At 44.5% G+C, this 57671-nt stretch carries 45 protein-coding genes (1 of these 45 running past the window's edge); 24 read left to right on the forward strand and 21 right to left on the reverse strand.

Going from position 1 to position 57671, the window contains the following annotated elements:
* Positions 1–362 precede the first annotated feature (362 nt).
* Positions 363–2210, forward strand: coding sequence for a TolC family protein (locus tag RLO19_RS07310; protein ID WP_446355139.1), 1848 nt, complete (start codon positions 363–365; stop codon positions 2208–2210).
* An 89-nt stretch (positions 2211–2299) separates the two neighbouring features.
* Here the strand turns inward: RLO19_RS07310 and lptC are convergent, their stop codons facing one another.
* The 5 genes from lptC to RLO19_RS07335 all read right to left on the reverse strand — a co-directional run bounded on the left by lptC (position 2300) and on the right by RLO19_RS07335 (position 6697).
* Positions 2300–3445 (reverse strand): LPS export ABC transporter periplasmic protein LptC, encoded by a 1146-nt coding sequence (lptC, locus tag RLO19_RS07315; RefSeq protein ID WP_446355141.1) that lies wholly within the window; start codon positions 3443–3445, stop codon positions 2300–2302.
* 92 nt (positions 3446–3537) lie between these two features.
* A complete protein-coding gene (locus tag RLO19_RS07320; RefSeq protein WP_446355143.1) occupies positions 3538–4644 on the reverse strand; it encodes an RRXRR domain-containing protein in 1107 nt (368 codons plus the stop codon).
* Between the two features lie 270 nt (positions 4645–4914).
* Positions 4915–5532 carry a LabA-like NYN domain-containing protein gene (locus tag RLO19_RS07325; RefSeq protein ID WP_446335852.1) on the reverse strand — a complete coding sequence of 206 codons (618 nt, stop codon included), beginning with the start codon at positions 5530–5532 and terminating at the stop codon, positions 4915–4917.
* A gap of 306 nt (positions 5533–5838) precedes the next feature.
* Positions 5839–6084, reverse strand: a complete 246-nt coding sequence (locus RLO19_RS07330) for a hypothetical protein (protein WP_446355145.1) — start codon at positions 6082–6084, stop codon at positions 5839–5841.
* A 439-nt stretch (positions 6085–6523) separates the two neighbouring features.
* Positions 6524–6697, reverse strand: a complete 174-nt coding sequence (locus RLO19_RS07335) for a hypothetical protein (protein WP_446355147.1) — start codon at positions 6695–6697, stop codon at positions 6524–6526.
* Between the two features lie 239 nt (positions 6698–6936).
* On the opposite strand from RLO19_RS07335, the gene RLO19_RS07340 reads away from it, so the two are divergent.
* Together RLO19_RS07340 and crtR are read left to right on the forward strand one after the other, a co-directional pair.
* Positions 6937–7782 carry an alpha/beta fold hydrolase gene (locus RLO19_RS07340; RefSeq protein ID WP_446355149.1) on the forward strand — a complete coding sequence of 282 codons (846 nt, stop codon included), beginning with the start codon at positions 6937–6939 and terminating at the stop codon, positions 7780–7782.
* Positions 7783–8021: 239 nt separating this feature from the next.
* Positions 8022–8921, forward strand: coding sequence for a beta-carotene hydroxylase (gene crtR, locus RLO19_RS07345; RefSeq protein WP_446355151.1), 900 nt, complete (start codon positions 8022–8024; stop codon positions 8919–8921).
* 337 nt (positions 8922–9258) lie between these two features.
* On the opposite strand, the gene RLO19_RS07350 is transcribed toward crtR, so the two are convergent.
* The 8 genes from RLO19_RS07350 to RLO19_RS07385 all read right to left on the reverse strand — a co-directional run bounded on the left by RLO19_RS07350 (position 9259) and on the right by RLO19_RS07385 (position 19407).
* Positions 9259–9897 (reverse strand): SGNH/GDSL hydrolase family protein, encoded by a 639-nt coding sequence (locus tag RLO19_RS07350; protein WP_446355153.1) that lies wholly within the window; start codon positions 9895–9897, stop codon positions 9259–9261.
* Between the two features lie 193 nt (positions 9898–10090).
* A complete protein-coding gene (locus RLO19_RS07355) occupies positions 10091–14236 on the reverse strand; it encodes a transporter substrate-binding protein (RefSeq protein ID WP_446355155.1) in 4146 nt (1381 codons plus the stop codon).
* Between the two features lie 347 nt (positions 14237–14583).
* Complete coding sequence (locus RLO19_RS07360; protein ID WP_446335863.1) at positions 14584–14928, reverse strand: slr1659 superfamily regulator; 345 nt, start codon at positions 14926–14928, stop codon at positions 14584–14586.
* Between the two features lie 33 nt (positions 14929–14961).
* A complete protein-coding gene (locus RLO19_RS07365) occupies positions 14962–15540 on the reverse strand; it encodes a slr1658 superfamily regulator (RefSeq protein WP_446355156.1) in 579 nt (192 codons plus the stop codon).
* 48 nt (positions 15541–15588) lie between these two features.
* The gene (locus RLO19_RS07370; RefSeq protein WP_446355158.1) at positions 15589–17178 is read right to left on the reverse strand and encodes a SpoIIE family protein phosphatase; all 1590 of its coding nucleotides are present in this window, start codon (positions 17176–17178) and stop codon (positions 15589–15591) included.
* An 82-nt stretch (positions 17179–17260) separates the two neighbouring features.
* Positions 17261–18457 (reverse strand): V4R domain-containing protein, encoded by a 1197-nt coding sequence (locus RLO19_RS07375; RefSeq protein ID WP_446355160.1) that lies wholly within the window; start codon positions 18455–18457, stop codon positions 17261–17263.
* A 360-nt stretch (positions 18458–18817) separates the two neighbouring features.
* On the reverse strand, positions 18818–19219 hold the full coding sequence (locus tag RLO19_RS07380; protein WP_446355162.1) for a hypothetical protein: 402 nt from the start codon (positions 19217–19219) through the stop codon (positions 18818–18820).
* Positions 19216–19407: a hypothetical protein gene (locus tag RLO19_RS07385; protein WP_446355164.1), complete on the reverse strand. Its 192-nt coding sequence runs from the start codon at positions 19405–19407 to the stop codon at positions 19216–19218. Before RLO19_RS07385 ends, RLO19_RS07380 begins: the two co-directional genes overlap by 4 nt.
* 16 nt (positions 19408–19423) lie before the next feature.
* Between RLO19_RS07385 and RLO19_RS07390 the strand changes: the two genes are divergently transcribed.
* Complete coding sequence (locus RLO19_RS07390; RefSeq protein ID WP_446355166.1) at positions 19424–19597, forward strand: hypothetical protein; 174 nt, start codon at positions 19424–19426, stop codon at positions 19595–19597.
* Between the two features lie 45 nt (positions 19598–19642).
* Positions 19643–19861, forward strand: a complete 219-nt coding sequence (locus RLO19_RS07395) for a rhodanese-like domain-containing protein (protein ID WP_446355168.1) — start codon at positions 19643–19645, stop codon at positions 19859–19861.
* Positions 19862–20044: 183 nt separating this feature from the next.
* Here the strand turns inward: RLO19_RS07395 and RLO19_RS07400 are convergent, their stop codons facing one another.
* The 4 genes from RLO19_RS07400 to RLO19_RS07415 all read right to left on the reverse strand — a co-directional run bounded on the left by RLO19_RS07400 (position 20045) and on the right by RLO19_RS07415 (position 25582).
* On the reverse strand, positions 20045–20656 hold the full coding sequence (locus RLO19_RS07400; RefSeq protein ID WP_446355170.1) for a LysE family translocator: 612 nt from the start codon (positions 20654–20656) through the stop codon (positions 20045–20047).
* A gap of 261 nt (positions 20657–20917) precedes the next feature.
* Positions 20918–22822: a sulfite reductase, ferredoxin dependent gene (gene sir / locus RLO19_RS07405; protein WP_446355172.1), complete on the reverse strand. Its 1905-nt coding sequence runs from the start codon at positions 22820–22822 to the stop codon at positions 20918–20920.
* Positions 22823–23042: 220 nt separating this feature from the next.
* Positions 23043–23918 carry an Rpn family recombination-promoting nuclease/putative transposase gene (locus RLO19_RS07410; RefSeq protein WP_446355174.1) on the reverse strand — a complete coding sequence of 292 codons (876 nt, stop codon included), beginning with the start codon at positions 23916–23918 and terminating at the stop codon, positions 23043–23045.
* A gap of 311 nt (positions 23919–24229) precedes the next feature.
* Positions 24230–25582 (reverse strand): selenium-binding family protein, encoded by a 1353-nt coding sequence (locus tag RLO19_RS07415; protein WP_446355176.1) that lies wholly within the window; start codon positions 25580–25582, stop codon positions 24230–24232.
* A 116-nt stretch (positions 25583–25698) separates the two neighbouring features.
* On the opposite strand from RLO19_RS07415, the gene RLO19_RS07420 reads away from it, so the two are divergent.
* From RLO19_RS07420 to RLO19_RS07435, 4 genes are all read left to right on the forward strand, one after another.
* Positions 25699–27153, forward strand: coding sequence for an N-6 DNA methylase (locus RLO19_RS07420; RefSeq protein WP_446355177.1), 1455 nt, complete (start codon positions 25699–25701; stop codon positions 27151–27153).
* Positions 27154–27270: 117 nt separating this feature from the next.
* On the forward strand, positions 27271–28866 hold the full coding sequence (locus RLO19_RS07425; protein ID WP_446355179.1) for a restriction endonuclease subunit S: 1596 nt from the start codon (positions 27271–27273) through the stop codon (positions 28864–28866).
* Complete coding sequence (locus RLO19_RS07430) at positions 28863–30491, forward strand: restriction system-associated AAA family ATPase (RefSeq protein WP_446355180.1); 1629 nt, start codon at positions 28863–28865, stop codon at positions 30489–30491. Before RLO19_RS07425 ends, RLO19_RS07430 begins: the two co-directional genes overlap by 4 nt.
* A gap of 1 nt (position 30492) precedes the next feature.
* Positions 30493–31563 (forward strand): hypothetical protein, encoded by a 1071-nt coding sequence (locus RLO19_RS07435; RefSeq protein WP_446355182.1) that lies wholly within the window; start codon positions 30493–30495, stop codon positions 31561–31563.
* Here RLO19_RS07435 and RLO19_RS07440 read toward each other — a convergent pair.
* Positions 31535–31702: a hypothetical protein gene (locus RLO19_RS07440; RefSeq protein ID WP_446355183.1), complete on the reverse strand. Its 168-nt coding sequence runs from the start codon at positions 31700–31702 to the stop codon at positions 31535–31537. The genes RLO19_RS07435 and RLO19_RS07440 overlap by 29 nt on opposite strands.
* Positions 31703–32073: 371 nt before the next feature.
* Complete coding sequence (locus RLO19_RS07445) at positions 32074–32547, reverse strand: molybdenum cofactor biosynthesis protein MoaE (RefSeq protein ID WP_446355185.1); 474 nt, start codon at positions 32545–32547, stop codon at positions 32074–32076.
* Between the two features lie 581 nt (positions 32548–33128).
* Between RLO19_RS07445 and pipX the strand changes: the two genes are divergently transcribed.
* The 7 genes from pipX to cofH all read left to right on the forward strand — a co-directional run bounded on the left by pipX (position 33129) and on the right by cofH (position 40492).
* The gene (gene pipX, locus RLO19_RS07450) at positions 33129–33392 is read left to right on the forward strand and encodes a transcriptional coactivator PipX (RefSeq protein WP_446335876.1); all 264 of its coding nucleotides are present in this window, start codon (positions 33129–33131) and stop codon (positions 33390–33392) included.
* A gap of 66 nt (positions 33393–33458) precedes the next feature.
* A complete protein-coding gene (locus RLO19_RS07455) occupies positions 33459–34130 on the forward strand; it encodes a YggS family pyridoxal phosphate-dependent enzyme (RefSeq protein WP_446355187.1) in 672 nt (223 codons plus the stop codon).
* 299 nt (positions 34131–34429) lie between these two features.
* A complete protein-coding gene (locus RLO19_RS07460; protein WP_446355189.1) occupies positions 34430–35014 on the forward strand; it encodes a cell division protein SepF in 585 nt (194 codons plus the stop codon).
* 51 nt (positions 35015–35065) lie between these two features.
* Positions 35066–35890 (forward strand): pyrroline-5-carboxylate reductase, encoded by an 825-nt coding sequence (proC, locus tag RLO19_RS07465; protein ID WP_446355191.1) that lies wholly within the window; start codon positions 35066–35068, stop codon positions 35888–35890.
* Between the two features lie 113 nt (positions 35891–36003).
* Positions 36004–36963, forward strand: coding sequence for a glycosyltransferase family 2 protein (locus RLO19_RS07470; RefSeq protein WP_446355193.1), 960 nt, complete (start codon positions 36004–36006; stop codon positions 36961–36963).
* A 71-nt stretch (positions 36964–37034) separates the two neighbouring features.
* A complete protein-coding gene (locus RLO19_RS07475) occupies positions 37035–39035 on the forward strand; it encodes an ArnT family glycosyltransferase (protein ID WP_446355195.1) in 2001 nt (666 codons plus the stop codon).
* A gap of 302 nt (positions 39036–39337) precedes the next feature.
* The gene (cofH, locus tag RLO19_RS07480) at positions 39338–40492 is read left to right on the forward strand and encodes a 7,8-didemethyl-8-hydroxy-5-deazariboflavin synthase subunit CofH (RefSeq protein ID WP_446355196.1); all 1155 of its coding nucleotides are present in this window, start codon (positions 39338–39340) and stop codon (positions 40490–40492) included.
* A gap of 109 nt (positions 40493–40601) precedes the next feature.
* Here cofH and RLO19_RS07485 read toward each other — a convergent pair whose 3' ends face one another.
* Positions 40602–40826, reverse strand: coding sequence for a helix-turn-helix transcriptional regulator (locus RLO19_RS07485; protein ID WP_006102707.1), 225 nt, complete (start codon positions 40824–40826; stop codon positions 40602–40604).
* 254 nt (positions 40827–41080) lie between these two features.
* Here RLO19_RS07485 and RLO19_RS07490 point away from each other — a divergent pair, with 254 nt between their 5' ends.
* From RLO19_RS07490 to tilS, 7 genes are all read left to right on the forward strand, one after another.
* Positions 41081–41524 (forward strand): hypothetical protein, encoded by a 444-nt coding sequence (locus tag RLO19_RS07490; RefSeq protein WP_446355197.1) that lies wholly within the window; start codon positions 41081–41083, stop codon positions 41522–41524.
* A 237-nt stretch (positions 41525–41761) separates the two neighbouring features.
* Entirely contained in the window at positions 41762–45151 is a 3390-nt protein-coding gene (locus RLO19_RS07495; protein WP_446355199.1) for a DEAD/DEAH box helicase, read from the forward strand.
* On the forward strand, positions 45148–48897 hold the full coding sequence (locus RLO19_RS07500; protein WP_446355201.1) for a UvrD-helicase domain-containing protein: 3750 nt from the start codon (positions 45148–45150) through the stop codon (positions 48895–48897). Before RLO19_RS07495 ends, RLO19_RS07500 begins: the two co-directional genes overlap by 4 nt.
* A 241-nt stretch (positions 48898–49138) precedes the next feature.
* Complete coding sequence (locus tag RLO19_RS07505) at positions 49139–50875, forward strand: DUF3352 domain-containing protein (protein ID WP_446355203.1); 1737 nt, start codon at positions 49139–49141, stop codon at positions 50873–50875.
* Positions 50876–51165: 290 nt separating this feature from the next.
* Complete coding sequence (gene ccsB / locus RLO19_RS07510) at positions 51166–52242, forward strand: c-type cytochrome biogenesis protein CcsB (RefSeq protein WP_446355204.1); 1077 nt, start codon at positions 51166–51168, stop codon at positions 52240–52242.
* A gap of 252 nt (positions 52243–52494) precedes the next feature.
* Positions 52495–53430: a KGK domain-containing protein gene (locus RLO19_RS07515; protein WP_446355206.1), complete on the forward strand. Its 936-nt coding sequence runs from the start codon at positions 52495–52497 to the stop codon at positions 53428–53430.
* A gap of 53 nt (positions 53431–53483) precedes the next feature.
* Positions 53484–54494, forward strand: coding sequence for a tRNA lysidine(34) synthetase TilS (tilS, locus tag RLO19_RS07520; RefSeq protein ID WP_446355208.1), 1011 nt, complete (start codon positions 53484–53486; stop codon positions 54492–54494).
* A gap of 411 nt (positions 54495–54905) precedes the next feature.
* Here tilS and hmpF read toward each other — a convergent pair whose 3' ends face one another.
* Complete coding sequence (hmpF, locus tag RLO19_RS07525) at positions 54906–56675, reverse strand: pilus motility taxis protein HmpF (protein WP_446355210.1); 1770 nt, start codon at positions 56673–56675, stop codon at positions 54906–54908.
* Between the two features lie 943 nt (positions 56676–57618).
* Between hmpF and RLO19_RS07530 the strand changes: the two genes are divergently transcribed.
* Positions 57619–57671, forward strand: partial view of a response regulator gene (locus tag RLO19_RS07530; protein ID WP_446355212.1) — the beginning only. The gene runs 1246 nt beyond the window's last position; only the first 53 of its 1299 coding nucleotides appear in the window; it begins with the start codon at positions 57619–57621; the stop codon falls past the right edge of the window.

The following is a 57671-nucleotide window of genomic DNA, read 5'->3' on the forward strand; positions in this document are numbered from 1 at the left end:
TTCCCTATTGCTGGCTCAGTCCCGGTTTCAACTCATAATGAGTGTATATCGCTGCAAGCTTAGGTGGGGATTTCAACCATTGTTATCATAGCACAAAATTCCCCCTCGAAGGGGGAGGCTTGTGACCCAATTTTTCGGTCAATGGTCTAATTTAGTTAATGGTGGCTGGGGGTGAATCGCCACAACCTTAGGGTAAGCTGATCAAGCTAGATGCTGCTAATTCTTTGTGTCAAGCTTGATTGAGATACTCTGACCTTGACCCAGTTTGCCAAGCTCGCAGCTCAACGATTATTCTGCCTATGGTGACTCTACCAATGGAAGCAAAATAATTTTTTTTAGACTAAAGACCCAACTTTAAACTTATGCCAACGTTTCGTGATTTTGTCGCTCTAGGTGTGGGGACTGCGATCGCTCTGATCTATACAAAACCAAGCGCCTCTCAAAATTTCCCGTCGCCGCTTAGCTTTCAACGTCAAGCCCCGACTCATCAAAGTGATGGGGTGACACACAGAAGATTGACAGACGTTGAGTCCCAATCGACTGAGGAGAACTTACTCGTAGATGCAGAGGATCACTCCATTCCTAAGGTTAACTCTCCTGTGAACACGATAGAGGAGCCAACTCCGGCAAACAGAAGTGAATCCTTGACCTCTGCAAGTGAACCCGTAACCTCTGAAACTGAAAATTCCCCCAATCCCTCAGAACTTGCTCAAGACTCTAGTAACAGACGGGTTACTCAAGAGCCAGACAGATTGATTGTTCAATCCCCTGAATCTATCCCATCCCTGCCCACTCTGGAAGAACCAGAAACACCCTCACCCGACTTTCTCACGCCAGATATCGAACCTTTGCCGATACCGTCTACCACCCCTGATCTACCGATATTAGAATTACTCAATCCCAGTGCCAATCCATTGCTGTTTCCCACCAAACCAGAAGAAGTCCAAGTGCAAACGACTCAGCCAATTACCCTAGAACAGGCAATAGAATTGGCACGGCGAAACAATCAACAGTTACAAATTGCTAGATTCCAGTTAGAACGAGCGGAGTTTGCCCGGCAAGAAGCCCTAGCTGCCGAGTTTCCATCGATTAGCGCCATTGCCGAATTTATCCGCACTGAGTCGGAAACAGGGGTACAAGAGCTACTGGGTCAAACTAACCAAACTATCACATCGACAAACTTTGAGAGCCGACTGGAATTAAATTATGCCGCCTATACGGCGGGGCGTCGCCCAGCAGCCATTCAAGCCGCCGAACAACAGGTACGCTTCCAGCAACTGGGTTTAGAAAGCATCCTGGCAGATTTACGACTCAATGTCACCAGCACTTACTACAATTTGCAACAGGCAGATGCCCAAGTAGAAATTAGCCAAGCGGCTGTCAATGATGCGGCTCGCAGTTTGCGGGATGCCCAGTTACTCGAACAAGCTGGCTTAGGAACTCGATTTGAAGTGTTGCAGGCGCAGGTGGAACTTGCCAATAATAATCAAGCATTAACAGACGCGATTAGTCAGCAACGCATTGCCCGCCGTCAAATTGCTCAATTGTTGAATTTAGATCAGCAGGTGGGCATCTCTGCGGCTGATCCCATAAATGTGGCGGGAGATTGGGAACTTTCCTTGGAAGAAAGCATTATTTTGGCGTTGAAAAACCGGGCGGAGTTGGAACAGCAACTGGTACAACGCAATATTAATGAACAACAACAGCGCATTGCCCTAGCGGCGAATAAACCCCAGTTGAATCTATTTGCCCGATATAATATTGCCGCCCAGTTGGATGATAGTGATGGTCCGACTGATGGCTTAACTTTAGGAGCGCAACTCCAGTGGAATTTCTTTGATGGGGGAGCGGCGAAAGCCAGAGCCAGACAAGCCGAAACGGATGTCGCGATCGCGGAATCCGAATTTGCCAATGAACGTGACCAAATCCGCTTCCAGGTTGAACAAGCTTTTTTCGAGCTAACAGCCAGCCAGGAAAATATTCAAACGGCATCCTTTGCCCTAGAACAGGCACAAGAAAGCTTACGATTGGCACGGTTACGATTTGGTGCTGGGGTGGGTACTCAAACCGATGTCATTAATCAGCAAACGGCGTTAACTCGTGCCAGAGTCAACCTGTTGACAGCAATTCTGGACTACAACCGAGCGCTAGCACAGCTGCAACGGGCGATTAGTAATCTTCCAAATAGTATTCTTTTTGATTTACCTTGACCTTGGCTAGATCATTTTCAATTATTCTCGCAATTGTTCCACGCCTTACGTCTGGAACAGGCTTCCCTATCTCCCCCAGCCTTTGTACTCTAGGGGACAATTTCGGTAACGACGCGATCGCTGCTAGAGCCACTCCTGACGATCATACTCTGATCCTGTAATTTACCCTCGGCGGTGGCTCCGGTTACGTTAAAGGGGGGATCGACTTGTTTATAAACGACATTCCCTGACGCCTGCATCTTCTGAGTGGGAATGTCCCACCTGACCTGATTGGCGTAGAGTTCGGCTTGATTGCGACTACCCACACCTTGGACACCTCCCCTTAAATTGGCGACTTCGCTCCCCAAATCTACCTGTCCCTGATTAGCAGTAATCACAACCTTCTCTTGCTGATGGACAATCTGAACAGGCTGATTTGAGCGTACTGTTTCCGCCTGGACGTCCCAGATTGCTTCATTGCTGGATATTAAAACCGGGGGATCAATGGACGTAAGCTGAACATTATTTTTCAGGATAGCTATTTTGGTGTTTAGGTTATAGTCAGTCTGGTTAGCGACTACGCGATCGGTCACAGTATTATCCTTATACCGTTCCATTTGAGTCCGCTGATCCCCAATTAACTTTTTTTCTTTGATTTGCCAAGTCAACTGCTCAGTTTTCAGTTGCACATTGGGGTCTTTCGATATTGTCTGTACAGACCCTTTGAGTTCCATTTGCTCTTGGCGTGTTAAATACCGCCCTTCATTCGCTGTGACCTCGATTTGTTCAGGATGGCGTCCCTCTAAATTTCGGCGCACCACTAATAAATCATCCTGGGGTAACCACTCCAATTCCTCACCCTTGAACACTGCACCATTGCGGGTATCTGTAGCCGTAATTTCTCCTCGCAGAAAGATTTGTTTGCCATCTTCCCGGACTTCCCCGCTCTTGGCTGACACTTTTAAAATAATCTTTCCATCCTGAAATAAATCACCGATTGGCTGTTCAACTTTAGCTATTTTTTTATCTTTACTGTATATCGCTGTGTCAGCTTTTACCCGCCATAAAGGGCGACCTTGTTCATCAGCTTGCTCCAAGGTGACATTGTTAAACACAAGAGAGCCTTCAATATCAGTGGCTTTTGTATCTTGTTGAATTTTCTTGACCGTTTGGCTGTCAGTCTGACAGCCGGAGAGTGGGGCAAATGCCAATAGACAGAGGCTCACCGCCAAATATCGTTTCCAACTCAACATCATTGGAGCAAGCTTATGTGCAATTTTGAGGGTTAGCCATCGTCTACCTCGCGGGACTCTGACTTGGAGCGAAGCAACCCGGAGGGGGATAGAGGTCAAACCTTACCGTTCGACGCGGTAAGGTTTGACAATCCCACTGTTGAAACCAGTCCGGTGTTTCGCTGCAACAACTGGACTTTTTTTGCGGTAAATCGCCCGACGCGCTTCCAGTGAGCATCGCTGACTGAAACTTGGCTTTTAGTATCACCAGAAACGTAACCGTAATGGGTGACACCTGCTTTAACTGCTTTGACGTAATCGCCCTTCCTAAAACCGTGACAGGTAACTGTTCCACCGTACTTGCGTCGTCCTTTCCCTTTAACGGGAATCATCAGGTGTAGCTGACGACGGCATACCGGAGGGCGATTAATCACAGCAAACTGGCACGGCGTCACCTTGATAGACCCTAACCAAGTACCACTCTTACCCTTGATTTGGCGATACCGCATGAACTGGGAAGCGGCGAGGCAAATACCGTCAACAGCATGGGCGGCGGGTGACTCCTCTGCCTTGTTTTTAGCCTTGGGTAAACCGAGGTACTGTCTCAGGGTTGAGGTGTACCACCCCTCCTGAGTGTGAACAGCGTAACCAGCTTGTTCTAACTGCTCTATTTGCCAGTATTGACCAACCATTGCAGGACTAAAACTTTTATCACCTCTGGCTTTAATCACCTCAACTACAACATCCCAAAATGGGTAGATTCGTGATAGCTCCTGAATCACCTTAAGCGCTAACTGCTTGTTAGCCCGGATACTAGGGGGTATCTTGTGACCCTTGCGGTTATCGAATCGGTGTTGGCGGTGATTACGCTGGTCGTAGGGAAGGTTACGGTTAATCCGTCGCCCTCGTCGTCCACGGCGCATCATTGCCCGTTGGGTCATGCGCTTAGTCACGTTTTCAAAGGGTAGGTTTAGGTGGGCTAGAAACAGGGTAGCTTTGGTTGATTGAACTGCAATTCCGGTGAACAGTTTGCCCGGATCGACTCCAGCCACAATTTTTTGGGTTTCCTCCCCTGATGGGGGTTTAACTAACTGGACTTGAAAAATGCCTAAGTCGTCATGAACTACCTTGGCTTTGCCTGTCTTTAACCAGCGTCGAACACGGCTGGCTTTGGCTGGCATTAATGGTTTACCTTTCGGCGATAAAACTGGTACACGAATCATGGATATAATCCCTCGTGTGGGTTGTACGTCCCCTCGACCACCGCTCTTCAAAATGTCCTCTCTTAAAGCGCTTAGACAAGTAAGCTTACAAATAGCCCGAACTGGGGAAGTATTCGGGGGTGTGTATCAGTTAACGGCTCGGCGGTCTATTCAACTCTTGCGTTGCCAGTCCTGTCTCTGGCAATCCCTGATTTCAAGCGATAGCTAAATCAGGGTTGTTGAATAGTCCTTACGCCCGAAAACCAAGGACTAATGACTCATAACTTATGACTAATGACCCATGGATTGGTCTCCAGGATCATCCATCATGCCAATACCAGACAAAGGACGGTAGGTATAGTTTTGTCGCGGGGATTTGCGGATACTTTCTTGGATCTGATCCAGATCAATATACCGATCCGCGACGTTAATTAGACTATCGCTAGTCATTGAACGTAAACTAACTACCTCAACCCGCACTCCTCGATAACTGACAGCATCTACAGCATAAGCCAGATCTCCATCACCGCTGACAAGAACGGCTGTATCATAAGACCCAACTAACGCCATCATATCGACAGCAATTTCAACATCCAGATTCGCTTTTTTCGAGCCATCAGGTAACTGCACTAAATCCTTAGCAATTACACGGTATCCATTGCGGCGCATCCACAACAAAAACCCTTGCTGCTTTTCATTGGTGCGATCAACACCAGTGTAAAAGAAGGATCGCAGCAATCGGGAACCTGCAGTTAAACGAACCAACAGTTTCGTGTAATCAATTTCGATGCCTAATTGCAAAGCTGCATAAAACAGATTGGAGCCATCGATAAATATGGCAACCCTACCGCGATTTTCTAAAACTTGTTCAGGTGTAAAAATGGGATCAGTACTAAAATTATTCAACATGATTTTTATGCCTCTGTTTTTTATGAAAGAAATAGATGCCTCCTTCTTCCCAACCATCTTCTCGTCTAGTCAGCCCCAAGTTCCTCGTGGCTGAAAGCCACAGAACACCATTTGGCTTCCATCGCCCAAAAACAGGTGGAGATTTACTTTAGCGCTGATTAGCTAAGGTTCCCCAACGCCGATGAATGACTGATGTTTCATGATCTTAAATGAGAGTTTTTTGGTTAAAGTCAATGGGATAGCCAAGTTTTTGGTAGATATCGATGTTGATCGGGAATAGTCAGCGAGAACAGACAAGCTGCTAGTCTAGCTTATTACCTGATACTGTACAAGACCTGCTAACTTGGGATACTGTTTCCCATTCTTGTACGAACTCCCAAACTCATGTTTGGTAAGGAATAGGTTAAATGAGTTAAGGGCATTAATTCCAGAAATGATGTTTTTGCCGACTTGCCTCAAGGTGAGGACAGTCTGAGTATTAGCCACGCGATCGCTTAACCCTTGCTTGATCAATTCTGGAATATGCTCGCTTGCCACTGTCTTGGTGGACACTCTCTACCCTAACCCTTTGGTAATAAGCATACCTCTTACCTAAGCTTTGGCGAAGTAAGTCCCTAAGTTGGTTGGCTAAGTTGCTCTTGACGCTAAATCTGTTTCTTTGAGTTCGGTGAGAAATCATCGATTGTTTCCTAAAACGCTCTCCCTTACTTGGTTGGCATGGTATTGCCAGTTGGCTTTACTTAACATTTTGCCCAGAATAAGTATTAAATACTACAAAATACTAACAAAGTTTACTAAACTTTGTTTAAAAAAGCTTAAACTAACTAAAAAAAAGAGTTATTTCTCAATATCAGGAATTATTTCGTTAAATTAGCATAGCTCAAGCTCATCTCTAGGTTGAGTGACAGATCAACGGTCTAGATATTGGGCAAAGGCAGCAGGAGAGGTAAGCTCTTTCTCTTTGTCGCCTATTCATATAATAGCTATTTTGTCAACTGCTGTTGTTGAATGGGGGAAGTGCGAGAGTTAGGAGTTTTGACCCAACACTAAGCCCATAGGGCATGGTGCGTGAGTTAACTCTCCTGGTTTCCCAGGCTTCCCCAGCTTTCCCAGCTTTCCCATCCGCCCTATCCTCCCCATCTGACAAAGCTTCCAGACGTTCCACGCCTTACGTCTGGAACAGGCTTTCTCATCTCCCTGATTGTTCCCATCTTCCTCTCCATTTCAATCATCCCCACCTTGAGATATTTGCCAGTCAGCCCTATTACCGCTTATTGTAAAGAAAGATTAAATAACTATCCCTGAGGATTGTATCAGTACTAATCGGTACGGAACAGTGTCTCAGGAGAGAAAGCCCCTACGGGGGAAAGTCATCTAGTATCATCGAAGGGTTGCCTGGAGTCAATGATGCCAGAGCTAAAGAGTCATCCTTATTTTCTCAGACCCCGATCGCACAATCCCGATTATCCCTTATTCGTATTTTTACCGGGAATGGATGGAACCGGTCAGCTATTGCGATCGCAGATGCCCAGTTTAGCCGCAGCGTTTGATGTTCGTTGTTTGGTTATTCCTCCCCATGATTTGAGTCACTGGGAAGACTTAGCCAATCACGTCGTCAGTTTAATTACCAAAGAAATCAGCCAACGACGCTGCCAAAGCGTTTATTTATGTGGCGAGTCATTTGGTGGCTGTTTGGCGCTGAAGGTATCCCTCAGTGCCCCCCATCTATTGCACCGAATCATTTTAAGTAACCCAGCCACATCCGTGAGTCAACCCTCTTGGTTACTGTGGGGATCGCAATGGTTAGGCGTATTACCGGATAATATTTACCACCTGTCTACCTTGACATTGTTACCCGCTTTATCATCCCTCAACCGGATGGTTCCCAGCAATCGCCGCGCCCTCTTAGATGCTATGCGGTCAATGCCTGCAAAAACTATGCATTGGCGAGTCTCAATGCTGAGGAATTTTAAGGTTCATCCAGGACAACTCGAACAGTTGACCCAACCCGTCCTCATCCTCGCCAGCGCTGCTGACCGATTGTGGTCTTCTGTAGCAGAAGCCAAGTTTTTAGTCAAGTATCTGCCAAATGCCACGATGTCAGTGCTACCGAAATCTGGTCATGCCTGTTTACTAGAAACGGATGTCAAGCTATTTGAAATATTAAAACAACAAAATTTTTTAGATTTCAGCCTTCCTCAGCCCGAAACTGAACCCGATTTATCGGAAATTATTGGGGTAGAAGGGTAGAGTTGATCTGAACTATAACAGACGTACCCTGCTACGTCTGTAACACCTCATTTTCCTTACCTTCTTCATCCTCCCCATCTGCCCCATCTCCCAGACGCGCCGTGGCACATCTGGAAAACAAATGTTAAGCTTATCAATCGGTCAATTTTGATTAAATGACCTGATGTCAACAAAACTTTATATTTTTGTTAAGACATCTTATACTACCAATGGATAGTTAATAAGGAGTAAAGACAACGATGTCGGAGGCAATCAAGCCACTGACCGTACCCAGAGAATTCTTGGGTCCCCCCGAAGATTTTAATCTAACGTTACTAATGTTTATAGTAGCGATAGCTCTGATCGTCTTCTCGACCTGCGGTTACTGGCTGTGGGAGTTACCTGCACCCTTGTGCTTTAGCATTAATGTCCTAGCATTGCATATGGCGGGTACGGTAATCCATGATGCCTCTCACAATGTTGCCCACAAAAATCGGATCGCGAATGCGCTGATGGGTCATGGGAGTGCGCTAATGTTGGGGTTTGCTTTCCCCGTGTTTACCCGGGTACACATGCAGCATCATGCCAATGTTAATGATCCAGAAAACGATCCCGATCATTTTGTGTCAACGGGGGGACCTCTGTGGTTAATTGCAGCACGCTTTTTTTACCATGAGGTCTTTTTCTTTAAGCGCCGCTTGTGGCGTAAGTATGAACTGCTCGAATGGTTCTTGAGCCGAGCTTTCGTTGCTGGGGTGATTTACCTGGCTTGTCAGTATGGCTTTTTGGGCTACATTATGAATTTCTGGTTTACCCCAGCACTGGTTGTCGGGTTGGCATTAGGCTTGTTTTTTGACTATTTACCCCATCGTCCTTTTAAGGAACGCGATCGCTGGAAAAATGCTAGGGTTTATCCTAGCCCGATCCTGAATATTATGATTATGGGTCAGAATTACCATTTGATTCATCATCTGTGGCCCTCTATTCCCTGGTATAAATATCAAGGAGCCTATAGAGCTACTAAGCCTCTATTAGCACAAAAGGGCTGTCATCAGTCATTGGGACTGCTACAAGGCAAAGATTTTTTAAGTTTCGTCTATGATATTTTCCTGGGAATTCGTTTTCACCATAAACGGTCTGAGAAAAGTAGGGAAATTTAGAGAATGAGATTGGGTTCGTAGTAGGGGTTTGGTTACCAAACCCCTACTGTCTGAATGGAGGTCAAAAGCAGAGGCGATAAAACCAAAATGCCTAGGGTGCGATCGCGCCTTCTGCTGTGTTCGTAGTAAGGGCTTTAGACTTCAATAAGCTAGGTTGAAGAGAACTCAAGTAACTCAACCAACTCGCGTCTGTCTACCTAGACTGGATTATAAACGTTAACGGTTAGGATCAGGGCGGGTTTATTGAATTAAGGGGTTTCTCGCCACAGGTAACGGTAAAACCCGCCCCTACAAGCCAATTTGTTTTGTCTGTGTTTGGGTTTAATTGTAAAACCGATCAATAAACAACAGTACGCCGTTCTGAGAAGTTATGTTCAGTCATAACGGTAGCGATCGCACGGGCTATTTTTTGTCCCCCAGACATAGACGGTTCTACGGGAGAAATCGTTGAGTAGTCTGTTACTTCATCACAAATCACCCGCAAATCGATTAAGGGTAAACCCGCTTGAACCGCTTGTCGAATAATACAATCATTAAACATCGATAACACGGTAAATGCTAATAGACGCATGACTGGATCAAGGAGGGGACATTGGTCGTAAATTGTACAGAGTGCAGTCGGTTTATCCAGTGACAACACCGCTTTTAACATCTGCTGATAGTTGCGGTAAAACTCCGCTTTCATCGTTGCGATCGCGTCTAACATCTTTGGGGAAGATTGGGTGGATTGAACCAAGATAGAGGCATATTGTAACGCATCATTACCGCCCACACTAATAAATACATGGCTGGCGTCCCTTGGTAAGCGCTGGATTTGGAAATCAATCTCCTGAATCGAATCTCCATCCACAGCTAGAAGAGTTGCCTGATCTCCTTTAGGTAAGCAATTTTTTAGCAAGTCAATGACAGGTAAACCATCAGGTACATAAGCAGCATTGTCAAAAATTGAATCCCCCAGAAGAATAATATGTGCCATGATTTTATACTTTACATGATTTTAGATTGTAGATTTGCCTGTGTAGCGGCGGTCACTCAACAAGAAGTCAAGTAGATCGTCTACAACTGCCCAGATAATCGTTAACTTTTTACGAGTCTATCTATTATTTTGGCATATTTCATGGATCTGATGGTCAAAGTATTGGGATTTTTTTACCGTTATTCATACCAGACTATGCTTGATCACCAATAAGCCAATAGGTCACCATTTCGCCTCTCCCCCTCACATTAATCGCTCCTCGTTTTTCCAACTGGTAGTTATACTTGAGTCGCTCATAAGTCGCTTCAGTGACTTGAATACGTCCAGCTTCACCAGAGGATTCCATCCGGGAAGCAATATTAACAGCATCTCCCCACAAATCATAGATAAACTTTTTCGTACCAATAACCCCAGCAACCACAACGCCTGTATTAATACCAATGCGGATTTTAATATCCTCACCCAGTTCAACTTGAAAGCGTTTCATCGCCCCTTGCATTGCCAATGCCATTTGTGCGATCGCCTCGGCATGATCGGATCGCGGAATTGGTAATCCAGCCGCCACCATGTAGGCATCACCAATCGTTTTTATTTTCTCTAATCCTAATTGATCGACCAACTCATCAAACCGGGAAAAAATATGATTGAGTAACTTAACCAACTCAATCGGTTTTAACCGAGCCCCTAGGGGAGTAAATCCAACTAAATCAGCAAACAAAATGGTCACATCGTTAAATTGTTCAGCAATGACATCTGGATTATTTCTGAGCTGCTCAACAATAGGCTGAGGCAAAATATTTAGCAATAACTGCTCTGACTTTTGCTTCTCTACATAAAGAGCGGCTTCTGCTTGCTTGCGATCGCTAATATCTCGTGCGACTAAAATAGCCGTCTCTGTAGACAGGGGAGAAATCGTTTCCGCTAACCAAATCTCCTTGCCATCAATCCGTAGGGAATATTCAATCGAGACAGTTTCCTGGGTCGATATTGCCTGGAGAATCGCCTGGAGAATCCGATCAGCTTGGGGACGTGGCAAATCCTCATGGAGTTTTCTACCCATCATTGCCTCTGGTAATTTGTAAACATTTGCCACCTTAGTGGGAATCATATTCAGACAGCGTCCCGAAACATCTCTAACTGTCACCCTATCAGTCATTGCCGCAAAGAGAGCTTTCATTTCGGCTTGCACTTTCTTCTGTTGCAGCACTGTTCCCAATTGAGCCGCCATACCATTGACTAACTTGGTCAATCGTTTGTCCTCAGAACCGTTAGCATGGATAAAAAATACCAGGATTGCCAATACTGAAGAGGGGGAACTGAGCAAACAACTGTTCGGTTGGGTTGTCGGTTGATCGGGGTTAACATTGGCAATAATCGGTACACCAAAACCCGCTTTTAAACCACAAGCTGTCGCTGATTCCAATCGCAGCAAAACATCATCGATTTGACTAAAATCCCTGATCCATTGAGAGTGTTGAGTTAACCAAACTTTTCCCGGAATCTCTTCTCCTGGGTAGAACGTGAGTAATTTACTATATTCTCGGAAACCCTCAATGGCTACCTGCAAACTCGGATCAAGTCTTTGGCGTTGACAATGCCAACTGCGGCTAGAGACTAGAATTGACTCATCAGTGGAAGGAATCCAAGCTTCGCCATAAATCCAACCCGTGATTTCGCATAACTGCTGCAATGCTACCTCTAAAGCCGTATCAAAATCGGACGCCGCATTAATTGCCTGAGAAAGGTTTAATAACAGTTTCACCTCTTCTTCCGCTTGTTTGCGATCGCTGATATCCTGCTGAGAACCGACAACCCGCACAGGCTGTCCGTTTTCATTCCATTGCACTTGTCCCCGTGCCAAAATCCATTTATAACTACCATCTTGACAGCGCATCCTGTACTCAAACTTGTACGGGGGAGTTTTTTGCGTTAAATGGTTTTGCAATGTGGCTAAAACTTGATCAATATCCTCTGGATGGACGAGATTACGCCAACGATCGAAGCTTTCCAGTACTGTTGGATCGGTGTAACCTAGCATCCCTCCCAAGTGAGGGGAAGCAAATACTTTTCCAGTGGCGATATTCCACTCAAAGATGCCATCCTGAGTACTATTTAGCACTAATTGCCAACGGTCTTCACTTTTACGTAATGCAGCTTCAGTTTGTTGTTGTGCGGTAATATCCGTAATTAAACCTTCTAGATAAAATACCCTACCATCGGGGTAAAAAATTCCCTGTCCTTGTTCCCAAACCCACTTTAATTCGCCAGTTGCGGTGATAATTCGATAAGTGAGTTGGTAAGAATGGTGATTATCTATAGCCGCTTGTACCTGATCAAATACAGAGTTTTGGTCATCAGGATGAATTAGTTGATTGTACGTGAGTATTTTTTGCTTCGTGAAGGCTTCAACTGGATAACCCGTAAGCTCATAGCAGCCTTCACTGATAAAAAGCATCGTCCAGTCTGAGTCATTGAGACAACGGTAAGCAATACCGGGTATATTACTCATTAATGTTGCCAGACTGCGCTGGCTTTCCGCTAAATCAAACTCGGTTTGGTTACGTTCTCGCGCTTCAATTGCCAAGGACACTAAATCAGCCAGCGATCGCGCGAAATTCTGGTCTTCTGGTGTCCAATGGCGAATCCTTCCCACTTGTCCTAAACAGATGATTCCGGCGATTTCTCCTCTAATCTGAATTGGCACATCCAGAACCGAGGTGATACCCCAGGGAATCAAATAAGACGCCGACAATTCTTGCGTTCTGGGGTCAGTTTGGGCATAATCTGCGGCAATGAGTTGGTCGTGCTGTAATGCCTGAAAATAAATAGGATAGTTCGCCACAGCAAGTTCAATCCCTTGGCTATGGTGGTTTTGATGCTTGTCAAATAGGTCAAAACAGTGGAGTTTGGTTCTGGTTTTGTCAAATAGCCAAATCCCCGTGCGTTCAACGCCCAGACTTTGCACACCAGCTTGATTAATTTCAGCGAAAGCGGCGCTTAAATCTCCTTGATGGATGGCGGGACTTTTGGCTAATTGAGTCAACACCAGATTATGATTACGCAGCGCGATCGCACTTTCCTGTAAGGCTTGTTCGGCTTGCTTTAACTTATGCGTCAATGCTTCGAGTTGGCGCGATTTTTGCTCAGAAAGCCAGGTTTCTTGAATCCCTTGGCTGACTTGAGAGAGCATTTCAATTACTAAGTCTGATTTGTTAAAGTCGAGTTTTTCAACTCCTAACCAAGGAAGCGGTTTAATGAGTTTTTCACTCCTGTGGATCACCTGAAATTGTCCACCGGGTAAAATTTGTCCAATATAGGAATATTTGCCAACATGATGATTGGGTTGAATTTGAATCAGTCCCCCCGGCGCAGCAAAACTTTGATTATATGCCGCTAATCGTACCTGATCCACGGCAAAAGATTGGGCAGATTCGACGGCTAATTTCCACAGGTACACTTGACTGTAAGCCGCTTCAATCGGATCAGAGGTAACCCGATTTGCACCATATCGCGCCTGAAATTGCTGCACAAATCGATTATTTTCAGGTGTATCTAGACTCTGGAAATAACTCCAACTGGCATAATGTCCAACAGCCACATCGTCCAGAGTTTGGAGTTCCACTTCCGCGACACTCACCGCCAGAATTGGAATGTCATCAGCGGTTATCCCTGCGTCTCGGTACTGACGATAGAAAAATTGGTTTCCTTGTCCATTAAGGGTATTGAAAACAACATCCGGTTGGGTTTGTTGAATTCGTGCGATCGCGCCGCTAAAATCTGTCTCCCCTAAGTCTACATATTCTTCCCCGACGACTTCCCCACCTTGTTGCTTGAGTTGGGAGGCTATGATCTTATTTAAAGTGCGGGGAAAAACATAATCGGAACCCAGCAGATAGAATCGCTTTCCTTTGTGAGACAGTAGCCAAGTGACGGCGGGTTCCACTTGTTGATTGGGACAAGCGCCGGTATAAAAGATGTTAGGAGAGCTTTCGAGTCCTTCGTATTGTAGCGGATACCACAGGAGAGCATTTAACGTCTCAAATGTGGGTTTAACCGCTTTACGGGTAGCCGACGTCCAACAGCCAAAAACGGTGGTTACGCCCTCAAATTGAATCAGTTGTTGGGCTTGGCGTTTAAATTCTGCTGGATCAGATGCACCATCAACCACAAGCGGCTCAATGGTTTGACCCAACACGCCTCCGGCTTGATTGATTTGTGCGATCGCCATCAGGGCTGCATCAATTAATGGTCTTTCACTAAGAGCCATTGTGCCAGTTTGGGAATGCAAGATACCAACTCGCACTCCAGATGCAGCGGATGACTGGTTTAAAGGCAACATGATCAAAGCCTAGGGTTATTTTATACAGAGTGTATGAGGAATCTATACATAGTCCTTTTCAAGGCAATTGAGTGGCAACCAGGAGTTTTATTCAAGTTAAAGTCTAATCACACAAAACTATAGAGCAAAATCAACGCTATGAGGTTTAGAGTTTGAGTTTAGTTATATTATACTTGGGTTAACCTAAATCATTTCATAAAAATTGAGGGTTATAGTTTGAGATAGGTTAGAGTAACTTCAGGTAAATTCAGGTATATTGAGTTATAATGCCCATCTAAACTACTATTGTTTCATTTCATTCTGCTTTGCCCCCTTACTCCTTCCCTTCTGCCTTCTGCCTTCTTGTCCTAGTCCCACTCCATTTTTAAAGTAGGCACCAACCGTTGCCAGTTACTTAAAAGCTTATTTTGCCAGGGCATTTGCGTTGAACCTTTAACCATCAGTTGAGTAATTTTTTGCTTACGTACACGAATCACAAATCGAGATAAAACACTCATTCCCGAACTGTTAAGAAATTCTAGCTGCTGTAAGTTCATCGTAATCAGGGGGAGTTCTTGAACCATAACCTGATCCAGTAATTCCTCGATGGGTTTATAATCAGAAATTAGACTTTCCCGCAATAAACCTTTGAAGTTCACGGTTGCCGTTGTTGGTTCATACCATACCGTATAGTCTTCGGTCTGAATGCTCATTCGATATACTCCATCCTATTACTTATGACTTAATTAGATCGTTAGCTGTACCATTGTTGTCACCGTTTTTACTTCAGGGTTTTGGTTAATAGTTTCAATTTTCCAGCCTAACTTAGCACTATAATCATTAGTCAGGCTGAGAAAACCCAACTGAGATTGATCACTATTCTCTTCAGCGCCTTTTTCCAATTGTCGGAAATAAAATTCATTAACATCCGAGGTGAGAAGTTCGTAAATAAATGCCTCCATTTTTTTTAAATTGTCTTGATTCACGCAATTCGTAGCAATTAATATTAATGTTTTTTTTTGTAAGCAGCTACTAATTTTTATTGGATATTTAACCAGACTATCATGGAATTTAATGCAATTTTCTAATAATTCATTGGTGATATAAGTCGCGGCACTCTTGATTTTTAGTTGTCGTTCAAAGGTTTGGATATCGTCCTCCTGGGTAGGAAAGAGATTGGCGATATAGTCCGTCATGAAAGCAACAGACAAGTAGCGAGTTTGCTTGCGGCGTGCTAGAGAAATTGCGTGGACATACAATTCCAGCGTAAAAAGCTTGTAATCGGCAAGTATATCTTCTCTGAAGTTTCCTAATATTTTATTCATATCCTTTGAGATTATAGCTTTTTGAGAATGGAAAATATGAACAGCGATTTACTGCTGTTTAAGTATCACCAACGTAATATCATCAGCCACTTTCTGTTTACCAATATGGCGCCGTACATCGTCAATCACGACTTGTTTAATTTCCTGAGTCGATTTCTGATAATTCTGACTAACAATTTCGCATAACCGCTCTAGTCCATATTGTTGTCGCTGGGAGTTATAAGCCTCTGTAACACCATCCGTGTATAAGACTACCACATCTCCTGAATTTAACTGTATTTTTTCCTGATCAATAAACTCAGAAATTTCTTCCTCTAATCCTAAAGGAAAGCCCAGATAAGTTGTATCAATCCGTTCCACTTTCCCTCCAGTACGCACCACAATAATATCCTCATGTTGACCACTGACACCCAAAGTTCCATTGGCATAATCTAAAACAGCCAGAGTTATATTTCTATAGGGATTAATCCGCTGGATGTTACTATAAATAGTGCGGTTGAGAATATCCAAAAATCTCACCGGATTGGTTTCATCACTTTCTTGTAAGGTTCGCACAGCCGTTTGAGTCATCAACATCAAAACTCCACTTTCTAACCCATGTCCAGTTACATCACCAATGCTAATTTTGACGTTACCATTCTGTTGAATTACGTCATAATAGTCACCGCCAACTTCATCAGCAGGTTGCATAAATCCAGCAATATCTAATCCTTCTACTAAATCCAGTTCCTCCTGTTTGGGTAAAATCATCTGTTGTAGTTTCTTGGTAACCTCGATTTCAGAACTCAGACGCAGGTTTTCTTGTTGGAGTTTTTGATTAAGAGTAGTAATTTTTTGATGGGCGGCTTGCAGCTCTTGTTTTTGGAGTTCCAACTCCTTATTTTTTTGCTGTAACTGTTGCGCCATGAATTCAAGCTGTTTTTGGTGGGTTATGTCTTTGATTACAAAACTACATCCGGAAAATCCTTTGACAGGTAAATAAATAGGGGTTATTTCTAAACGTAGATAATAGGATAAATGCTGAATCTCTTGGTAAGATTTGCGTTTGCTCGTTTTCGCTTTCTCGAAATCTTTTGTGGCTAAATTAAACTGATCATTATCTGATAAATCAAATAGATATTTATTTAAAAGAGCAGATTCATTAAGCAAAACTCCATGAACAGATCGGAATTGCATGATTTCAAAGAATCGACTATTAAATTCGACTAACCGTCCCTCACTATCCAGGATAGCAATACCCTCTGATGAATTTCGCACAATACTTGTCCATCGTTCTCGTCCCAAATAAAACTCCCGGAAAAGATCATCCTCTTCAGCCAGTATATTTTCAATAATTGCCAGCCATTCTTTGTCTCGTTTAATTAATCGCAAACGGGAAATAAATTCATTTTGATCAATTAAAATAACAATTGTTAAGTCCAAAAATCCTTTTTTATATTGACTTAATTTTTTATGAAATAAAAACCTGCCTCTTTTATCTTTGCGACTAAACAAGCTGTCTAACGGCTTTCCCACAATAGACTGAGGAGTACAGGCAAAATGTTCACAAAATTCGGGAGTAACGTTACATATGTTTAGGGAGTCATCTAAAACGAGCATTCCTCCTGTATAAACGGCATAGAGAGGACAATCCTTCACGATATTAGCTCCTGTTTATTTAAAAATAACTATTTATTATTGCTTTTGTCTAGTCACTCACTGTAGGAATTAAACCGTCTCCTTAAAGTAATTCAACCTGGAATTTACAAGATAATTCTTGACAACAAATACAGTGGCTTTCTTCTGAAGCATACGTTCCCACCCGTTCCTCAACAGTACCTTCCCCATGAAGGAGTGCCATAATTCCCGCTGCGACACCCGTTAACGCAAAACATTGGGGTTCTGTTGCTTCGCCTTTATAGGCTAGATAACCCAAAGCTTCGTATCCATTGAGAGCTTCCATTTGCAACGTTTCGCCCGGTTCATAATTGATGACATGCCAATTGCCCCAACCCAAACCGTTGGTTACCGCAATTAATCCATATAAGTTATCCGATTCTTCTTCAACCATGGGGGCAATTAATTCATACCATTCTGCTGAAATAATAATACCTCGAAGGGTGTTCACAGCACAGACTTCTCCAGCAAATAAAAGAAGTTGTTTAGCTGTGCTGAATAACCCTTGTTTTTTCATGCTTTCTATAAAACGAATACAGATTAAATTATAAAAATCCGCCGGAGTGTTAGCTAAATAAACATTAAATGCCGGAATTAATCCCTGATTATTGCCATAAAACGGCATTTCAACCAGAGCCTTAATAATTTCTTTTTCATCAATATTAGAGTGAGCAAATTCACTCGTGGGTTTAGGGTTAAACTTTAGGTTTAGCTTCGGTAGATAAGTTACAGAAGTAGTTCGGGATTGATAGACGATAAACTGACACGTATCCGCTCCCATATTCATACAAGCTTTTTCCTTAACATACACCGATTTTCCAGTAATTCCATGAATCACACCTTGAAGATACCCTTCTGTAAACGTACAGACGGGACAGTTTGACTCAATAAATCCGGCTTTCCATCCTTCGACAAAGTGGGAACTACTTGACGTAACTATGCCTTGATTAATTTGGGAAAAGTCCAAGTGTCCATATCCTAAGTGAGCATATAGTTTTGCTGCTATTTGCCATTTATCTGCTAACGTATCTTCAGAATCAAAAAAATTATGGATATAATCTGAGAATATTTCTTCAGCCGCTGATAAAATAATCGCTTTGCCATTGATTTGCTTAGTGCCTTCTATAATATTTTGCAGGCGAGCGTTATAATGATGGCAGTGAATTACCACCTCTTTTTTGCCAATAATGCGACGATAAGTATGAGGGTCAAATACTAAATTGAAGCGTTCAGTTAATTCTTTTTCTGCTGGAGTGTTCATTAGTTATTAGTGAGTGGCGGTATAAAATTGTTCATGGTACTCCTTCAGAGAATAAATATAGCCTTTTCATTTGAGTTATTAATCTCACCCTGGGAGGGGTAAGGTTTTCACGTTTCATTGGGAAATGCTATAGACAGGGTTTATTGCCTAATGAAGTTGCCATGAACGATAAACGATGAATCTTGAGCCTGGGACTGTATTCCATGGAACCAAAAACGGCTATAGATTGAGATTATATCAGTTTATAGAGAAATAGGATCAAGCAATAGACATTCCATTGGAAAGAGACGTTCCACCGGAACGTCTCTACAAGGTAAAACCAGGGATACTTTGGTAGCTTCTGTTACCTTTTTTGAAGAATTAAATCAAAGCGTAAACCTTTGCTTCCCATGGGAAAATCGGTTCTATGCCAACCCATTCAAGAGGAACAATACGATCTTGAGTAATTTCTTTCCACTGCTTACCTTCTGGAGTGGGCGACCAATTCGGGACTTTATATTCAGAACCTACAGGAGTTCCATAGTCTGAGAAATTAGCCACGACAATCACGTATTCATCCGCCTTTTTGCCACGCCGCCAGACTAAAACCCGTTTACCTTCATGGAAATCGGCATGAATAAACTCATTATCATTCACTGCTAGTGCCTTAGATGAGGTGCGGAAGCGAACTAACCGCGCCACATACTCAAAGATGCGTTGTCGCCAATCCTCTTGGACTCGACTATAGTTAAGCTGTTCGGCATTTAAATAGGGTATAATCAAAATAGTAAATCCGAAAAACGAAACGGGAAATCAGGAGATTGGCTGAGGGGAAATTCACCAACTTTCTCGAATCGATCTGAAGCCTTAGCTAAAGGTTTAGCAATGTAGACGCTGGGCGGTGGTTGGGATATACCAGGACGCCACAAGATGAAGTGAGTCTGCTTGCGGCTTAATAGATCGACGAGCATAGTATGGGTCTCCTGAGTGGGAATCCTACTTTGGGTTGATCTGTACAACCGACCACCATTCTATTCTGGGGATTTGAAAAGTCAATTGTCGGGTTTCCCTTTAGCCACTGTAGGGGCGGGTTTAGGGACTAAATTCAGCTATTCACCGATAAATGAACAACAAAACCCGCCCTTTCTCACCGATAACTGAGCAACAAAACCCACCTTTATTCATATTCCTATAAGCAATCCAATTATGATCCAACTGCAACATCGCTGGGTCGTCAATGCAGCCGAAGCCAAGGAACTCATCGAACAAAACGCCGCAACTGTGTTAGATGTACGCCAGCCAATTTCCTGGTTTTTCAGTCATGTTCCTGGTGCGGTTTGGCTGGGATGGTGGCAATTCTTAGAGCAAATGTTACCCCTATTCGATCATAAACGGCTAACGCCGAACCCTGCGATCGCGAACTAACAGTTTATGGTTTGGGGTGATCCGAACTGATTACCTGCTTGTCTACGGACTATATTTTTGGTTGCACAAGGGATGTGACTCGCGCCCGCCCAGACGCTTCTTGCATCGCGTCTCTACAATAGTTTATAGACTTCCCGTGAAAGTTATGAGAGTTTTAGCTCCTAATTCTTCGATCAAGGTCAATTAAGCTTTTATCATCAAAAACACTCCAACAGCAATCATTATAAAACCTGCAATCATATTTATTCCTTTTCTTATTCTATAACTGATCAGTAATCTCGCTTTATCCGCCATGAATGCATAACCGAGTTTGACACCGCCTACGGCTACTGTAGTAATCGCTATAATGATGATAGTATCAAGATAAGATATTTGGGAAAGATCAATAAAAGCTGGGAAAAACCCCAGATAAAATAAGGTTGCTTTTTGATCGGCTAATGTAATAGATAATCCTGCGATAAAACTAGACAGCCAAGAATATTCTATAACTGCCTGCGTTTCCACTTTACTCAATTTTGCCCGACATAACCCTATTCCCAACCAAATAAGATAAGCGCCACCCAGGTACTTAATCAGGAAAAATAAGCCTCCCATTTTTGCTGCCAGCAGTGATAAACCCCAAATAGCGATGATAATGAAGATGATGTCACCGACTACTATTCCTAGGGTGGTGAAAACACCATGAATAAATCCAGATGTAGCGGATCGGGTGGAGACAGTTAATACACTGACACTGGGAATAGAAGCCAGAACAACCATCGCGCTGAATAATGCAACAATGGTGCTAAATGTCATACTGCTTTGCATAACAATTAAATCGTTAATTGGGGGATAGGTTTTAGGTTGGGTTGACGACTGTTACCCAACAGAATATAGGAACCAAGGTTCCCTTACTACAAGCCGAATCTAATTCATCAAATAAGGTGTGCCACGCCAGTCGGTTGGGTTGAGGTACGAAACCCAACCATGTGAAGGCGCAATGGGAGTACGGTATTTGATAAAGGGCACGATACTATCGTGCCCCTACCTAATCAATCTTAATCAGTTAAGCCCGATTTAAGATGACTGATTTAGGAACGCCTCGATCGCGTCGGCGGCGAGATGGCTAATCGGCTTACCTTGACTCGCGGCGGCGTCTTTGAGACGGCTGTAAAGATCATCGTTGAGGGAAATCCGATGTCGGGTTTTCTGGGTAGGTTTGGCAAAGACGTAATTGGCAGAATACTCCCGAATCGCATCAAAACCCACGCGATCGCAAAAATCCCCGAAACTTTCCCCAAGTTCGCGCTGTTGCTTGAATTGCATCAACATAGGTTCGAGGAAGGATTCGAGTTCTTCAATCGGCAGTTTTTCGATATAGGCTCGTGCTAACCTTGTCTGATCCGGTGAACCTCCTAACCAAATTTCGTATTTTCCTGGCGCACTCCCGACAAATCCTAATTCTGCCATGTAAGGTCTGGCACATCCATTAGGACATCCAGTCATGCGGATGACAAAATGTTCATCCTTTAACCCCAACTTGTCCAACAGCACCCGAATCCGCGCGGTAATACTCGGAATTACCCGTTCTGATTCAGTAATCGCTAAGCCACAGGTGGGTAGGGCGGGACAAGCCATGGAATAGCGGACTAGGGGTTCGATTCCCTCTGGGGTGATTTGTACCCCATGTTGGTTGAGAATCTGTTCAATGGGTTGCTGCTGATCCTTTTCAATCTCATAAAGAATGGCATTGTGGTTGGGTGTCATCCTCATGGGCAGGTCAAATTGCTTGACAATTTCCCGTAGGGCTGTTTTGAGTCGGAAATTGCCCTCATCTTTAACTCGCCCATTCTCAATGGAAATGCCTAAAAATAGTTTACCGTCTCCTTGCTCGTTCCATCCCAGATAGTCTTTATATTTAAAGGCGGGGAGGGGTTTGTAGGCGGCGATAGGTTTACCAAAGTACTCCTCAACCTTAGCGCGGAACTTATCAACGCCCCAATCATTGATCAGGTACTTCATTCGGGCATGACGACGACTCACGCGATCGCCATAGTCTCGCTGAGTTGCCACAATGGCTTTGATTAAGTCGAAGATATCATCTTTTGCCACATAGCCAATGGGGTCAGCCATACGGGCAAAGGTTTCTTCTTTATTATGAGTGCGTCCTAAACCACCACCGGCAAGAACATTGAATCCTTCAAGTTCTCCCTGCTGATTCATCATCACCACCAAGCTAACGTCTTGGGTGTAGAGGTCAACGGAGTTATCGCCCGGAACGGTAACACTACACTTAAACTTACGGGGCATATAATGTTCCCCGTAAATCGGTTCTTCTTTATCCGCGAATATCGTACCGTTGCCATTACGCTGACGCGCCGCTTTCACCTCTGGGGCTTCTTCAGCACTAATTGCCTTTTCCCCATCCAGCCAAATTTCATAATAAGCGCCCGTCTGAGGGGTTAATAAATCGGCAATTTTATCGGCATACTCCCAGGCATACTGGTAATCAGGACGAGTCTTGAACGGAGCGGGAGGTGCCATGACATTGCGGTTTAAATCCCCGCAAGCGCCAAGGGTTGAACCCATATTGCGGACAATGGCGGCGATGGTTGCCTTTAAGTTCTTTTTGAGAATGCCGTGAAGCTGAAAACCTTGGCGAGTGGTGACTCGCATGGTATGGTTCCCGTATTCATCGGAGAGTTGATCGAGTGTCAGATAAAGTTGGGGGGGGATAAACCCGCCGGGAGAACGGGTTCGCAGCATGAACTGATAGTCTTTTTCTTGCCCTTTAATCCGGTTATCGCGGTTGTCTTGCTGGTAGGAACCGTGAAATTTAAGAATTTGTACCGCATCGCCACTGAAGTGGGTGGTGTCTTCCAGCAACTCGCTGGCTACGGGTTCGCGTAAGAAGTTACTGCGTTCTTTTATGCCTTCAAGCTTAGACGTTTTCTGTACAGAGGGATTCTGAGATACAACCATGGATGCTATAAGTCCGAACGGATCAGCTATATTACCGTAAATCTATCGGGATTACGTTGAATACTCTGATCCTAATACTTGGGTCATCGGTGTGGGCGCGACTTTGATATAAATTAAGATTGCTGTCTTTGCTGGCGGTGCCTGTGCGATCGCAAATAATATGCTAGTCTAGCACACGCTTGTCCGGAAGACCTCCTTAAAGTTGGTGGGTAATGCCCCCCTACGGTATATCAAGTTTCTCAATCTCCTTTCTACTCAGTCCTGTTACTTCTGTGATGGTGTCAAGATCAGTCCCTTTTTGTTTGAGTTTTCTCGCTACGTTAATCTTTTCTTGCTGTTTGCCCTCCTCAATTCCCTCCAATCTTCCCTCTGAGCGCGAACCTTCAATCATGCTAACTTCATAGCGCCGATTTTCCATAAATCTCAGGTAGTTCGCTCTTTCTTCTTCACTCAAGCTATCGACGAGTAAATTTTCCTTCGCTTCCGCTAACCCTTGGGCTGTAAATTCCTCTTTGATTTGGCTCTTTTTCAAAAAATATATCCATTCATCTAAGGGAGTCTTCGCTACCTCGTTAAAGTTGTTGACTTTAATCACATAATACTCCGGGAAAATCTCATATACATCTTGGATATTAAACAACTTCTGCTGGTTTATTGATAGCCCCAACCTGTCCTCTAGATGCAACCCCCGAAAATCTAATATCCCTTTATAAATATAATCCTCCCCCTGCCCCAGAGAAAAGTAAACGACATTGACTGAATAGACTTTTTTGATTTTACCGTAAGGTTCTCCTTTTTCCAGGAAGTCCGTAATTAATCTCGATGTGCCGTAGAGCATCCGATGAAAATAATCTTGCTCTGTATTGTTTTGCACTTCAATCAGAATTAATTCACCCTGGTCATTTTCTGCCAGAATATCAACTCGATTCAGCTTGTCATCCTCGGTTTGTTGATTGCTTTCACCTTCGAGGATTGATTGAATCTTGATGGATTTCCCCAATAACTCGCTGAGGAACCCAGCCAAAACACCATAATTCGCTTTGTTTCTCAGTAATTTTTTAATCGCCCAATCAAATCGGATGTGTGTTTGGGGCATAAGGGCATCAATGGAAACGTTTACCTAATATATTGTGACAGATTTTCGCCCTCATGATTCATGATAAGCTGATCAATTCCTTCCGCCTGTTGACGTTGGGGTAGTTCCCCTGAATACCCTTTTTAACTAACGCTGCAAGTAAGTGCGATCGCATAATCGTTTAAGGATACCTGTTCACTACACTCTATCTTGGTGCTAAACGTTAAAAAAGAGAACTCTAAGCGGCACCCTTGAAAATGCCGCTCGCTCAAAAGAAATTTGGGCTTCTTCGGGTTCCGTTGACACCAATGGGTAATGCTGTACTCCTACTCCTAAATCCAAATATCAGACGTAGCATCCCCGCCGGGATAGCGCATCTCATGGGCGCGGGCGGGTCCGTTGGGTTCTTGACCAAAATCGATGTACAAGTCTGGATTAATTGAGAGTCCACCTTTTTGGGTATCGCAATCTATTTGGATTAGATAGGAACCTTTTTGGGCGATATCGGGATAAAACTGATTATCCCAACTGCTAAATAAAGAGTTCGTGGCATAGAGGCGTTTGCCATCTAAACTCAATTGCAGCATTTGCGGTCCTCCCACCCATTGATGTCCGTTAACAGGGGCGGCTTTACCCAAGACTCCACCACACCAAACTTGTCCGGTTAACTTCGGTTTAGACGGATTACGGATATCATATTGGCGAATATCACCGTGCAACCAGTTGGCAAAATAAAGATAGCGATCATCTAGGGACAATAGTATATCACTAATCAACGAAGGTACAGGAAAAGACCATCCCTCAACTTCCACAGGCGGCACATCAACCACCTTACTCACTTGCCACTCGCCTTTCTGTTTCTGCCAATGCCAAATATTACTACTCAGCGCCGCGCCGACGTATCCGTGAGTGCTACCGGGATTGTGGTGAAAGCGGACTTCTAGGGGAATTAAACCCTCTTCACCCAAGTCTACCGTTTGAATAATATTGTGGGTTTCCCAATCCCAGAAGTTAAGCTGTTGACCATATTTACCCGCTGCCACATCATTCAAGTCAAACCCCGGATAAAAGGTGTTTGGGGCAGCCCATTCGCTGCTCACCATAATATTATGGCGGGGTTGATACCAGAAGTCATAATTGTACTTCATCCCCTCCGCTTGATGTTCCCAGCGACCGGCAATGTCAAAGTTTTCATCCAATAGCAGAAAACCACCCGGACCATTCCCTTCACTGTCACCTAGCATGGAGATCATCACCTGACTATTTGCCAGACAATGGACGGTATGGGGCGCACTCAGATTGGTTTTGACTTTGATTTCTTCGGGTTCAATAACCTTGTGCAGTTTGGGGGCTTTGGCTTCAGCCGTATCCACAATATAAATCCGACTGGAACGGATTCCAGGGATAACCAGAAAGCGGCGGGATTTGCTACTATCATCGTGGCAAGAACTGCAAGCATTCCAGCCGAAGTGGTGCAATTCATCCCCGATGTAGGGCATGGGTAGGCGATGAATCACCTGGGAGTAAGTCGGGGAAGTGGGATCAACATCAATGGTGGCTAAGTAGTCCGGTGCTTCAATTTCCGTTCCCGTATAGAGGGCGATGGTATAGAGAACCGTTTCCCGATCTGCTTTCATTGCTGCTTCAGGGGAAGCGTAACCGGGTCCACAACAGGCATGGGTCATAGGAAAAAGTTTGATTCTTGATTTTTGATTTTATCCGATATTTGGCGCTAATTTTTCACCCGATCTGCGATGATGGGCTTTTGCACGATGACGTGTAAGGTGTATAATTTTTACTTATGAGTACTGTCACCCATGATATTGTTGCCAAGCTCTGGAATCTCTGCAATATTCTCAAAGACGACGGAGTAACCTACCATCAGTACGTGATCGAACTGACGTACCTGCTGTTTCTGAAGATGGCGAAGGAAACTGGCACTGAGCGTCAACTTCCGGAGGGTTATCGTTGGGATGAGCTAGAGGCACAAACGGAGAAGCCCTTGGAATTCTATAAGGGGCTGTTGAGCTATTTAGGCAGTCACGGCTCTACGTTGGTTAAAGAAATTTTTACCGATGCCCATTCTTATATTAAAAAGGACACAACGCTTTCCACGCTAGTCACTGAGATTGACAAGCTTGACTGGTATAGTGCCAAGCGAGAGGGACTGGGTGATGTCTACGAAGGGTTGTTAGAGAAAAACGCGAATGAAAAGAAGGCTGGGGCTGGGCAGTATTTTACTCCCCGTCCGCTAATTGACAGTATGGTACGTGTGATGCGTCCTACCCTGGATGACATTATTCAAGATCCTGCTGCGGGTACAGGGGGATTCTTAATTGCTGCCAATCGCTATATCCGAGAACATAGTAATCCGAATAATTGGACTAACAAACAAAACAACAAATATCACGGCAATACCTTTTATGGCATGGAGCATGTCCAAGACACCCATCGTCTGGCATTAATGAATTTGATCCTCCATGGGCTAGATTCTGATCCCCAAGGTGCAGGCATACATTATGGTGATACGCTTTCACCGGATGGACAAGCCTTACCGCCAGCGACGCTAATTCTAACCAATCCACCATTTGGCAGCAAAAAAGGTGGAGGTTTGCCTAACCGTTCAGATTTTAAGTTTCCTACCAGCAATAAACAGTTTTGCTTTTTGCAACACATTTACCTGGGGCTTAAACCAGGTGGTCGTGCTGCTGCGGTGTTTCCTGACAATGTGCTGTTTGAAAGCAACGTGGGACGTCAAATCCGGACTGCTTTAATGGACAAATGCAATCTTCATACGATTTTGCGTTTACCCTCTGGTATTTTCTATGCTCAGGGTGTTAAGACAAATGTGTTGTTTTTTACCCGTGGTAAGAAGCAAACAGGCAATACGAAGGAAGTGTGGGTATATGACCTGCGGACTAACACTCCCCAGTTTGGTCGGCGGACATCGCTGAGGCGTGAACATTTTGCTGAGTTTGAAGCCTTCTTTGGTGATGATCCTTTGGGTGGTTCTGCTAGTTTGGCACAGCGTACTGATACTGGAGAAGAAGGACGCTTTAGACGATTTTCCCGTGACTGGATTGCTGAACGTGACGAAAATTTAGACATCTCTTGGCTGAAGGATGAACGGGAAGAGGAGAACGGCGAGTTACCTGAACCTGCAATCCTTGCCCAGGAAGCAATCAGTGAACTGGAAGCGGCAATAGCCGAGTTACAGGGCATTGTGCAAGAATTGGGAGAGGAAATCAGTTTGTAGGTACAGAGTGAGAACGATGCAGAGCATCACACTAACATCCCATATCGGTAGTGATGGTCTTTTGAAAGAGTTTGGGCGTGTGGATGGGTTGCAGGTTGAAGATTGGGAGATTGAGGCGTGAGTAAATTACCTCCGGGTTGGGCAATAACAACAATCTCAGACATCACTGAATACTTATCTCGTGGCAAGCAGCCGAAGTATGCGAGTTACAGTAGCCTTCCAGTCATTAACCAAAAAGCAATTCGATGGTTCGGCATTCAGAACGAATATCTTAAGTATATCGCTCCTGTTCAGTTTGATAAATGGGAACCAGAACGATTCATCCAAGCTGGAGATATTCTCTGGAACAACACAGGGACAGGAACACTTGGACGAGCGTGTTTAGTTAAACAACATGATTTAGAACCCCCAAAAGTTGTAGATAGTCATGTCACTATTGTTAGACCTAATCGGGCAGCAGTTGAGTCTCGTTTCTTGTTCTCTTGGATTCAAAGTTCTGAAGTTCAAGAAAAGATTGCAAGTCTTGCTACTGGTGCAACGAATCAAATAGAACTTAGTCGAGCAACGATCGCTTCTATGCGTATTCCGATTGCTCCTCTTAATGAACAAAAACGCATTGCGGATAAGCTCGATGCATTACTTGCACGAGTGAAGGTTTGTCGCGATCGCCTAGATCAAATTCCTCGCATTCTCGAAAACTTCCGACAAGCCGTGCTTGCAGCAGCAATATCAAGAAAGCTAACAGAGGATTGGCGTGCAAAGAATGATCTTTTATCTATACAAAATGTCTTTTTAGAAGATGTTTTACTAGAAATAAAAACCGGACCATTTGGCAGCACCTTGCATAAAGCTGACTATATTTATGGAGGAATTCCAGTTATAAATCCTATACATATTAATAATGGCAAAATAACTGAATCCAGTGAGATAACAGTCTCTGAGAAAAAAGCAGATGAGTTAGCAGATTTTAAGCTTAGAGCTGGAGATATTGTTATTGCACGACGTGGTGTGATGGGTCGTTGCGCTGTTGTACAACCAGAACAGGAAGGATGGCTTTGTGGTACAGGTTCTATAATTCTTAGGGTTCAATCCCAAATCCTACCTAACTATCTTCAATTGTTCCTATCTAGCCCCACTACTGTTAAAGCTTTAGAGGCAAATGCAATGGGTTCAACGATGATAAACATAAACCAAAAAATTTTACTTTCACTTCAACTTACACTGCCGACTATTCAGGAACAGCAGGAAATCGTTTGTCGTGCTAGCACTCTTTTAACCTATGCCAATCGCATTGAATCTCGCTATCAAAATGCCCTTACACGAGTCGAGCAGCTAACACCTACTTTGTTGTCTAAAGCATTTCGTGGTGAGTTAGTGCCACAAGATTCTAATGACGAACCCGTTTCCTTGCTACTTGAGCGCATTCGCGCCGAACGTGCAGCACAACCGAATAAACCAAAGAGAGTTGTCAATCGCAGTAAATCCAATATGACCAAGATATCTAGTCAATCGCTAAAAAAGCTCATTCATCAACTCCCTAACAACACATTTTCATTTGATGAGTTGTATAGTGATATTAATAAAAAAATGAGTGGAGATTATGATGCAATTAAAGATATATTATTTACATTGCTTGATGAATCTGAGCCAAGCATTATCCAGATATTTGATTCAGAAACGAAGGCAATGCGTTTTATGAGGAGGTATCAATGAAGCTTTTGCGAGTCTGTATTATTGCGGCTGAGACTTGTGGTGGATTGCTGGATGATGTAAATGTGGGATTGCGAAGCCCGTTGAATGACTATTCTTCATTTGATCCCTTGTGCCTTATTGGACCCAATGGCTCAGGAAAATCTCAGTTTTTGCAGGTGATAGCCGAGATATTTCAGTCAGTATTTCATACTTGTATTAGTGAGGAAGAACGTATTGAAGGTAATCCCGATCTTCAATTTGAAATTGAGTATTTTATTTACCCAGAAGAGAACCAGCCGCCTATTCGCGTCCGCATATCACGGGAAGCTGTTGACAGGAAACGTCCACCCCTGATAATCCAGAGAAGGGAGGAATATGATTGGATAGATTGCGATCCGAAAGCTCCTGAAACTCATACCTTACTGCCTCAAAAGGTGGTTGGTTACACATCAGGTAATAACGAAACACTCAGTCTACCTTTCCTGGTAAGCCGCAGTGGATATGCAGATGAAGTAGGGCGCAGAGCATTGAAGGTAGCAACCCGGAGTCAATCTGTTCCTGATACTCGCTTGATGCTGATCGACTATGAAACGCATCTTGAAGTTCTAGTTGCTAACCTTCTACTCGGTGAAGGTTATCAACGGGAGGCACTTCTAAAGGAAGCACAACTGCAAGATTTACATTCATTTCGTTGTATCATTCAACTGGCACATCAGAAAAAAAGCCAGAAAAAAACTAGACGTAAGGGCATACAATTAACTGATGAACTTGAGACTTATATTGATCAGATCCAGCGATGTGCTACCTGCTATACCTACGATGATAAAACAGAAACCTATATATTCGATTACTGGATTAATGAGCATACGAGAGAGGCATTTCGTTACTTTTGGGGTAATGCCCTTAATCTTTATTCGTCATTTCACAAACTTGCCATGTTAAATGACTTAGTGTTATCAAAGAAGACACGCGATCGATTTCGGAGAGATACAAGAACAAGACGATTTGCTTCGCGGCTTCCTGAACCTCAAGATGAAGATAAGGTTTTTCGATTTGAACGAGTTATATTTCGTAAACAAAAGACTGGCGAAGAAATAAATGAGGAAGAGGTAGATTATGTATCGCTTTCTGATGGTGAACACCAACTTTGTCAGCTTCTCGGTATGTTTTGCATGTTGTCGTCTCCTAATATACTTTTTCTACTTGATGAACCTGAATCCCATTTCAACCCACAATGGCGGGTAAAATTCATTTCTCGCATATTTGATTTGCCCACAAAGGATGGAGATCGCCGAAAAGCCTCCAGAGCAGCTAGGCAAGACTGTTTGCTGACAACACATGCCCCCTTTATTCCTTCAGATATGCAAAGAGAGAAAGTTTTTATATTTAGTAAAAATGAACACGATAAGATCCAAATTAACAATCCCGATATTGAAACATTTGGATCTACATTTGATACGATTATCGAAGAATGCTTCCGAATTCGCCCACCTATCTCTCAACGTTCGCGTGACAAAATTGAAAACCTTATGAAGAGTGATAATCCCGAAGAAATTCAAGCAGGAATTCAGGAATTGGGAGACTCTGTAGAGAAAGCATTTCTTTTCGATCACTTGCGGCAGGTAAGAAATAGGGACGGAGTTTAGAATGCTTTTTGGTTATCCAATTGCAGCGACAGCAGAGAACTGGCTCCACGAGTGCTTATGTGAAACTTTGCAATTAATCCATACCTGCATAGAAACAGGGAAATCACCACCAGCATGGCCTATTTTAATTCCAGAAACATATCGAAATAGATTGCAAAGACGTACAGGTCTTAAGAATAGGCTGGAGACTTATCAAACAGCATTAGCAAAGCTTAATGCCAAGAAGCGCCAGCAAATCTTACAAGCACTTAATGATCAAAATAAGATAGCCCTTCTTTTGTCTTGCCAACATGACTGTGAGACAATTCAAGATTTACCTCAAATCATTCATAAACCAGTCAGGGATCTCTTTATTTACGCATTCGAGATTCTGAAAGAGGAAGATTTAGGAATTCGCGATCAGCACTACAAAGTAATCTATGATGCGGTTTCTGATCACATCTGCCCCTTTTGTGGATATGAGGACTTCGATGCACCAGGGGCACGCCGTGAAGCATTAGATCATTATCTATCAAAAGAAAAATATGCTTTTGCGGCGGCAAACTTACGCAACCTTGTGCCAATGGGAAACAAATGCAATTCACGCTATAAGCTGGCTCAGGATATTCTTAGAAAAGATGATGGTACTCGTCGTAAGTCATTTGATCCTTATAACCACGGAACGCTTACGGTGTCCCTCGATAACAGTCAGCCTTTTGCTGGGAAACGCGGAAAAACTGGAGAGCAACTACCAAAATGGAACATTGATTTTGGCTCTAATTCTGAAGAAGTGGCGACTTGGGATGATGTGTTCCACATTCGAGAACGATATGAACGAGATGTATTGAATGAAGGATTTACTTCTTATCTGAGAGAATTTGGAAATTATTGTAAGTATGGGGACTCTGTGCCTACTTCTACTGAAGAATTAATTGATGCTATTAGAAAATATACATCATATCAAGAAAGTAATGGATTCAAAGATAAAGCGTTCTTGAAAGCGGCTGTATTCCGAATGCTACACAGACATTGCCAGAATGGCGATGAACGACTTATTCAGTTTATTAAGAATGTTGTCGGTGTAAGCGTTTAGTGCGATCGCGGTTTCCTGACGATGCTCTTGAACGTACTATTTCGACTGGCGTTTCGACTAGGGCGGCTTCGATGTGCGCCACAGTATTTATCACTACGATAGCGCCGCCACAGCAGCAACACCTAAGGAATCTGGTCATTTTGTTCTTTGGTGAGTTTTTGTTCTTTGGTGAGTGTGGGGTAAAGGGTACATGTGAGGTTGGACAGAATGTTCACCTAACCCGCTCTTGTTGGGTTACTCTACCCTTCGGCAACGCTAAAGGTAAACGAGAAAGCTCCGCCTACGTTCCAAGAGCTCAACCTACTCCGACAAAGGTGACAAGCAGCATGAATTTCCCCTCTATTGGGCGCGATCGCTCTCCTTTACTCACCTGAACCTACTTCGGGCTGTTCGACAACGGTTTTGGGGTTAGCCTGATTTGACAAGAGTGAAGCCAACAGACAAATCGCCATAAGCTGTTGCTCTCGCAGCACAAGCTATCTTTTTTTGTCAATGTGTCAGTCTTGAAACCTACTGATTCATTTGTTCACAAGCGCCAATACTCACCCAGGTACTGGCGCCATCTGGATTGTGTTCTTTTTTCCAGATGGGGGCGTTATGTTTTAAGGTATCAATGGCATATTTACAGGCAGCAAAGGCTTCTGAACGATGGGGACAGCCTACAGCAACTAAGACGCTAATTTCGCCAATTTGTAGGCGTCCGATGCGATGGTGAATGACGACGCGATTGACGTCAGCCCAAGTTCGTCGAATGTCTTGGGCAATGGTGGCAAATACGCGCAATGCCATGGGTTCGTAGGCTTGATATTCCAGTGACACAACGGGTTTGCCGTCAGTTTGGTTGCGGACGGTGCCACTCATGACGACGACTGCACCATTGGCGGGATCGTCGGCGAGGGTATAGGCATCGGCGAGGGATAGGGGGGCAAAGGTTATGGCAAAGTTATCATGGGTTTGCGGTTTTTGGGGAGAGGCTATAGACATGGTTACTTTGGGCGTAGATGGAGAATATTTTATTTGTACCGCACAGGTGCAGGGAGATTCACCCTTGTGGTAAACAGAAATGACTGACAACCTTGGCAGTAGCGATCGCGCCCTTACTTAACTTAATGGTACGGCTGTCGTCGAAAAGCCCAAACAACCACGTACCCGTAATAAGCCTTCAACCTTGGCACCCTGGAGCCTTGGAGCCTTTCGCTATATGAGTTTTGGCGTAAAGGTAGCAAGCAGCGAAGCGGTTTGATCTCGGCACAGGGAACAGGGAATCGGCAACCGACAGAAAACTCATAGGTCTATTGTGCTTCTTAGATCCACAACAGCTTATACAATGACCAGAGGATGCCTTAAGCAATGCTAAGCGTGATATAACGATTTGAGGATGGTAGCACTGTGAAGGGCTGCGGTGAGTTTGGGGGAATCAATAATAAGCTGTAGACTAATTTAGCTGATCTGTCGATGACCTATTGATAATTGTGCTTAACAATGACTAACCTATGCGACATCTCCTCCAATACTCATTCTCTTATGTCCAATCTGTTGTTTAACAGCTCTATCCCAGGGTTTTAATGGAAACCTATCTAAATCATCCCACCTTTGGTTTACTTTTTCGTGTTTGCATGGTTGAAGAGAACCAGGAACTGTTCACCACTCTCTACGCCCAGCGCCTATTTTTTTTGGTGACGACTGGCTCGAATGGTTTGGCGTTTGAACCGATTAGTCGTTCAGATGCTCGCCATTTAGTGGAAAATCGTCTCCGCATTCTCCGTCGTATGGGTGCATCCAAAGATTTTGAGCAGCTTCAGAAAATTCATAAGCAAACGTTCCAATGAGCAGTAGCCGTTGATTTTTGGATGATTCACTCTCTCTCGTGACTCCCTTATTGCTCATCTCAAATCATGACAGGCTCAATTACAGAACGTATTGCTCAGATTCGCCAACAGCTACCGCCAGACGTGCGGTTAATTGCTGTGACTAAACGAGTGTCGGTAGAGGCAATACGCCAAGCCTATCAGGCTGGCGTGCGAGATTTTGGCGAGAGTCAAGTTCAAGAGGCGGCGGCTAAACAGGAAGAACTTCAAGATTTGCCTGACATTACCTGGCATTTGATCGGACATCTTCAGAGCAATAAGGCGAAAAAAGCCTTAACTCAATTTCAGTGGATTCATTCCTGTGACAGCCTCAAGTTAGCCCAGCGACTGAATCAATTCGCCTCTGAGTTCGCCGTCAGCCCCCAAATCTGTCTCCAGGTCAAAATTATGCCTGATCCTCATAAGTATGGTTGGACGATACCGGAATTGCTCTCAACTCTACCTGAACTGGATCAGTGTAAAGCGTTGCAAATTAAAGGGTTAATGACGATTCCACCTTTGGGATTGTCCTCCCAGGAAACTCTGGGTGTCTTTGAGCGGACTCGTGATCTGGCTAATGAAATTGGACAGCAAAATTGGTCGAATTTGCGAATGCAGCAGCTTTCTATGGGAATGTCAGAGGATTATGCCCTAGCCGTTCAAGCGGGTGCAACGATGGTACGACTAGGGCGTACTATTTTTGGTGAACGTGGGGATTAAGTAGGCGAGGAATGGAGCGATTAATCAGCATCATGAGTAAGCAACTGCTGTATAGTGCCAAAATAACTCTTATGATAAGTATTGTCTTGTGAGTAATTCCTGGGTATTTTCGCCCCTATGGGCATAGAACTACTCGTTTGACTAGAAGCGAGTGGTATACTAAGGGCTTACTTTTAACAAGCTCCGGTGGTAGGAAATGTGAGGCGATCGCGGGGTGAAGCTAGCCGTTTGCTTGGAGTTTCGGTCGATTCTAGCGCTTCCCCCGACAAATCCTAAAGTTGTGATGGAGAGTAGATCCAATGAACAATATTTTTAACAAGCTGCGAGATTTTGTGGTCGGTCCTAATGATCCCGAATATGAGTATGAATACGAGGATGTGGATGGAGAGACGTATCAAAATCTATATCAGCAAGAACCACCTATGCCAGCGCCTGCGGAGGAAGAACGTCCTCCTCGACGTCGGGTTCGGGAACGTCCCGTTGTAGGATCGGATTCAGGAATGGGAGCGGTAAACATGAATAATGTGATTGGTATGCCGGGAGCGGTAAACGGTATTTCGGAAGTCGCCGTCATCGAGCCACGTTCGTTTGAAGAAATGCCCCAGGTGATTCAAGCCCTGCGAGAACGCAAGTCTGTGGTTTTAAATCTAACCATGATGGACCCAGATCAAGCTCAACGAGCCGTGGATTTTGTCGCGGGCGGAACGTATGCGATCGACGGTCATCAAGAGCGTATTGGTGAGAGTATTTTCCTGTTTACACCAAGTTGTGTGCAGGTTAGCACTCAATCAGGTGTAATTCACGAAGTTTCTGAACCAACTCGTGCGCCACGTTCAGCGCCTCCTCCGAGTTGGACGTCTGAGCCGGATCGGATGGCTCAGTAATCTAATTAAAATTGTCGAGAATCGAATGTCCGTTCATTCAAGGAAGGGTGGGTGTCTATCAAGCTTGGCATAATCGGCGGTGGGGTAATGGGAGAAGCGATCTTATCTCGCCTAATCGCTCAGCAAGTTTATCGCCCTGATGATGTGCTCGTCAGTGATCCCCAAGCACAGCGACGAGAGGTTTTAAGGCAACTGTATGGGGTGAGAGTGACCTCGGATAACGGGGCGGCGGCGGAAGCTGAGGACATTTTACTCTTGGCAATTAAACCTCAAGCGTTTAAGGCGGTAGCGAGTGACTTGGCGTTGAACTGTAGCAATACTCCTCCCCAGAAAGAGAACCTGCCTCTAGTAATTTCGATTTTAGCGGGTGTGTCTCTCAGGAAACTTGAAGCCGTATTTGAGCATCAGCCAGTCATTCGGGCGATGCCAAATACGCCAGCAACTGTAGGGGCAGGAATAAGCGCGATCGCACCAGGAAAAACCGTCACCCCTAAGCACCTGGAGGGGGCAAAAACCATTTTTGGCGCGGTGGGCGACGTGGTAGAGGTGTCGGAATCCTTAATGGATGCGGTAACCGGATTATCGGGATCAGGACCGGCTTATGTGGCAATTATGATTGAAGCCTTAGCCGATGGGGGTGTAGCCGCCGGATTACCGAGAGCGATCGCGTCTAAATTAGCTCTTTCTACGGTATGGGGAACCGCACAACTGTTACAGGATAAACAAATCCACCCCGCTCAACTTAAAGATCAAGTGACGAGTCCGGGTGGCACTACAATTGCTGGAATTGCTGAATTGGAGCGTGCCGGTTTCCGTTCAGCACTTATAGAAGCCGTACAAGCCGCTTATCGGCGCTCTCAACAATTGGGTCAATAGGATCGTCATTGGTCATTGGTCATTCGTCATTTATTTTATCTTCTGTGGGTCTTATAGCTCCCCCAAGTTAATTGAGGTGACATCGAATTACCTAAATTAACATTTAACAGACGATGCCGCCAAAGTATTCTTGGATCATTCCCATCTATAACGAAGAAGAAACCCTCTGGGAAATGTATCGTCGGATCAGCGCTGTCGCCGATCGCATGGATGGGCTTGTAGAATTTATTTTAATTAATGATGGCAGTCGCGATCGCTCAGTACAGATTATCCGAGAACTTCACCAGCAGGACAAGCGAGTCTGTTATCTGAGTTTGGCACGCAACTTTGGTCACCAGATTGCTGTAACGGCGGGTCTGAATTTTGCCCGGGGTCAGGTTATTGTGGTTCTAGATGCTGATTTGCAAGATCCACCCGAGTTGATCCAAGATATGGTGGAAAAGTGGCGACAAGGCTATCAAGTGGTTTATGCTCAGCGCATTAAACGTCGTCAGGAACGTATGTTTAAGCGCTTCACCGCTTATGTATTTTATCGTCTACTCAAGTCTCTCGCCGAGGTGGATATTCCCACAGATACCGGTGATTTTTGTTTAATGGATCGGCAAGTCGTTGATCTGCTCAATGCCATGCCAGAACAAAACCGCTACATTCGAGGCTTGCGATCGTGGGTGGGTTTTCGGCAGACTGCCATTCGGTTTGAACGTGATCCCCGTTTTGCTGGGGACGTTAAATACACATTTCGTAAATCCTTGGCGTTAGCCGTGAACAGTTTAGTCTCGTTCTCTAAAGTACCGTTACGACTATCCACCTATCTAGGATTGCTGTCGGCGGCATTAGCTTTATTCATGTCGGTGTTAGTCCTGTACTGGCGTTTAACCTCACCTAATTCCCCCTTAACTGGATTTGCCACGATCGCGATCGCCATTTTCTTTCTGGGATCAGTTCAGCTAATCAGTATCGGCATATTAGGCGAATATATTGGGCGAATTTATGAAGAGGTCAAAGCCAGACCCCTTTATACCCTAGCCGAAGTAGGTGGTTTTCCTGATCGCTCTAGATCCCCAATCCGTTAATTGTGTCAGCAATTCTATCCCTGGTTAGTCACAGTCTACAAGATAGAAAATTAAGACTATTGGTTTAATTCGTGAACGGAATCATCAATATGCTGGCTGGCTTACCTTTACTCTCATTATTGCTTCTATTTCTAATTTTTCAGCATCCAGGTCAAAACTGGCGGGGTTCTGTCTTATCCGCAGCGATTGTCTGGGGAGTTTTGATCACGCTATTGACTGAGACGTTGAGTCTATTTAGAGTCTTGACATTTAGTTCAGTGTTGGTTTTGTGGCTAATTACAGATATAGCCCTCGGTTTTATCTATTATCGACTGGTTAAGAGAGGTAAGCGATCGCTAAATTTCCCTGAACGCCCCAAACTAACCCCAGTCTCGCTGGTTTTGCTGGGCGGTGTCGTCTGTATCGTGGCGACAGTTGGTTTAATTGCTGTGGTAGCGCCGCCAAATAATTGGGATTCTATGACCTATCATCTGGCGCGGGTGGTTCATTGGATACAAAATCGCAGTGTTGCCCATTATCCCACCTACTATTCTGCTCAATTAGTTCACCCCCCGTTTGCCGAATTTGTGATCATGCACTTACAGATTCTCAGTCGGGGCGATCGCTTGGCTAATTTGGTGCAATGGTTGAGTATGGTTGGCAGCATTATTGGTGTATCCCTAGTTGCTAAACAACTGGGTGCAGATCAACGGGGACAAATTTTTGCGGCGATTTTCTGCGCTACGATTCCCATGGGAATTCTGCAAGCGTCCAGCACTCAAAATGATTATGCTGTCGCTTTTTGGCTAGTTTGTCTTGCCCATTATATTCTGTTGGCATTGCCCGAAAAAAAGATTCCACTTCCCTTAGTTCTCAGTATTGGCGCTAGCTTAGGACTGGCTGTTTTTACCAAGAGTTCAGGCTATATCTATGCCTTTCCTTTAATGGTTTGGTTTTTCCTGGTGAAACTAAACCGCTTACGCTGGAAACTATGGAAACCAATAGGTATCATTACTCTTATCTTCTTAAGCCTGAACTTTGGTCATTATTCACGCAACTTTAATTTGTATGGAAATCCCATCTCTGTAGCTGAATATTCAGCCGACTATAAAATAGAAGTATACAGCCTGCCGACCTGGATCTCCAATATTATCAGGAATCTTTCTCTCCATGTTGATATCGTTAGATACCTAGGACTACAGGATTTTATTACGCCGATTACTGGGAGCAGCCACAAATTAATCAGTATAATTCATTCAGTGTTGGGCGTTGATATGAATGATCCGCGAACAACCTGGCCCCTAAATTCCTATACAGTTCGGGGTCTATCCTTTGATGAAAATGTTGCGGGAAATCCCCTGCATCTATTCTTTATCGCTTTAGCGATTATAGTTTTTGTATTTAATAAGGAATTAAGAACGGAAAAAGATGTAATCGGTTATGTCCTGGCATTAATTGGTGGCTTCTTACTCCTTTGTTGGATGCTGAAAATCCAACCTTATCAAAGTCGCCATCATCTTTCAATCTTTGTACTCTTTTCGCCTTTTGTCGGTTTAGTTTTTGCCAAAAGCTGGAATCGCCATGTTTTAATGATGGTGGCTGTAATTATGCTCGTGGCATCAATTACCTTTGTGGTTGGTAATAAATACCGACCTATTGCAGCCGAGCAAAATATATTCAACACCAACAGCAATGAACTGTACTTTACTAATCGTAAACATCTCAAAAAACCCTATTTCGCGACTCTTGATTTTCTTAACAAACAAAACTGTGAAACGATTGGGTTATCTCTAGGAGGTACACCTATACCATCGGGGACATTTTGGGAATATCCATTTTGGATACTTTTGCAGGAAAATAATCCTCAAACTATTCGGTTTGAGCATATTTTACATCCGGATAATCGCTCTCATGCAAAATCGAAGATATATCCCCACAATAATTTTAATCCCTGCGCCATTATTGCGGTTAGAAGTAGTAAAGAGGAACCCATTAAAAAAATGGTGTTTCAAAGTAGTGCTTATGTCAGCGCTTGGTCAGCTAACTCAGACCAGATAAATGTGTTAATTAAACAGAGGGGAGAGGTAAAATAATTGGTAATTTCCAACTTATAAAAAAGGTCGGTTTTTGTTGATATTTATTGGTGAGATAGGGCGGGTTTTGTTGTTCATTGATTTCAGCAATAGCTGACTTTAGTTCCTAAACCCGCCCCTACAGTTCCTAAACCCGCCCCTACAATTGACCCTTCGCTTCGCTAAAGGGCATGCTAATGACAAAGATGCGATGGTGCAAGCCCCTGCGCCTTCAGCCGGGGGAGTCTCAATGATTACTAGCTCGATACTCTAGGGCATAGTAGTATCAAGATGAATGTTTCCCTGTCTTTCCCAGATACCCCGTGATTACCAACTCCGTTGATGCAATTCTTAACCGCGCCCTAGCTGGTGAAGACATTTCTCCAGATGATGGCGTCATTCTCCTACAGCAAACTGAACCGACTGCTGTGGCGGCGATTCAGGAAACGGCTGACCAATTGCGCTACCATCAAGCTGGCGATCGCATCACCTACGTAATTAACCGTAATATTAACTTTACCAATATTTGTACTCAGCACTGCAGTTTCTGTGCCTTCCGCCGCGATGCGGGTACAGAGGGTGCTTATTGGTTAGATTGGGGGCAAATTCTGGAAAAGACAGGGGATGCGGTACAACGGGGGGCGACGGAAATTTGTATGCAGGGGGGCTTGAACCCAGATGCAAAAATTAAGGGTGCGGCTTTACCCTATTATCTGGAATTGGTGCAAACCATCAAGCAAGCATTTCCCCAACTGCATCTCCATGCTTTCTCCCCCCAAGAAGTCCAATTTATCGCTGAACAAGATGGATTGAGGTATGCTGAGGTGATTACCGCACTACAAGACGCTGGGGTTGGTTCAATGCCAGGAACAGCAGCTGAGGTTTTAGATGATCAGGTGCGGCGCATCCTTTGTCCGCAAAAGACGAATACGACAACATGGTTAGAGATTGTGGGAACGGCACATCGATTGGGAATGCCTACCACTAGCACCATGCTTTCGGGTCATATTGAAACCAAGCAACAACAAATGGGGCATTTAGCCAAGCTGCGATCGCTCCAGCAACAAACTCGCAATCAAAGCTACTCCGGCTATATCACTGAGTTTATTCTACTGCCGTTTATCGGTCAAGATGCCCCTAAACCGCTACGTCAGCGTGTAGGGCGAGATCAACCGATTCTCAATGATGCCCTATTATTAACGGCTGTGGCGCGAATTTTCTTGGGTAATTGGATTACTAACCATCAACCAAGCTGGGTGAAATTGGGTCTTGCTGGTGCGAAAGAAGCCCTCAGATGGGGCTGTAATGACATTGGCGGCACGTTAATGGAAGAACATATCACCACCATGGCAGGCGCTCAAGGGGGAACCTGTATGGAAGTTGAGACGCTTCAGGACGCGATTCGTTCGCTAGGGCGTCCCTACCAGCAACGAGATACACTTTATCGACCGATGCTACAGCAGTTTTCAGTTGCATAAGCCCAAAGGGGAAAAAAATTCCGAAAGTAGGGGCGCATAATCGCCTAAACCCTTAATATACCGTAGGGTGGGCACTGCCCACCAGAATACGAGGAACGTGCTATTCGTTCTAAGATCGATTTTCTGTCGCTTCAACCAGTTCCGCCATAGAACAATTCAACATCTCGATCAAGCGCTGAACCTGAGCCACTGTCAGGCGAGGTGGATTTGAACTCGTCTCCCACACGTAGATTGTTTTTTCCGTCACTCCCAACTCCATCGCCACTTGTCGGCGAGTTAAGCCAGCACGGTTTCGCAATTCCATCAAAGTTACTTGATTACTTGCTTCAGTCATTCTATACTGAAAGGTAATTACTATAAGGTATAGATAAAACGGTAAAAACAAGAGATACACTAAAGAGCAGACGACTCGGAAAGCAATCGCCCCTAGACCTTCTGAGTTACCCGTTCTTTCCTCAGTGTCTCACCTTGTTCACCCGTTATTGTCAATTACGACAGTGAGTCTATACCGCACCAGAAGCCAGCGCCTCGACCGACCAAGTTTCCGCGCTGGCTCTGGCTCCCTCATACAAAGGAGATGAATCTATTATGAAACATACTGACTGGCTGCGACTCCACCGAGAAGGAGAAAGCATTTGCGCCATCGCCAGAGAACAGGGGTATCTGTGCTACAAACAAGCCCATCGCCTATCTTGGAAACTGCACAAACCGGGTCAGATCACGTTCTATCTGTTAACCTGGCTCCCTGCGCCCATAAATGAATGGAATTTGTTACCAAACAATACCAACCCCGAAAGAACCCAGCTTTACCGGATTATCCAGCAAGCCTTAACTAAGCAACAAACCAAGGAGACGAAACGACAGATTCAAGCCTACAGCTATCCTTGGACAATTGTAAGGTTACTTCCCGACGCTCGTCGCTACACCGTAGCCCGGTTCTACAATCGACAGGATGCTTGGGATCATTTGAAGTTGTTAAATCGATTTATACCTGCGGCGGAATTTGAAGTGGTTTTCGATGTACCTGACTAAAACTAGCTGATAAATACTCCTGTTACCGTTTTAGATAAGGTGGGCAAGAATTCCCTAGCTTGAAAAGCTGCAACATAGAGAATTGATTCATCTTGCCCACCTGCGCCACCTTCCCCATCTCCATCAAAATGCTACTATGCACCCCAACCGGGTATCAGGATTGGGTGATGGATTTTACCAAGATACATCTGAGTGAGGTTACAATTGACGGTTGGGTAAAGTAGGAGTGGACAGTCGATGCAGTCTACCACGCCAAAGCGATACAAAGCAATACAAGTTAAAAGCTGGCAAAATATTTGTAACCGAGGGTTTGGATACTTTGAATTCGAGACTCGTCAATCAGTCTGGTTTCATGTCACATCCCTACCTAAAACAATTAGTCCCTGGTTTAGGCGTGAATCTGATCAGAAACGTCTACTACCTGTTGTCTCTTTTATTATTATTGACACAGACAAGGGAAAACAAGCCGATGATATCCGCTTAGAATCAGAACCCTCTGTTCAGCTTATCTGGCGCAAAGGAGATGACTATGTTTCTCTAGCTACAGGAAAAAAAGGTGTCATTTTGCCCGGTTATGAATTTGGTCAGAGTGACTTCTTTCACTGTGAAATTTTCCCAATTTTACCCGGTTGTGAAGATGCCAACGGCATTGACTTTGTGGCTATCCCTCGTGAATCTTTTATCCTCGGCAAAGATAAAGCAGAAGCAGTAGGAGATAGGCAAGTATTAGCCGATGGTTTGGTTGAGATGTTTCGTCAACCGGATGCTTATTCAATTGATGATCCTATAGTTTGGTTGAAGCAGCAGCTTGAGGAATTTAACCAGAGTTTTGCGTTTTCCCTTTCCCTACATGCCAACACGCAAAACAGCTTAACTCGCTTGATCCAGGAGCGATACTCGACCATTTGGTTGACGGATAAAGTTCAAAAATTAGCCGTCTATTTTCCCAAAATACAGGAAATCATCTGGTCAAAAAAACAAGAAGAATGGAAAAATAATAGTATTGCCCTAGACATAGAATCAGATGGGCAGAGAATCTGGCAGTTTGCTTTATGGGAACCGGAAAAACAACCAGTCAATTTAAATGCTGGACAAAAATTGTCGGATGAAAATGTTCGGCGTGAGTTTGATGAATTGACGGCAGGAAAAAGAGTGATTGGGCATAATATCAAGGCATGGGACTTAACTATTTTGCGCCAGAAAGGTTGTGATGTTGACAATGTTGATATAGTTGACACTCTTGAGGAAGAGATGAAGCTTTGTCCACTGCGTCCCTGCTATGCACTCAAGACAAGTCACAAAGCGACTGAAGATGCTGAAAAAGTGCTGGAACTAGCTATTAATCAGTACCAACGCCGTGATGAAGCGCCAGAAACCATTCGCGAAAAAGCTAATCAAGAATCTGATTCATTTTTCCTACATTCTGAGACACCTCTATGGATGCAGGAAATCAAGTCACTCTTAAACCGTAAATCTAAAACTCTGATTATTGGACCCTCCGATTACGCGGCTACTTTAATGCAGCCGCCCAAAGCTCAAGTTATTCAACCCACAGCAACACCCATTTCCTTTAAGGAAGGTGGAGAGGAACTTTTTCAGCGTTATGTTGAAGATGTTAGAAAAAATGGCTATAGACCCATTGCTGAACTCGCTCCGGCTATTTTACAGCAAAATTGGACATTGGGCGAAGAGACATCAATTCCAGATATTCCTACTCATGTTAATGTTGTCTACTGTACCTTTGCCAATTACGCCCAGATCAATATCCGGAAAAAAATTGAAGCTTGGGGCTTTAATAAAAGTTATTTGCTATTTCCCGAACTAATTCCCTTTGATTCTCGGCGTTTGCTCCGAAACCTGACGTCTGAAGAAGAGAATGAAAGAATTAATGATCAGGGGTTGTGGACGCGCTTTGGCGTCGGACGCAGTTATGTTTCTCTGGAAAGGCTTGGTCTTAAAAAAGAAGTTTTATTAAAGGAAAATGATGATTGCCAAGGGCTAACTCACTTCTGGTTAGAGAAAACGATTAAAGGAAGAATTAAACTGTGGGGATGCTTAACTAAAGCCTATTTTGAAGATCATGTCCCTAAACCGCAATACCATCCCATTATCAAAGCTAACCATTCAGGTAAGTGGTTTATACCAGGAGAAAAATCTTTAGACTGTCGGAGGATACCGGAAACGCCTTCCCGGGCTGATTATTGGCATAATCTTTTGCCATTTATCTCCCATTACTGTGAAAAGCCCGGTTGTATTATATTAGCGGTGACTGAATCTGAGGAAATTTATCCGCTTCATCAGCTACTTGAAGAACTGTCTCGTACTCGCAAAATTAAACGTGATACTATCTTAAGTTATGATAAAAATCAGGAAGATTTACGCAGAACATTGCGGCGACTGACGAAATCTGAAAATTCTCTTTTGCTTGTTCCTGTGCGACTACTGGAAAAGGTGGTTTGGGAATGGCAATCTGTCTCCGAAATGAGTTCGGCTCACCTAACTATTTTACTGGAATCTTTACCCCTTCCGTTGATTCCTATCCTAGATTTATTCAAGTTACATTCTGCACCATTGAACTCCAGCCTATCTGAAGGGGAACTGGGTGAGAACGAACAGAATCCAGATGGAGAATCCAATAATCCTGAGGATGCAGATGATGAATCTATATTAGCAGAATCAGAAAATGGAATGCCGTCCGCTTTATCAGAGATAAAAGTTAAATGTCCCAACCCAACTGATACGATCAAGGCTTGCATTCCGGTGCTGATAAAAACTGCCCTGGGATTTGCCAATAACTCCTCGGTTCGCTTAATTTGCCTTGATCCTCGTTTAAGATCCGCTAACGTCAAGGAACACAATAATTTTTGGCAGAACGATGATTTAAATTTAAAGGAAGGGCGAACCTTTCCAGATACCCTGGAAACAGTAAAATCTTATTTTCATCAACCTGAACCGTTTAAACTCCCTGACGAGAAAACTTGGAAACCAGCAATAGAACGAGTATTTATTCCAACTGATTGCCAACTAAGCGATGAGCAGATGAACCATCTCCGAGCTATCCTCCCACGGAATGATCTAGATCATCTTTTTATCAGCCTTCCTACAGGCGGTGGAAAGTCTGTTCTTTTCCAAGCGCCTGCACTTTATCGAGGATATCACACTCATCGTCTAACAGTGGTCATTTCACCCCTGAAAGCCTTAATTAAAGATCAAGAGCGATCGCTACAAGAAAAAGGCTTTATTAATACGGTAGACGGGTTAACTGGAGATTTGACGCGGGAAGACATAGAAGAGTGTTATCAACGGATTCGCACCGGAGAATGTTTACTACTCTATACAGCGCCAGAACGGTTCCGTAGCCAATCGTTTCGAGAAGCATTAGAGGAACGTTTTTCCAGAGACGGTGAACCCGAATATTGGGTTTTTGACGAAGCTCACTGTCTTTCGCTTTGGGGGTTAGACTTTCGCCCTGACTATTTTTATGCCGCTGGCTTTGTAACTGAGCAACGAAAACGTGGCAGAAATGCCCCAATTCTTATCCTCTCGGCGACGCTCACTCAGCAGGTAAAAACAGACTTAGAAACTATCCTAAAACTAAATCGTTCAGCATCAGCAGATCAGCCATGAATTCTACCAATATTCCGGTTCAAAGCTATCACGGCTTGGAGTTTCACCCGATTCCCCCAGAACAGTCTAATGATGATAAATATGCCCTTAATGAAATTTGTACGATTTTGGCGGCTGAGATGAACCCAGCTAAAAGCAGGGCAATTATCTTTATCAATAATCGACTTAAATGCGAAGAGTATGCAGATAAGCTTAATCAGCAATTCCAGGAAGCGGGACAGCGTAATTTTCGGGTTGGTTTTTATCATGCAGGAATGAAACCCGAAGCCCGCCAAGAGACTGAGGAGGAGTTTAGAGAGGGCAAAAAAATTGTAATTTTGGCAACCAAAGCATTTGGGATGGGCATAGATGTTCCTAATATTCATTTTGCCTTTCATTTACAACCGCCGAATTCACTAGAAGACTACCTGCAAGAGATTGGAAGAGCTGGGAGAAACGAGCAGAAACGGCAAGATGCTGAACTTCGAGATAACAAAGTACGCTGCATTCTCTTCTACAGTGAAGAAAGCTTTGCTAAGGCGCGATCGCAGATGCAGAGAAACCGCTTACACTGGAGTAATATTGAGGCAATGCGAGTTGCGATCGCGGATTACCAAACCCAATTCGCCAACCGCTCCAATTCTTTGATTATCCCGGCTGATCTGATTACAGAATCCGATTCGCTAAAAGATAAAACGAATCCGGAAACAACTCAGCGAATGTTGCTTCATTGGCTAGAAAAATTAGGGCGAATCGAGTTGGGCGATCGGGTAGTTTCCCACATTGACCTATCACTGGGAGTCGCTACCCAGTCAACTCACTCCAGCTTATATGAACGGATACGTGATCGGGGAGGGACAATAGAAAAGTGGGTCAGTCTTTCACTATTGGACATTCAAACCTGCTTAAATCTCAATAGTTTTAGTGAGGTTTTTCAGGAACTGTTTCGACTGCATCAACAGGGTATCATTTGTTGGCATCGTCATTTCCGCATCAAAATGACCAAGTTTGGTCAAACGGAAATGGCAAGTGACAAAGATCAGTTATGGTTGAAAGCTTATCAATTCCTATTGCAGTTAATCGGTGAATGGCGACAAAAAAGCTTGAATGTGAAAATAAGTCAATCTGACATCGAAAAAAGGTTTACTCAGAAAGCTAGTGAACTTTTCCCCCGATCGAATGAGTCACCCACTCCAGAGGAACGGCGTTTCCTCAAATCTTGGACTCCGATGGTACGTTTACTCAATAAATTAGATGGCATTAAAATACGCACTCGTTTAGAGCGAGATATTATTTATGATATCCGAATTCAGTCGAATGATCTGCACAAGGAACTCGATCAGATTCAGAAGGTTTGCCGACAGATTTTACCTCTGATCAAGCAAGGACATGAACAACAAAAGACCATTAAACTGGGTGACTTGATGCAAGCCGCCACGATCGATAATCCTGACCGTTTAAAAGCCGCTCTGTACTGGCTCAGAAGTCTGGGTTATATTGCTTATCAGCAGGATTTTCTGCCAACTTCACTCAGCGTTAAAATACAAAAGCGATTTACTGAAGCTGTTTTAGAAGAAGACGTAAATCAATCTGATAGTCAGATTCAAGAAGAGTTTAATAATTACTTTTTACTCAAAGAATGGCGATTAAATGCCTTGGCAACACTAACAGAAGTTCCGGAAAGCCATCAAGGTAATTTCATAAAAGACTATTTTGCTTGTAAAACTATTGCCGAAATTAAAGATTTGATTTTGAACCAATTATCCGGCAATAGTCGATTGGGTCAACAACTTCGCCAAGACGCTTTTGAGAAAGCAATAGCGGAATTAAACAAGGAGCAAAAAGAAATTGTTGAGGCTTGTCCGAGAAACTCTCTCATTGTTATAGCTGGACCCGGTACAGGCAAGACGAAAACACTGTTGCTATGTGTGGCTTATCTGATTGTAAAGCAACGGGAAAATCCGGCAGATATTCTTGTGCTGGCGTATAATGCAGCCGTCGTTGCCGAATTGCGATCGCGCCTAAGCCGACTACTCCGTGATTTAGGCTATGCTAGCGCTTATGGGAGTCTACCTATCTACACATTTCATGGCTATGTCCGCCGCACTTTAGGCAATCAGTTGGATGAAAATTGTTCTCTAGAAGACTATCCAGCCAAGTATTTGGAAATCACGCAAACGAATAAAAGCCTAATTAGACCCGATAGTCGTGATGCTCCCCATTATATTTTTATTGACGAATATCAGGATATAACTCAAGATCGCTATGAAATGCTCAGGCGGATCAAAAGTGACAATACTAAACTGATTGCCATTGGGGATGATGACCAAAGTATATACGGATACGAGCGCAAAAATGGGAAAGAATCTAAGTCATCTGTTTTTTATTTTGAACAGTTCGAGAAAGACTTTGAAGCCCAACAAAAAAGTTTGTCTATAAACTATCGCGCTCTCTCACCACTTCTCCAGGTAACCGAAGCATACATCAGCCGAAATAGCCATCGTTTGCGACAAAACCAACTTCAGTCTGGACGTAGGGATGAAGAGACATTAACAGGAGAAGTTAAGCGAGAAAAAGCGAATAATGCTCATCTTCAAAAGATTCTCGAAGCAATTGATGAGCTATTAAAGCGTCCTCATCTTTATTCTCTTGCCGTTCTCTTCCGGACTAATCCTGAACTCTACCGCGTCTTAGGTGATATTCGAGATCGGTTTGGTAACAGAGCTTATATTAGAGTTCAAGGTGGGCGAGAGCGGTTTGCTGATCTACGTGAAGTCGCTGTTCTGTTGGATCAACTCAAACAAAACCCGGAACAGAAAATTGGGTCATTCGCAGTAAACATCGAAGAGCGCACTCAGGAGTGCCTGGAACCGTATCAGGGAGTATGGAGTAAAAGCTCCTATGAATTTTTGGAAAAAGCGGCTTTATCATTTGAGGAGAGCTATTCTCCTGATACACCGATCTCAGAATTTATTGAACAGATTGAAGATATTCGCCATCTGAGCGAACTCACCTGGTTTTCTAAGCAATATCAACAGCAAAATCAGCCAGGAAAGCCAGAGATTATACTCTCAACCATTCACAAAATTAAAGGATTAGAGTTTGATGCTGTACTAATTCCGGCTGCCGATTGTAGTAAAGATATTTCGGAAGAGGAGATTGAAGAAGAACGACGGGTGCGTTATGTTGGCATGACACGAGCGCGGGATTATTTGCATTTAATCGAGGGGGAGCGTGAAGAACGATTAGCCGCAGGAGAAACTATTAAGGCTAAGGAAAATGGGCAGCTAGGCTTAAAGTTTGATTCAGGTGACAGTTATGTACCTGATAATGAAGTAATGTTCACTCTTTTTACCTTCGCTAATGATAAATATGCTAGGTTTAACACGCGGCGAGAACTCACAAATGGAAAGGGTGAGAGGTTACAGGATGTAATTTTCCAGCAAATCGGTGAAGGTGATCCATTAGAATTAATTTGGGACAGGGGAAGAAACCAAAGCTATTACCATCTTTTTCACCCGATACTGAGAACCAAAATTGGCAGAGTTACGCCAGAAAACTCCACCTACATTCGGCAATGGTTCCCCAACCAGAATGGCTTACAATTACAAGGTATTCGCGTAACTAGCATCTCGCGTTTTCGTGTTCCCAAGGAAGGCGAAAATGGATTTAAATTCAACCAGAATCTGTGTCAATCCGTGTTGGCGCAGGGATATTACTACATCGTCAACTGTGCTGGATACTTACGATCTGAGGATGATTTCTAGCCCAACATTCGATAACAGATGTAAGAAATTTTACCTAGGGAATTAATTCAAAACCCTGTCCGACTAGCAAGGGCGAAGGATCAAGTCGGGGCGGGTTTAGTCACATCAGGGTGAAGTCAAAAATGATAGTGGTAAAACCCGCCCCTACACACGCACCATATCCCATTAGCGAAACGAAGGGTCAAAACACCTCTCCCCTGCTAAATTAGCAATAACACTGCAAGCGCGATCGCGTCGGTTCATGGTTAAAAAAAATAAACTCCTTCCACGATTAGCGTTGACAACAGTCGTTGTGCTGATTAGCGGGAGTGTCATAGCCTATTCTCTGTTCGTACAACGTAATCTCTGGCTAGAAAATGCACCAGTGGGGGCAAAACTCGTCCCTCAAGACACCCTGATCACCGCATCGGTGTCTACAGATCCCGATAAATGGCGACAATTGCAGGAATATGGAACGCCCACCACTCAAGCCGCGTTGATGAAACAACTCGCCCAACTGGAGAAAAGCCTACTAACAGATAACGGCTACGACTACCAGAAGGATATCCAACCGTGGGTAGGGGAAACGGTAATGATTGCCTATCGGAGTGATAGTACATCTGCACCAGAAACAGAACCGGGGCAAACCTCTTCTGTCGGATTACCGTTGATCAAACTCCCCGACTTGATCCTCTTACCCATTGACAACCCCACCCAAGCCAGACAAATCTGGGATAAAACCAAGACACAGAAAGTCACCCAATTTGGCGAGAGAAGCTATCGCGGGGTTCAAATTCGCCAAACCCAAAAGGAAGGTAGTCAAAACTATTCAGTCGCCGTCTTGGAGCGTTTTGTCGTGGTTACGTCAAATCCCCAAACTATGAATCGGGTGATTGATACCTACAAAGGTGCGGCGTCTGTGGCGGCTACACCGGGATATATTGAAAATTTGGCTAAAATTGACACCGCCCAGGGGTTTGCTCAAGTGTACTTAAACCTACCCGTCTTTACCGCAACCGCCGCCGCCAACTCCACGCGGGAGCTTCCCCCGGAACAGTTGGCTCAAAGCCAACCCCAGCAAGGGCTGGCGACAACTCTATCCTTGGAGTCTGATGGGATACGTTTTCGCGGGATTTCTTGGCTCAAACCCAATAGCCAAAACACCTATCCGGTAGAAAATACCAGTAGCCGCTTACCCAGACGCCTCCCCGCCAATACCCGATTAATGCTCAGTGGTAGTAATTTAGCCCAATTGTGGAAGAGTTATGCCCAAAATGCCCCGTCTAATCCCCTGATCCCCATTCCCCCGGCGAATCTAAGTGCGGGTGTACAGACAATCTTGGGTTTAAATGTCCAAGAGGATTTATTACCCTGGATGGCGGGGGAATGGGTAATCGCTCTCATCCCCGCAACTGAGGATTTGCTCATCCCGCCAGAAAATCAGCCGCCGCCAACCCTAGGGGCGGGTGTAGCCTTAATGATTTTATCGAGCGATCGCGCGGGTACAGAAAAAGCTTTCCAGCAGCTTGATCAAGTCATGGAAACGCGCTATCAGTTTACCGTTGAAAACACCCAACTCAATAGTCAACCTGTGGTGCAGTGGATCTCTCCCCTAGGGGGCGTCACCGCTACCCATGGCTGGTTAGAAGGGAATATCGCCTTCCTCACCTTCGGCGCACCCATTGCTAATGCCATTGTCCCTCAACCTCAAGCCCCCTTGACTCAAACGCCCCTATTTCAGCAAATCGTACCCACAAAACCTAGCCCCCATAACGGTCAAGTTTTCATTGAGGTTGAGCGTACCTTAAATCGAGATAATTTAAATCTGCCTCAACTTCCCCCTCAACTCAATGAGATGATTCAGGCAATCCGTGCGATCGGTTTTACGTCGGCAGTTGAAGACCAGCGCGATACACGCTTTGACTTATTCGTCAAGCTAAAAACAATACTACCGTCCAATCAAGTTCCGGTTCCTCCTTCCGCAGTACCATCCCCTTAACGTTTCCAGATGAGGGCAAGAGGGGCAGGGAGGGGAGTTCTAGGAGCCAATTTGTAGGGGCGGGTTTGACCGATAACGTTACTCCAGAAACCGCTAACTTGACTAAACCCGCCCGGCTGGGGGAATGGAGTATAATCTCCTTCTTTCCCTCTTCCCCTCTTGCCCAATCCCCAAGAATCCAGAAAATCGTTATGATTAGGTTTTTCGCCTCTCGTCAAAGGCAGCAATCCCGATAGGATAATAGTAACGCGGCAATTTATTTGCAAACGATTGAGTCGAGAAGCATATTTATGGATCTAGTTTCACTCCAAAACAGCTTAGATAATATTTCATTTGCAGTTCTCCTGGTAACCCTGCTGATTTATTGGGTTGGGGCGGCGTTTAAGAACATTCCCTATCTGCCCACCTTGGGGGGAACAGGTATGATCATCGCCAACCTTTGTATCGCCGCGTTACTCGGCGCCCGTTGGTTGAATGCAGGTTATTTTCCCTTAAGCAATCTCTATGAATCGCTCTTTTTCTTAGCCTGGGGGATCACAGCGATGCATCTGGTAGCGGAAAAAATGAGCGCGAGTCGTTGGGTGGGTGTGGTTACATCCCCCGTCGCCATGGGAATTACCGCATTTGCTGCCCTGTCACTACCTGCGGATATGCAACAGGCGGAGCCTTTAGTCCCGGCGCTGAAATCAAACTGGCTGATGATGCATGTCAGTGTGATGATGCTCAGTTACGCGACACTAATGGTGGGAGCACTTTTAGCGATCGCCTTTTTAGTCGTGACTCGTGGTCAAAATGTTGAACTGCGAGGTAGTTCTGTCGGTACAGGTAGCTATCGCCGTAAGGATAACTTGACCGGGAATGCTTCCTATCAGTTAAAACGGAATCAGGATAACCTCCAGCCCCAGGTGAGTGGCGATAATGGGGCAATGGCGATGAGTTGGCAAGACTTGTCTGGTTCCACAAGTACAGCCGTTCTAGATGCTGTCACGTCTGCTCCATCCTCCGCATCAGAGTTGCGTCACGCACCCACCCTTTCTCCCCAACGTCTAAACTTAGCGGATACGTTAGATAATATTAGCTATCGGATTATCGGGCTAGGATTTCCGTTGCTCACAATTGGCATTATTGCCGGTGCAGTTTGGGCAAATGAAGCATGGGGTTCGTATTGGAGTTGGGACCCAAAAGAAACCTGGGCATTAATTACCTGGTTAGTGTTTGCCGCCTACCTTCATGCTCGCATTACCCGAGGCTGGCAAGGACGCCGACCTGCTATCCTAGCGGCAACAGGATTTGTTGTAGTCTGGATTTGTTATCTTGGGGTGAATCTATTGGGTAAAGGATTGCATTCCTACGGCTGGTTCTTCTAGGGATTCCAGGACTGATCAACGCGACGACCAAATCGCTTTCCCGTTGTCGGGGGAGCGCCAAACAATCGCCGTGTCAGGCGTCAGTTGAACGGATCGATCGTGCTCAAACGACTCGCTCCGTTCAGGAGCGAGTAACTAGATGCAATAATCCCCCGCATTTATGCGTGGGGAGTGTCAATCCTAGGTGATCCAGCGAATGACCCAATTTGTAAATCATGATTAAGCACAAAAGTAGAACGTTAATCGGGGAAAATGGGCGTAGATAATCAGTTTGAGCCACTTGCTAGTGGTGAAGTCTTATCCGTTGACGAATCAGCGCAAATCTTAATTGGGCATCATACCTTCCGAGTAGGCGAATTGGCAGACGCGCTCAAAACGCAGCTTGAGTATGGGTTAAGTGAATGGACTCAAGACAAGGATGCCTGGTTTAGCGAGGAGGGTATCTCCTGTGAAGTCTTGCGATTTAGTTCAAGTGGCTGGCAAAAAGGCAAGGTGAGAATTAATCTGGAATTTTGTCCTCAGGTGGCTGAGGATGAGGAGCCAGTAGAATCGATCAGTGGGGAAGATGAGAGTGAGGATGAGTCCGCTTTGGCAGACTCCTCAACCACCATGGATCAGGAACTCGATTTAGAGCAGCCGTCTATGAGTCTGGATGAGGAGGAGTATGAATTATCTGCCTTCAGCGATGAGGAGCAACAGGAAGACCGCCCTAGTGAAATCTATGATGAGATGGAGCAAAGGGGGGCAACTTTCCCAATGGAGGAATTAGAACAGGAAGAGCCACCTTTTAATTTTGAGGATGACTTCGAGGAAATGTCTCCCAGTGCGGAGGAAACATCAGTTAGCTTTGAGGATGACTTCGATGAACTCTCTGCTGGTGATGAGGAAGACACATCAGTTAGCTTTGAGGATGACTTCGATGAACTCTCCCAAAGCATTGAAGAAGAGTTGGAGATGGAAGAGGAAAGCACCAGTAATGATGAGGAGTTACTAGATCTGGGAGCGATTGCCACAGAAAGTGATGAGGTACTTGATTTTGGTCAGTCCTCTGCTAGTGATGAAGATGAGTTTGATTTGAGCGATTTATCCTCAAGCTTCGAGGAGGAGGAGAATGATAATGATACAGACTCGCTTCTTGATGATGTTTGGCAAGAAATGAGTCAAGAAAGTTGGCGAAGTAATCAGTAACGTTGTTCCTGTTGGCTCAATTAACAGTGGTTGATAGCTGATGAACTGTAAGCATGTCTAAACGTTCGGATTGGACGCCGCTTCACGCCCGTATTCATCAAACGCTAAAGACAAGACAGCTCTTAGCGCCGAGCCGTCATGTTTTGGTGGCTGTATCAGGGGGACAAGATTCCCTCTGTTTAATGAAACTGCTTTTGGATTTGCAGCCGAAGTGGAAATGGCAGCTCGCTATTGCCCATTGTGATCACCGTTGGCCCGCAGACAAGGGGTTGGCGGATCACATTCAACAACTGGCTCAGGGTTGGGCAATTCCCTTTTATCTAGAAATCGCGGCTCAAGTGACTCAGAGTGAGGGAGCGGCTCGACAATGGCGTTATCAAGCATTAGGTAAGATTGCCCAAGCTCATGGGTTTCAAGATGTGGTTACAGCTCATACCCAGAGCGATCGCGCGGAAACAGTTTTGTATAATCTGATTCGAGGCACAGGGGTTGATGGTCTACAATCGCTGACCTGGCAACGTCCTCTAGTCCCAGGGGTGCAGCTTGTGCGCCCATTACTAGAAGTCACCCGTGGGGAAACGGGGGAGTTTGTGGAGCAACAGCACCTACCGGTTTGGCTGGATACCTATAATCAAGATCTGCGCTATGCTCGCAATCGCATTCGCCAAGAGGTGCTACCTTATTTCAAAACTCATTTTAATCCGCAAGTGGAAACGGTTGTTGGTCATACAGCAGAACTGTTACGCGCTGATGTTGAGTATTTAGAGACGGCGGCGCAATCATTACGCGAGCAAGCCATGGTTTCTACGAGTGAGAATGAACCCAAGACAGCTCTAAAACTCAATCGCTTAGTCTTGCGACAAGCTCATCTCGCCCTACAACGCCGTGCTATTCGACAGTTTCTAGCAATTGTCCAATCGACGGCTGCCAATTTTGAGCAAATTGAAGCAATTACGGCTTTAATTAATGCACCCAATCGCTCTGGTACCTCATCCTTTCCAGGAGGAGCAAGCGCTCAAGTCCAAGGGGACTGGATTATTTGGCACGACAGTCAGGGGGAGTAGAGGAAGCCATGTAGAAACGTGCTTTTGAACAAAAGTTGAGCGCAGTCCCTACCTATAATCCTGATTTAGGTAGGGTTAGCGAAACACCTACAATTTTGGTATAATACTAACAGGTACGGCGACGTTTGTTCGGCACGAGATGGTACCTAGAAAACTTAAGATTAGGCGGTTCCAGTAGAGACTATTTGTTACAATAACGCATCTACTGGGTAAAAATCTTAGTGCGTTTATAAGGCTTTTTTAGTCTTAGCTCCCTAGTAGAAATAGCAGGGAGGAGTGCCAAGGCAGAAGTTCCTGGTATTCACCGAGAACAGCGGCTCTTCGTGGTAACAGCAGGAGAGAATCCCCAACTAGATTGCTTGCAATTAGTTGGGGTCTGTTCAAGCCTTGGAGCCTTGGAGCCATGCTCCATTATGAAGCCGCCAGTTCCGGTGATTCAACCATGCCATCAACCGTTTGTCGCATCTCAGAAATTGCCTGGAGTTGATAGTCGCCAACTTCCTGAATTTGATTGAGCGCTTCTGCGATTGCTTCGAGTATCTGGCGAATTTGATTAAGCGCCTCTTGTTTGGACGGTAAGAGTTCTTGATAAAGATTAACTTGACTCCAAAGTTCAGCGACTTCCATTTGCATCGATTGCCAGTTTTCTTCCAAGCTTTGTAACTCAGAGCGTTTGGCATCTTGATCACTCGCTTGCTGAGCAATCATCTCCTCAGCTTGGCTAATGCTTTGGCGCATTTGCTCAACCTGGCTTTCCAGTTTTTCCAGTTCGCTTTCCTGCTGTTGTCGCTGAGCTTCAAGCTGGTTTAAGACTGGACCGAGGTCAATTTTATGGGTATCGTCGCTACTCCCGTCACTAATACCCTGGCGACGGCGTAAGACACGGACATGCTGATTGAGAATTTCTTCTCTCTCCCGCAGGTTACGGCGTTGACCGACGAGAGTTTCATCAAGCATTTGATAGCGGTCTTGCTCGTCGGCTAACTCGGTTTCCAAACTAATGCGATCGTACTCGCTGGCGTTATTAATTTTTTCTTGTATTTCTTCTACCGATTGGCGCTGGAATGTGAGTTCCTCTTCCTGATCATTGACAAAACGCACCACTCTCTCTAAATCTTGCTGTAAATTTTGCACGATTTCCTGGAGTTCACCCAGGGGCATATTTTCCAGCCCTTGAATGTCAACCTCTTGGCTAATTTTGACATCGGCTGAGGTGGTTGCTAAACGGGCAAGCTCTTGATGTAACTCTTGGTGAGTTTGGAGTTGCAGGCTCAGTATATGTAAGGATTCTTGCTTCATTTCCCAGGCATTCTGCTGCACCTTGAATTCAGCTTGCGCCTCTTCAAATGAGGTTTGAACCAGCTCTAACTCTTGCTTACGCCGTTGAATTTCTAACTCTTGCTCGTCAATGTCGGTTTGTCGTTGCTCAGCTTGTTGGCGCTTATATTCCAGTTTTTGCCAGTCATTATCCAGTTCTGACTGTTGTTGATCAACGATTTCAAACGCCTGATTCAACTGTTCCCGCACGGTATCTGTAGGAGCGACAGCGGTGGATAGGCGATCGAGCAACTCCTGCATCGCCGCCACGTCTTCCTCACTTAAACCGGAGGTTTGTTGCCGATCAGCTTGTTGCTCTTCCAAACGCCGCTGTTCACCGCGCAGATGTTCCCAAGCGCCTTCTAGTTCCTGTTGTTTTCGCTCAAACTCTTCTTTGAGTCGTTCCGATTCCTCTTTCGCACTTTCAATGTCTTGACGCTGCTGATCAATTTGTTCCGCCTCTTCCTCCAGGGCTTGCATCTGTTCCAGCCGCGCTTCCATTTCCATCTCGCGGCGGTTGAGTTCTTGACTTTGATAGGTCAAGGACTGCTTCCACTGTTCAATTTCTTCTTCTTGACTTTTCGCCTTTTCCAACAGACGAGAAAAATTTTGTAAGATGTTCGCCAGTCTCGTCCCGGCTGGCTCAATGTCGCCTTGAACTTGTCGATTGTTGCCAAGGTTGACAATTACCAAAGCCCCATCACCCATACTACCGGCTTCGTCTCCTGGGATGGTTTCTTCCCCCGGAACAGCGCTCCAACTCTGATCATTCCGCTGACAAGCCAGCAGTTTGAGTTCGGCCTTACTGCCACCAAAACTGGCAAAACCGCTTTTCTGCTTTTTGACTTCTGCTAGATACAGCACACTGATCGTCCTCTTTACTTGTCTTGTACCCAATTCATGACTAAGCTAACCTGAGCTGGCTCAACCGTGGATTAGGTTGCTGGTCGCACTGCTCCTGATTTGATCTTGAGCTAACCCTGATTGATAGACCGAGCAGCTTTGTCTACAATGCTAGCCTTTGGCAAGTGACAGGGACAGCCATGTCTTGGACTATCGTCCTGACCTCAGCTATCACAAGATAGTCCTGACGGATGGAGGAATGCTACAGATTTCCCACTCGACCATCAATTCATGTTTATTTAACGAAGCCATTCTCGATCCATGACTTTGGCTGTATTACAATTAGTTATAAATATCTATGAGAAATTATAAGTCTTTGGCTTGCACATATACCAGCTTTTTGCTCAATCCCGCTCCATTGGCTATAAAATTTAGTTCGGTAAGTGGATGGCTGTATTCTTGTTACTGTTTGAACAAGATGCCTAGCTTCGGCTAGTAAGACCCCTTGCTAGACACACCTGATTGTTTTCATTTTAGCGGTTAATTCATCGTTGCCGCCATCCGCCTTGTCCCTTTATCCTAGCTAACTTGGCTTATTGGCTATCGACGCGATCGCTCACCGCCGTCCCATCCGCCTGCTCAGGAGGTGTTACAGCAAGTCTAGTCCTCAATTATACTGAATACATGGAGGTTTTGATTTACTCTTGTCCCAGAAAAACAGTATAAATTTCAGTGGCTCTATTGAGTAAAGTTAATTGAAAGTTTAACAATGCTTAAGTTGAAATACAGCCGTTAAACGATCCATTCAAATTTGATTAGATGATAGCTTAACATGGTCAGTCAGCGGTGGTGGTACAGCATAAAGTTTTTGTTGAGGTTGACATGGCAGGCAACCTGATAACCAAACAGACCATGCTTCGTCTCAGCATTGAACGCAAGGTTTTAGGAGTACATTTTCCTTAAAATGCAGGGAACGTTAAATGAAATTGATATCCGCAGTATCCTGCAACTGATCGA

It is taken from the genome of Coleofasciculus sp. G2-EDA-02 (assembly GCF_040226375.1).
GTDB lineage: Bacteria > Cyanobacteriota > Cyanobacteriia > Cyanobacteriales > Coleofasciculaceae > Coleofasciculus.

What these genes read in the sequence shown, in the direction of transcription:
- RLO19_RS07470 (WP_446355193.1), top strand. Translation starts at nt 36,004, where the DNA reads ATGCCGCCAAAGTATTCTTGGATCATTCCCATCTATAACGAAGAAGAA.
- RLO19_RS07515 (WP_446355206.1), top strand. Translation starts at nt 52,495, where the DNA reads ATGGGCGTAGATAATCAGTTTGAGCCACTTGCTAGTGGTGAAGTCTTA.
- RLO19_RS07445 (WP_446355185.1), bottom strand. Translation starts at nt 32,547, where the DNA reads ATGTCTATAGCCTCTCCCCAAAAACCGCAAACCCATGATAACTTTGCC.
- RLO19_RS07505 (WP_446355203.1), top strand. Translation starts at nt 49,139, where the DNA reads ATGGTTAAAAAAAATAAACTCCTTCCACGATTAGCGTTGACAACAGTC.
- RLO19_RS07415 (WP_446355176.1), bottom strand. Translation starts at nt 25,582, where the DNA reads ATGACCCATGCCTGTTGTGGACCCGGTTACGCTTCCCCTGAAGCAGCA.
- RLO19_RS07325 (WP_446335852.1), bottom strand. Translation starts at nt 5,532, where the DNA reads ATGTTGAATAATTTTAGTACTGATCCCATTTTTACACCTGAACAAGTT.
- RLO19_RS07310 (WP_446355139.1), top strand. Translation starts at nt 363, where the DNA reads ATGCCAACGTTTCGTGATTTTGTCGCTCTAGGTGTGGGGACTGCGATC.
- RLO19_RS07460 (WP_446355189.1), top strand. Translation starts at nt 34,430, where the DNA reads ATGAACAATATTTTTAACAAGCTGCGAGATTTTGTGGTCGGTCCTAAT.
- RLO19_RS07495 (WP_446355199.1), top strand. Translation starts at nt 41,762, where the DNA reads ATGCAGTCTACCACGCCAAAGCGATACAAAGCAATACAAGTTAAAAGC.
- RLO19_RS07365 (WP_446355156.1), bottom strand. Translation starts at nt 15,540, where the DNA reads ATGAATAAAATATTAGGAAACTTCAGAGAAGATATACTTGCCGATTAC.
- ccsB (WP_446355204.1), top strand. Translation starts at nt 51,166, where the DNA reads ATGGATCTAGTTTCACTCCAAAACAGCTTAGATAATATTTCATTTGCA.
- RLO19_RS07410 (WP_446355174.1), bottom strand. Translation starts at nt 23,918, where the DNA reads ATGCCCCAAACACACATCCGATTTGATTGGGCGATTAAAAAATTACTG.
- lptC (WP_446355141.1), bottom strand. Translation starts at nt 3,445, where the DNA reads ATGATGTTGAGTTGGAAACGATATTTGGCGGTGAGCCTCTGTCTATTG.
- RLO19_RS07500 (WP_446355201.1), top strand. Translation starts at nt 45,148, where the DNA reads ATGAATTCTACCAATATTCCGGTTCAAAGCTATCACGGCTTGGAGTTT.
- pipX (WP_446335876.1), top strand. Translation starts at nt 33,129, where the DNA reads ATGGAAACCTATCTAAATCATCCCACCTTTGGTTTACTTTTTCGTGTT.
- RLO19_RS07435 (WP_446355182.1), top strand. Translation starts at nt 30,493, where the DNA reads ATGCTTTTTGGTTATCCAATTGCAGCGACAGCAGAGAACTGGCTCCAC.
- RLO19_RS07395 (WP_446355168.1), top strand. Translation starts at nt 19,643, where the DNA reads ATGATCCAACTGCAACATCGCTGGGTCGTCAATGCAGCCGAAGCCAAG.
- RLO19_RS07485 (WP_006102707.1), bottom strand. Translation starts at nt 40,826, where the DNA reads ATGACTGAAGCAAGTAATCAAGTAACTTTGATGGAATTGCGAAACCGT.
- RLO19_RS07375 (WP_446355160.1), bottom strand. Translation starts at nt 18,457, where the DNA reads ATGAACACTCCAGCAGAAAAAGAATTAACTGAACGCTTCAATTTAGTA.
- RLO19_RS07400 (WP_446355170.1), bottom strand. Translation starts at nt 20,656, where the DNA reads ATGACATTTAGCACCATTGTTGCATTATTCAGCGCGATGGTTGTTCTG.
- RLO19_RS07350 (WP_446355153.1), bottom strand. Translation starts at nt 9,897, where the DNA reads ATGGCACATATTATTCTTCTGGGGGATTCAATTTTTGACAATGCTGCT.
- sir (WP_446355172.1), bottom strand. Translation starts at nt 22,822, where the DNA reads ATGGTTGTATCTCAGAATCCCTCTGTACAGAAAACGTCTAAGCTTGAA.
- RLO19_RS07360 (WP_446335863.1), bottom strand. Translation starts at nt 14,928, where the DNA reads ATGAGCATTCAGACCGAAGACTATACGGTATGGTATGAACCAACAACG.
- RLO19_RS07385 (WP_446355164.1), bottom strand. Translation starts at nt 19,407, where the DNA reads ATGCTCGTCGATCTATTAAGCCGCAAGCAGACTCACTTCATCTTGTGG.
- RLO19_RS07455 (WP_446355187.1), top strand. Translation starts at nt 33,459, where the DNA reads ATGACAGGCTCAATTACAGAACGTATTGCTCAGATTCGCCAACAGCTA.
- RLO19_RS07340 (WP_446355149.1), top strand. Translation starts at nt 6,937, where the DNA reads ATGATGCCAGAGCTAAAGAGTCATCCTTATTTTCTCAGACCCCGATCG.
- RLO19_RS07355 (WP_446355155.1), bottom strand. Translation starts at nt 14,236, where the DNA reads ATGTTGCCTTTAAACCAGTCATCCGCTGCATCTGGAGTGCGAGTTGGT.
- RLO19_RS07430 (WP_446355180.1), top strand. Translation starts at nt 28,863, where the DNA reads ATGAAGCTTTTGCGAGTCTGTATTATTGCGGCTGAGACTTGTGGTGGA.
- RLO19_RS07440 (WP_446355183.1), bottom strand. Translation starts at nt 31,702, where the DNA reads ATGACCAGATTCCTTAGGTGTTGCTGCTGTGGCGGCGCTATCGTAGTG.
- RLO19_RS07320 (WP_446355143.1), bottom strand. Translation starts at nt 4,644, where the DNA reads ATGATTCGTGTACCAGTTTTATCGCCGAAAGGTAAACCATTAATGCCA.
- crtR (WP_446355151.1), top strand. Translation starts at nt 8,022, where the DNA reads ATGTCGGAGGCAATCAAGCCACTGACCGTACCCAGAGAATTCTTGGGT.
- RLO19_RS07490 (WP_446355197.1), top strand. Translation starts at nt 41,081, where the DNA reads ATGAAACATACTGACTGGCTGCGACTCCACCGAGAAGGAGAAAGCATT.
- tilS (WP_446355208.1), top strand. Translation starts at nt 53,484, where the DNA reads ATGTCTAAACGTTCGGATTGGACGCCGCTTCACGCCCGTATTCATCAA.
- RLO19_RS07420 (WP_446355177.1), top strand. Translation starts at nt 25,699, where the DNA reads ATGAGTACTGTCACCCATGATATTGTTGCCAAGCTCTGGAATCTCTGC.